At 65.2% G+C, this 42,992-nt stretch carries 35 protein-coding genes and 2 pseudogenes; 21 read left to right on the plus strand and 16 right to left on the minus strand.

From position 1 onward, the window contains the following. A pseudogene (locus tag ABNU97_RS05545) lies at positions 1-535 on the minus strand (M23 family peptidase); the annotation flags it as partial. 134 nt (positions 536-669) lie between these two features. Between ABNU97_RS05545 and ABNU97_RS05550 the strand changes: the two are divergent. The 3 genes from ABNU97_RS05550 (at position 670) to ABNU97_RS05560 (ending at position 4,124) form a co-directional block, all read left to right on the plus strand. Then, positions 670-2,091, plus strand: a complete 1,422-nt coding sequence (locus ABNU97_RS05550) for an amidase (protein WP_348765756.1) — start codon at positions 670-672, stop codon at positions 2,089-2,091. 161 nt (positions 2,092-2,252) lie between these two features. After that, entirely contained in the window at positions 2,253-3,650 is a 1,398-nt protein-coding gene (locus tag ABNU97_RS05555; protein WP_348765757.1) for an FAD-linked oxidase C-terminal domain-containing protein, read from the plus strand. Between the two features lie 78 nt (positions 3,651-3,728). Further along, entirely contained in the window at positions 3,729-4,124 is a 396-nt protein-coding gene (locus tag ABNU97_RS05560; protein ID WP_348765758.1) for a PaaI family thioesterase, read from the plus strand. On the opposite strand, the gene ABNU97_RS05565 is transcribed toward ABNU97_RS05560, so the two are convergent. The 3 genes from ABNU97_RS05565 to ABNU97_RS05575 form a co-directional block, all read right to left on the minus strand. Next, the gene (locus ABNU97_RS05565; protein ID WP_348765759.1) at positions 4,121-5,305 is read right to left on the minus strand and encodes an MFS transporter; all 1,185 of its coding nucleotides are present in this window, start codon (positions 5,303-5,305) and stop codon (positions 4,121-4,123) included. The genes ABNU97_RS05560 and ABNU97_RS05565 overlap by 4 nt on opposite strands. Positions 5,306-5,408: 103 nt before the next feature. Beyond that, positions 5,409-6,602: an HD-GYP domain-containing protein gene (locus tag ABNU97_RS05570; RefSeq protein ID WP_348765760.1), complete on the minus strand. Its 1,194-nt coding sequence runs from the start codon at positions 6,600-6,602 to the stop codon at positions 5,409-5,411. 183 nt (positions 6,603-6,785) lie between these two features. Then, entirely contained in the window at positions 6,786-7,796 is a 1,011-nt protein-coding gene (locus tag ABNU97_RS05575; RefSeq protein WP_348765761.1) for an FAD-dependent oxidoreductase, read from the minus strand. A 99-nt stretch (positions 7,797-7,895) separates the two neighbouring features. Between ABNU97_RS05575 and ABNU97_RS05580 the strand changes: the two genes are divergently transcribed. Together ABNU97_RS05580 and ABNU97_RS05585 are read left to right on the plus strand one after the other, a co-directional pair. Then, a complete protein-coding gene (locus tag ABNU97_RS05580; RefSeq protein WP_348765762.1) occupies positions 7,896-9,185 on the plus strand; it encodes an alpha/beta hydrolase in 1,290 nt (429 codons plus the stop codon). Next, positions 9,182-9,949: a VacJ family lipoprotein gene (locus ABNU97_RS05585; RefSeq protein WP_348765763.1), complete on the plus strand. Its 768-nt coding sequence runs from the start codon at positions 9,182-9,184 to the stop codon at positions 9,947-9,949. The genes ABNU97_RS05580 and ABNU97_RS05585 overlap by 4 nt, the downstream gene beginning before the upstream one ends. A gap of 16 nt (positions 9,950-9,965) precedes the next feature. Here the strand turns inward: ABNU97_RS05585 and ABNU97_RS05590 are convergent, their stop codons facing one another. Continuing rightward, positions 9,966-11,114, minus strand: coding sequence for a glycerate kinase (locus tag ABNU97_RS05590; RefSeq protein ID WP_348765764.1), 1,149 nt, complete (start codon positions 11,112-11,114; stop codon positions 9,966-9,968). A 910-nt stretch (positions 11,115-12,024) separates the two neighbouring features. On the opposite strand from ABNU97_RS05590, the gene fliA reads away from it, so the two are divergent. Both fliA and ABNU97_RS05600 read left to right on the plus strand, forming a co-directional pair. Beyond that, the gene (gene fliA, locus ABNU97_RS05595) at positions 12,025-12,741 is read left to right on the plus strand and encodes an RNA polymerase sigma factor FliA (RefSeq protein ID WP_348765765.1); all 717 of its coding nucleotides are present in this window, start codon (positions 12,025-12,027) and stop codon (positions 12,739-12,741) included. Between the two features lie 139 nt (positions 12,742-12,880). Next, positions 12,881-13,408 carry a gamma-glutamylcyclotransferase family protein gene (locus tag ABNU97_RS05600; protein WP_348765766.1) on the plus strand — a complete coding sequence of 176 codons (528 nt, stop codon included), beginning with the start codon at positions 12,881-12,883 and terminating at the stop codon, positions 13,406-13,408. Between the two features lie 272 nt (positions 13,409-13,680). Here the strand turns inward: ABNU97_RS05600 and ABNU97_RS05605 are convergent, their stop codons facing one another. The 5 genes from ABNU97_RS05605 to ABNU97_RS05625 all read right to left on the minus strand — a co-directional run bounded on the left by ABNU97_RS05605 (position 13,681) and on the right by ABNU97_RS05625 (position 19,109). After that, a complete protein-coding gene (locus ABNU97_RS05605; RefSeq protein ID WP_348765767.1) occupies positions 13,681-14,790 on the minus strand; it encodes a glycosyltransferase family protein in 1,110 nt (369 codons plus the stop codon). A gap of 81 nt (positions 14,791-14,871) precedes the next feature. Beyond that, positions 14,872-15,846: a pteridine-dependent deoxygenase gene (locus ABNU97_RS05610; RefSeq protein ID WP_348765768.1), complete on the minus strand. Its 975-nt coding sequence runs from the start codon at positions 15,844-15,846 to the stop codon at positions 14,872-14,874. Between the two features lie 63 nt (positions 15,847-15,909). Continuing rightward, a complete protein-coding gene (locus ABNU97_RS05615) occupies positions 15,910-17,010 on the minus strand; it encodes a glycosyltransferase family 9 protein (protein WP_348765769.1) in 1,101 nt (366 codons plus the stop codon). Positions 17,011-17,151: 141 nt separating this feature from the next. After that, the gene (locus ABNU97_RS05620) at positions 17,152-18,426 is read right to left on the minus strand and encodes a HAMP domain-containing sensor histidine kinase (RefSeq protein WP_348765770.1); all 1,275 of its coding nucleotides are present in this window, start codon (positions 18,424-18,426) and stop codon (positions 17,152-17,154) included. A 2-nt stretch (positions 18,427-18,428) separates the two neighbouring features. Next, a complete protein-coding gene (locus ABNU97_RS05625; RefSeq protein ID WP_348765771.1) occupies positions 18,429-19,109 on the minus strand; it encodes a response regulator transcription factor in 681 nt (226 codons plus the stop codon). A 221-nt stretch (positions 19,110-19,330) separates the two neighbouring features. Between ABNU97_RS05625 and ABNU97_RS05630 the strand changes: the two genes are divergently transcribed. From ABNU97_RS05630 to ABNU97_RS05640, 3 genes are all read left to right on the plus strand, one after another. Next, positions 19,331-20,152, plus strand: coding sequence for an HAD-IIB family hydrolase (locus ABNU97_RS05630; protein WP_348765772.1), 822 nt, complete (start codon positions 19,331-19,333; stop codon positions 20,150-20,152). 13 nt (positions 20,153-20,165) lie between these two features. Continuing rightward, positions 20,166-21,401 (plus strand): glycosyl transferase, encoded by a 1,236-nt coding sequence (locus ABNU97_RS05635; protein ID WP_348765773.1) that lies wholly within the window; start codon positions 20,166-20,168, stop codon positions 21,399-21,401. A gap of 94 nt (positions 21,402-21,495) precedes the next feature. Beyond that, positions 21,496-22,785: a GGDEF domain-containing protein gene (locus ABNU97_RS05640; protein WP_348765774.1), complete on the plus strand. Its 1,290-nt coding sequence runs from the start codon at positions 21,496-21,498 to the stop codon at positions 22,783-22,785. On the opposite strand, the gene ABNU97_RS05645 is transcribed toward ABNU97_RS05640, so the two are convergent. Continuing rightward, positions 22,782-24,497: an alpha-amylase family glycosyl hydrolase gene (locus ABNU97_RS05645; RefSeq protein ID WP_348765775.1), complete on the minus strand. Its 1,716-nt coding sequence runs from the start codon at positions 24,495-24,497 to the stop codon at positions 22,782-22,784. The two genes, ABNU97_RS05640 and ABNU97_RS05645, sit on opposite strands and share 4 nt — an antisense overlap. A 93-nt stretch (positions 24,498-24,590) precedes the next feature. Between ABNU97_RS05645 and ABNU97_RS05650 the strand changes: the two genes are divergently transcribed. The 6 genes from ABNU97_RS05650 (at position 24,591) to ABNU97_RS05675 (ending at position 32,144) form a co-directional block, all read left to right on the plus strand. Next, complete coding sequence (locus ABNU97_RS05650) at positions 24,591-25,001, plus strand: GFA family protein (protein WP_348765776.1); 411 nt, start codon at positions 24,591-24,593, stop codon at positions 24,999-25,001. Between the two features lie 7 nt (positions 25,002-25,008). After that, the gene (locus ABNU97_RS05655) at positions 25,009-26,397 is read left to right on the plus strand and encodes a DUF945 family protein (RefSeq protein WP_348765777.1); all 1,389 of its coding nucleotides are present in this window, start codon (positions 25,009-25,011) and stop codon (positions 26,395-26,397) included. 165 nt (positions 26,398-26,562) lie between these two features. Then, complete coding sequence (mnmG, locus tag ABNU97_RS05660; protein ID WP_348765778.1) at positions 26,563-28,476, plus strand: tRNA uridine-5-carboxymethylaminomethyl(34) synthesis enzyme MnmG; 1,914 nt, start codon at positions 26,563-26,565, stop codon at positions 28,474-28,476. A 183-nt stretch (positions 28,477-28,659) separates the two neighbouring features. Continuing rightward, positions 28,660-30,264 carry a peptide ABC transporter substrate-binding protein gene (locus ABNU97_RS05665; protein WP_348765779.1) on the plus strand — a complete coding sequence of 535 codons (1,605 nt, stop codon included), beginning with the start codon at positions 28,660-28,662 and terminating at the stop codon, positions 30,262-30,264. 40 nt (positions 30,265-30,304) lie between these two features. Continuing rightward, entirely contained in the window at positions 30,305-31,219 is a 915-nt protein-coding gene (gene oppB / locus ABNU97_RS05670; protein WP_348765780.1) for an oligopeptide ABC transporter permease OppB, read from the plus strand. A gap of 37 nt (positions 31,220-31,256) precedes the next feature. Next, positions 31,257-32,144, plus strand: a complete 888-nt coding sequence (locus tag ABNU97_RS05675) for an ABC transporter permease subunit (RefSeq protein WP_348765781.1) — start codon at positions 31,257-31,259, stop codon at positions 32,142-32,144. A gap of 10 nt (positions 32,145-32,154) precedes the next feature. On the opposite strand, the gene ABNU97_RS05680 is transcribed toward ABNU97_RS05675, so the two are convergent. The 4 genes and pseudogenes from ABNU97_RS05680 to ABNU97_RS05695 all read right to left on the minus strand — a co-directional run bounded on the left by ABNU97_RS05680 (position 32,155) and on the right by ABNU97_RS05695 (position 35,373). Then, a complete protein-coding gene (locus ABNU97_RS05680; protein ID WP_348765782.1) occupies positions 32,155-32,499 on the minus strand; it encodes a cupin domain-containing protein in 345 nt (114 codons plus the stop codon). Then, the gene (locus tag ABNU97_RS05685) at positions 32,496-33,812 is read right to left on the minus strand and encodes a cytosine permease (protein ID WP_348765783.1); all 1,317 of its coding nucleotides are present in this window, start codon (positions 33,810-33,812) and stop codon (positions 32,496-32,498) included. The genes ABNU97_RS05680 and ABNU97_RS05685 overlap by 4 nt, the downstream gene beginning before the upstream one ends. A 49-nt stretch (positions 33,813-33,861) precedes the next feature. Beyond that, positions 33,862-34,557, minus strand: a pseudogene (locus tag ABNU97_RS05690) (isochorismatase family cysteine hydrolase). Positions 34,558-34,668: 111 nt separating this feature from the next. Continuing rightward, a complete protein-coding gene (locus tag ABNU97_RS05695; RefSeq protein WP_348765784.1) occupies positions 34,669-35,373 on the minus strand; it encodes a GntR family transcriptional regulator in 705 nt (234 codons plus the stop codon). 345 nt (positions 35,374-35,718) lie between these two features. On the opposite strand from ABNU97_RS05695, the gene ABNU97_RS05700 reads away from it, so the two are divergent. After that, positions 35,719-36,510 (plus strand): ATP-binding cassette domain-containing protein, encoded by a 792-nt coding sequence (locus ABNU97_RS05700; RefSeq protein WP_348765785.1) that lies wholly within the window; start codon positions 35,719-35,721, stop codon positions 36,508-36,510. After that, entirely contained in the window at positions 36,507-37,970 is a 1,464-nt protein-coding gene (locus ABNU97_RS05705) for a phospholipase D-like domain-containing protein (protein WP_348765786.1), read from the plus strand. Before ABNU97_RS05700 ends, ABNU97_RS05705 begins: the two co-directional genes overlap by 4 nt. A gap of 22 nt (positions 37,971-37,992) precedes the next feature. Here ABNU97_RS05705 and ABNU97_RS05710 read toward each other — a convergent pair whose 3' ends face one another. Then, on the minus strand, positions 37,993-38,820 hold the full coding sequence (locus ABNU97_RS05710; RefSeq protein ID WP_348765787.1) for an endonuclease/exonuclease/phosphatase family protein: 828 nt from the start codon (positions 38,818-38,820) through the stop codon (positions 37,993-37,995). 56 nt (positions 38,821-38,876) lie between these two features. Between ABNU97_RS05710 and ABNU97_RS05715 the strand changes: the two genes are divergently transcribed. The 3 genes from ABNU97_RS05715 to ABNU97_RS05725 all read left to right on the plus strand — a co-directional run. Then, entirely contained in the window at positions 38,877-39,887 is a 1,011-nt protein-coding gene (locus ABNU97_RS05715; protein ID WP_348765790.1) for an oligopeptide/dipeptide ABC transporter ATP-binding protein, read from the plus strand. A 3-nt stretch (positions 39,888-39,890) separates the two neighbouring features. After that, entirely contained in the window at positions 39,891-41,120 is a 1,230-nt protein-coding gene (locus ABNU97_RS05720; protein ID WP_348765788.1) for a hypothetical protein, read from the plus strand. Positions 41,121-41,177: 57 nt separating this feature from the next. Beyond that, a partial coding sequence (locus ABNU97_RS05725; protein WP_348765789.1) for an alkaline phosphatase D family protein occupies positions 41,178-42,992 on the plus strand: 1,815 nt, incomplete at its 3' end.

Consider the following 42,992-nt stretch of genomic DNA (forward strand, 5'->3'; position numbering starts at 1 on the left):
GCTCGATATCCGCGTAAAGCGCGCTGCGACAGTCCGTACAGGCCGGGGCATCGCGCAGCAGCCGCACCTGGAAACGTTCGCCGCGTTCGAGCGCGGTCTGAAATACATGGGCTTCGATGGTGTCGGGTTCGAACCTGCCGCGCGTGGCATAGCGGGTGGAGAAGCGGCCCGGATCCTCGCCCGCGCGCGCTGCCGCACTACGCCAGCGCTCGCCCAGGGCGCTGTCCGCGAGTCCGGCAATACGCAGCCGTGCGGCATACACATCGCGCGGCGAGATATTGAAGGTTTGCATGGCCGTGGTGCGCGCCCAGGTGGCCGCGTCTGCGCGCCAATCCGGTCGATAGGCCAGCAGGGCGATCAATGCTGCCAGCAGCAGGGCCAGCAACCACGGGCGGGCCTGCCGGCCTGACGTAACCGGTTCCGGCGTGGTTGTTTCCGCCCCGTTTTCGGAAGACGTTTCGTCGGCCCGGGTACCGGCCGCGTTTTCGGTCTGGGCGTCGGTGTCGGCTGCCGCCGGGGTTTGATCTGGTTGCATGGGGTCGATACGTTACCCACCATTACGCGGATGTTGCAGGCGCGTGCTTTTCGGTGGGTAGTTGTACCCATGTTCGCGGCTGCCGATCGTCGGTACGCTCCGCGCCCCTTTTTCCAAGGCACCGCAGGAACAGCATGAGCGCGAGAGACGACGATCTGGGCACGATGGATGCCGGCAAGCTGATCGATTTATTCGAATCCGGTGATGCCTCGCCGCTCGAGGCCACGCGGGCAGCGCTCGATCGTATCGATCGCTTCAATGACGACGTCAACGCCTACGTCTATATCGATCGCGAAGGCGCCGAGGACGCCGCCCGCGCGTCGGCACGGCGCTGGGGACAGGGCAAGCCGCTGTCGCCGATCGACGGCGTGCCGACCTCGCTCAAGGATCTCACCGAGGTCAAGGGTATGCCGGCCCGCGATGGTTCGCTGACCACCGGTACCGGCAAGTGCGATACCGACGCGCCGCCGGCGCGCATGCTGCGCGAGGCCGGCGCCGTACTGCTGGGCAAGACCAATACCCCCGAATTCGGCTGGAAGGCGGTAACCGACAACCGTGTATTCGGTGCCACCTGCAACCCCTGGGATACACGACTCACGCCGGGCGGCTCGTCCGGCGGTGCGGCCGCGGCGGCGGCGCTGAACATGGGCGTGCTGCATCAGGGCGGCGACTCCGGCGGTTCGATTCGTATCCCGGCGGCGTTCACGGGCGTATTCGGCTTCAAGCCGACCTTTGGCTGGACCCCGCAGTGGCCGCCGGCCAAGATGCCCACCCTGTCGCATATCGGCCCGCTCACGCGGCATCCGCGCGATGCCGCGCGCATGCTCAACGTGATCGGCCGCTACGACTATCGCGACCCCTACGCCACGCGCGGTCAGCCCGAAGACTGGGGCGTGGATCTCGAGTGCGATCTGCGCGGACTGCGGATCGCCTATTCGCCGGATCTGGGCTATGCGGATGTCGACGATCAGATCGCCGCGCGGGTCAAGGAAGCGGCTTTGAAGCTTGAAGAACTCGGCGCGGAAGTCGTCGAAGTGAACCCGGCCTTCGAATCGCCGATCGATATTTTTCGCAAGCTTTGGTTTACCGCGTCGCTGCAGGTCTGGGACAGCTGCGACGAAAAAGGTCGTGAGCTGCTGGACCCTGGGCTGGTATCCAACGCCAAGCATGCCCAGAACTGGAGCGCGCTGGAACTGTTCGATGCCTTTTCCGAGCGCGCCGAGCTCACCCTGGCACTGGAAAAATTCAACCAGGATTATCATCTGCTGATGACGCCCACGGTGCCGCTGCAGCCGTTCGAGGTGAACCACGAAGTGCCGCCGGGCAGCCGTATGCGCGACTGGGAAGAATGGGCGCCGTTCTCCTATCCGTTCAACCTCAGCCAGCAGCCGGCGGCGTCGGTACCCTGCGGGTTTACCGACTGCGGTCTGCCGGTGGGCTTTCAGCTGGCGGGCGGCAAGTTCGACGACGTGCGCGTGCTGCGCGCGGCCAACGCCTATATGGCCGCCTATCCGGCACGCTTCCCGGCGGTGCCGAACCCGGCGCAATACGGCTGAACCGGGCCGATTGAACAAAGCGTTGGGCGTGGTGCGCGGCCGTTGCCGGGCGGCGCGTGTCGTTGATGGCGGGGTAAGCTGTATACTGCACTGTTTGCTGCGCAACGCGCGCTTGGCGCGCTGTGCAAGGGCAAGCCCTTTTCGTTGAACGAGGTGCCGTCATGGCAACCCAGGCCACGCGACGCGCGCCAGCCGACGCGCTTGAAGCGGTAATCGATCATCTGCGTGCATTGCTCGGCGATCGCGTGAGTACCAAAACCGCGATTCGCGAACAGCACGGCCACGACGAGTCCTGGCATCATCCGGCCATGCCGGACGCCGTATGCTTCGTGCAGAGCACGGCCGAGGTTGCGGCGATCGTCAAGGCCTGCAACACGCACCGTGTGCCGGTCATCGCCTACGGTGTGGGGACGTCGATCGAAGGCCAGATCATTGCCGAGCAGGGCGGCATCTGTATCGACCTGTCGCAGATGAACGCGATTCGCGCGGTACGCCCCGAGGATATGGATGCCACGGTCGAAGCCGGCATCACGCGCAGCCAGCTCAATGCCTATCTGCGCGATACGGGGTTGTTCTTCTCGGTCGATCCCGGGGCGGACGCCACGCTCGGCGGCATGGCCTCGACGCGTGCCAGCGGCACCAACACCGTGCGCTACGGCACCATTCGCGAGAACGTGCTGTCGATGACCGTGGTCATGCCCGATGGCGAAGTCGTGCGTACCGGCGCCCGGGCGCGCAAGTCCGCGGCCGGCTACGATCTCACCCATTTGCTGATCGGTGCGGAAGGCACGCTTGGCATCATCACCGAGCTCACGGTACGCCTGCACGGCCTGCCGGAGGCGGTGAGTGCGGCCACGGTCTGTTTCGAGGATGTCGCCGGCGCGGTCGATGCCGTGATCGCCTCCATTCAGTACGGCATTCCCATGGCCCGTATCGAGTTGCTCGACAGTCTTTCGATACACGCGGTCAATCGCCATAGGGGGCTCGACCACCCCGAGAAACCGACGCTGTTCTTGGAGTTTCATGGCACTGCGGCGGCCGTGGCCGAGCAGGCCGAGGGCATGGACGCACTTTGCCGCGAGTTCGGCGGCACCGGCTTTCGCTGGGCCACGCTGGAAGAAGAGCGCAGCGCGCTATGGGCTGCACGCCACAGCGCAGCCTACGCGGCCAAGCAGTTGCGCCCGGGCCTGGAGTTTCATGCCACCGATATCTGCGTGCCGATTTCGCGTCTGGCCGGCTCCATCGAAGCCGCGCAGGCGGACGTGATCGAGCTCGGGCTCACCGCGCCGCTGTTCGGCCACGTCGGTGACGGCAATTTTCATCTCGTGGTGGTCGTCGATCGCGATAACCCAGACGAGCTGGCCGCGCTCGATACGCTCAACGAACGTCTGATTACCCGGGCCCAGGCTGCCGACGGTACCTGTACGGGCGAGCACGGCGTGGGGCTGGGCAAGCGCCGCTATCTGGAAGCCGAGCACGGTGCGGGCCTGAACGTGATGCGCGCGATCAAGGCCGCGCTCGACCCCAACGGCATCATGAACCCGGGTAAGCTGCTGTAAGACGGTTCATCTGCGGCGGCTGCGTCACGCCGGCAGCGCGCCGACAGGGCCACCACTTCGCAGGAAGAACGAATCGCCATGAATCCGCGTCTGCAACAGGTCATCGACCATCCGCTGCACAGGCATCTGGGGATCGAAGCCATCGAGTCGGACCGCGGGGCGGGCCGGTTTTCCATCCGCGTGGATGAGAATACGCTCAACCCGGCCGGGGTCTTGCATGGCGGCGTTCTTTATCTTCTGTGCGATGTATGTGCCTATGCCGGGCTTGTCAGCGATCTGGATACCAATACCGAAGCGGTGACCCACGATATCCATGTATCGGTCATGCGCGCGGTGGCCGCCGGTGAGGTCGTGCTGTTCGAATCGGAGCCGATCCGTATCGGGCGGCGTATTGCCTTCATCGATGTCAGCGCCCGCGTGGACGAGCGCGTTGTCGCCCGGGCACGGGTCACCAAGACGCTGTTGCAGGCCTAGTCCATGGTGTCGCCGAGCGCTTCGCGCCTCGGCTTGCCTGGAAACAGCAGGATCGTGGCCAGCGAAAGCCCGGCGTTGGCGACGAAGGTGGTCGCAAGGCCTAGCGGCTGCGCGGCAAAGCCGCCCAGGGCGGGGCCGACGATGTTGCCTAGTGCGAACACCGCGAGCGTGGCGGTGAAGCCAACGGTCGGCAGCGTGGGATGCAAGTAACTGCTCCAGAAAGAAAAGATCGCGCTCAAGACCATGATGCAGGCGCCTTGCAGGGCAGCCGAGATCAGCAGCGCGCTCCAGTGCGTCGGCAGCCAGCCGAGCAATAGCAGCGATACCAGCGAGCAGGCGAAAATACCCCGCACGAGCGCGGTCAGGCCGATGCGGGCCTTGACGTCGGCGGTGAGAAAGCCGATCAGCCCGCCTGCGCCCAGGGCGATATAGAGCACCGGCCCCGCGAGCGCCGTGGCAAGGCCGGGCAGGCCGCCGGCCTGGGATACGTGATCCACTGCGAAGGATAGATAGAAACCGTTGGTCAGGCCGAACGACAGCGCGATGGCCAGCAACGGCCAGGCCGGGCGCGCCGTCAACGAGCCAAGCGCGCTTCGATCCACGGGCTGGCCGCCGCGGCGTGGTAACCGTGCCAGGGCATACAGGTTGACCGCCGCAGTGATCAGCGCGGCCAGCGAAAACAAAAGCCAGACCGTACGCCAGCCGTGTTCGAGCCCGGCGACCGCAAAAGCCATTACGCCGGCCCCGACGATACCACCCGCCGTGCCGGTACTGATGATCGAAAGCGCGCGTTCGCGCTCGCCCAGCGGTATGCCGCGCTCGGCCGCATCGTTGAAGGGTGACCAGCAAAAACCGGCGCTGGTGGCCGCGAGTACCGTGCCGAGCGCCAGCATGGCGGTGTTCTGGGCGATGGCGATCAGCGTCGTGCCGAGCAGCGCGGTAAAACAGCCCACGGCCACCGCAAGCCGCGGCCCTTGGGTCACCACCAGCCATACCGTAAGCAGCACAGCGAGGAAGAATCCGCCGAACGCGCTGCTTGCGATCAGTCCGGCGGTCGATGTCGATAGCGCGAACTCATCGCGAAAAACCGGCAGGAACAGGCCAAAGCCCATGCGCGCGGGCCCGAATGCGATAGCGGTGGCGAGGGCGCCGCCGACAGAAAGGAGGCGGGTTCGGGACACGCCATCTCCCGTTGCAAATGCGAGCCGACACCCTAGATATGCGTTACCGCGAACGCCATCCGTTAAAGCACGGGGAGGGCCGTAACATCCAGCGTCTGTACGGCTAGATGTCCCAGTTTTCGGCGTAGTCCTCGACGTCGATGCCGTAGCTGCCGGCAGCGAGCATGCGATTGACGAAGAACTTGGGGAAACGCATCAGATCACGCACCCGCTGCGGATAGTAGCGGCGTTTCTTGTAGTCGAGTACGAGCAGCACCGTGGGCTTTTCCCGGCGCTCGGGGCTGGGTGTGACGAATCCGACTTCGCCGGTGTTGAGTTCCACCAGCGCACCGACAGGATAGTCGCCGTGGTAATCCACGAACTGACGCAAAAGCTCTGGGTTGAGCTCCTCGTTGAAGCCCAGCATCAGTTCGAGCGCCTTGGCCGGCGAAAGGCCCTTCTGATAGACGCGATCGGTCGTCATGGCGTCGTACACGTCGGCGATCGACACGAGTTGCGTGTAGTAGGAAATTTCGGAGCCGCGCAGCCCGGCCGGATAGCCGCGGCCGTTGAGGCGCTCATGGTGATCGCGCACAATCTCGAGGCTGGCGGCGGTCAGGCCGGATGCGTCCCGCAGCATCTCGACGCCGTACTGCGGATGTCTCTTGATTTGCTCATATTCGCTCGGCGTCAGCTTGCCCGGCTTGTTCAGAATGGCGAGCGGGATCTTGATCTTGCCCACGTCGTGAAGCAGGGCGCCGATGCCCATTTCCTTGATCGCCCGTTCGTCGTTGCCGACGAATGTCGCCAGCGACACCGCCTGCATGCATACGTTAAGGCTATGGATGGCGGTGTACTCGTCCCGGCTCTTGAGGTTGCTGAACCACAGCAGCGCGTCCGGGTGGCGGGCGACGCTATCCATCATCTGGCCCACGACTTCCGACACGGTGGCCATGTCCGGCCGACGGTTTTCGCTGATTTCGCCGTGGATCGACCGGATTAGGTGACGCGCATTGTCGTGAATCTTGCGGGCTGCGGGCAGCTCCTGGCGAAACGAGCGCGGCGTGCGTTCGCCAGGCGGCGGGATGACCTCCGTGGCCTGGCTGAGACGGCGAGTGGCGCTGTTGCTGTCGTCGGCTGGAGCCTGGTCGACATACACGTACTTACAGTAGTTGCGCAGCTCGTCGATATCCGCCTGTGTCTCAATGGCAATGCCTTGCAGCAGATACGGCGTTTCCACCCAGGGGCGGTCGAGCGCATCGACGTACATGCCGGTGCGAAGGTCGTCTATAGCGGTTTGCTTGAGTCTTAAAGCCATTGTACGGCGAGATGGTGCGCTATTCGTACAATGCGCGCGAGGCGTTTGCGGGGCGCGATTTTATTGGGCGCAACTTAGCATGTCCCGTTTTATTAAGGGAAGTTCTAAGGCAGGTGCGTATCGGGCGTGTCGCACGGGTTACCGGCAGGCGGTGCGCTTGTCGTATCGGACGATTGGTGGCATTCACGCCAGCCTCGCAGCGGCCGCGGCGCCCGAGAGCCAGGCGCCCTCGACGCGCCCGCCGGCCAGCCAGTCGCCGGCCAGTACGATGCGCTCGTCGAGCGCGGCCTGGCAGCGATCGGCCAGCGGTTCGGCCGCCGGGCCGGGCCGTGCATAGCGCCAGCGATGGGTGCGTACCAGCCGCATGTGGCGGGTGGTCGTGCCGGTGATGGCCGCGAATTCACGTGTGAGCGTGGTGGCGATCGATTCCGGCGTGTCTTCCAGATGGGCGGCGCTGAATTCGGGGCCGGCATGCAGCGTCCAAAGACGGGCGCCCGTCTGGGTCTGGCCGGCCTTGTGGCTGTTATCGGCGCACCAGGACAGAGGACCATTTTTGACGAAAATCGCCTCGCACGCCGGCAGCGCCGGCGCGGCCAACACCAGCGAATGACAGGGCAGCAGCATACGCTCGGCCTCGGCCAGCGCGGGCAGGGCGCCCGCGTGTTCGCCGAGCAGGCGTCTTGCCTGTACCGCGGGCACGGTCAGCACGACGGCATCGGCGTTGAATTGGCCATGTTCGCCCAGATCGGCCCGCCAGCCCTGGCTCGTACGGCTCAGACGACGTACCGGCTGGCCGCAGCGAACATCGATATCGGCCTGCTCGAATACATAGCGTACCCAGTGATTAAGCCCCTCCGGGCCGATCAGGCGCTCGCGCTCGTCGGGGGAGCGTTCGAGCCGCCAGCCGCCGACGCCGTGTTCGGCCGTGCATACCGCCGGCGACCAGTGGGCGAGCACCCCGGCAGCCCGGTCGCGTTCGACGCGCGCGCGAAACGCCGCATCGCGCGCAGTGAAGTACTGGGCACCGTAATCGAACCACGGGCTGTGGCGATCGGGCGCGAGCCGGCGCGTGGCGCAACGGCCGCCGGGCCGTCGGGCCTTGTCGACCACGACCACGTCCCAGCCGGCGCTGTCGAGCGCCAGCGCGGCACTTGCGCCGGCAACCCCGGCCCCGATGATAAGAACTTTAGCCATCGTCGTATTGTCTTTGGCGTGTAGATAGCGCGCAAACGTTTATGAAATCGGTATGATCTGCGCTTTGTGTTCGATGCCTACGAAGCGCGGGGCCTGTCCATGCGTATTTTCTTGCGTGCCTGTCTTGCGCTGGGTTGGTCGCTAAGCGCCTGCGCCGTTGCCGCCCAGCCTGCCACCGGCGCGTATCCCATCGAGGATGGTCTAGCCGCGACGGTGGTCGGGACGCCGGCCGACTACAAGGCCGAGCTGCCGGCTAACCTCGATTTCGAGGTGCGCAGCCTCGCGCCGCTGGTCGAGCGTGAAACGCCGCCTACGTTGCGCTATGCGCGGCCGTTGCAGTATCTGCGCGTGATGCAGAAGGATCCGGCGCCGCTGGCGTACGTGATTGCCGGCACCGGAGCCAGCGCGCTGTCGAGCAAGTGCATCATGCTGTCGAGTGCCCTGTACGAGGTGGGCTATAGCGTGGCCTGCCTGCCCTCGCCCACGAGCATGACGTTCATGCTGGGCGCGGCGGAGCATCCGGTGCCCGGGCGCATGCGCAGCGATGTGCGCGACTTGTATCGGCTAATGCAGGCGGTGCGAGACGATCTCGACCCCAAGACGCAGGTGACCGGCTATGCCTTGACCGGCTGGAGTCTGGGCGCGACCCAGGCGGCCTTTCTCGCGCGTCATGACGAAACTGCCGGGCAGTTCAATTTCTCGCACGTGCTGCTGCTCAATCCGGCGGTGGATGTCTGGGCTTCGGTAAAGCGCATGGACGCCTTGCTGGCGGACAACCTCGACGGCGGCTTTGACGGCATCCCGGCGTTCGTTGCCCGCGGGCTGGGCGGGCTCAAGCAGCTGTATTCCTCCGGTGATCCGTTGCGCTTCAACGAGGATTTCCTCTATCGCGCCTATCGTACCCAGGCGCCCGAGCAGGGCGATATCGCCGCGATCGTCGGCCTGGCGTTTCGGCTGTCGCTGGCCAATATGGCGTTTGGTGCCGATGTGATCACCCATGCCGACGTGATCGTGCCGAAGGATGTGGAACTCGGCCCCTATGATTCGCTCGATCCCTATATCAGACGCTCCTTCGAAATGTCGTTCGAGGACTATTTCGAGCGTCTGCTGTTGCCGTACTGGAACCGCGACGGCCGTCAGCTGGCGCGCGCCGACCTGATTGCCGAGTCCGATCTGCGCAGTATTCGCGCTTATCTTGCTGGCCATGCCGATATCGGCGTGTTCACCAGCGAGGACGACCCCATCCTCGATGACGATGAAATCGCTTTCTTGCGCGATACCTTCGGCGCGCGTGCCCGTATTCGGCCGCGGGGTGGGCATATGGGTAATCTCGGTTCGGCGAATACCATAGCCGCCTTGCAGCAATTCTTCTCACGGCCCGCGCCATGAACAACCGCATCGCACGCATCTACGCACGGCCGCCGTGCGCCGTTCTTCTTCTGCTGTGCCTCTGGCTCGGCGGCTGCGCGAGCACCCCGGTGCCGCAGACCGTGAGCCCGGACACGCCCGACGATGTGCCGGTCGCCGAGACCACAGCCAATCCGCTGGCGATCTACGATCCCTGGGAAGGGTTCAACCGCCGCGTCTATCGTTTCAATGCGCTGGCCGATCGCTATGTGCTGATGCCGGTGGTGCAGACCTACCGCACCGTAACGCCCGGATTCGCGCGTACCGGTGTACAAAACTTCTTTTCCAATCTGGGCGAGATCAATACGTTCGCCAATAGCGTGCTGCAGGCCAAGCCGACCAGCTCGGTGGTCACGTTGTCGCGCTTCGCTCTCAATACCACGGTGGGATTGGCCGGGCTATTCGATCCGGCCTCGGCGATTGGTCTCGAGCAGCGCAACGAGGACTTCGGTCAGACCCTGGGTTATTACGGCGTCGGTGCCGGGCCGTATCTGGTGCTGCCGTTTTTCGGGCCGTCCACGCTGCGCGACAGCATTGGCCTGGCCGGCGACCAGGGGCTGATTTTCGCGCTGGATCCGCTCCAGCTCGACGACCACCCATGGGCACGCGTGCCCTACTGGGCGTTGTATGCCATCAACACGCGCGACAGCGTGAGTTTTCGTTATTACCAGACGGGCTCGCCGTTCGAATACACCCTCGTGCGCCTGGTTTACATGAACTATCGCGCGCTGCTGATCGAGGAATAGCGCCCGACCGGTTCGCTCAGCGTTGCGGCGTATCGATCAGGCTTGCCAGCCCTGTGCCGATGTCGGCGGCGGTGCGGCGCACCCAGTGCAGCGGGTCGGCCAGGGCCGCTGCCACCGAGCCGGCGCGTTCGACCAGCGTATAGCAGCGCGCGAAGTATGAGCCCAGCTCGGCACGGGCCTCATCGGTGATCGTGCCGGAAAGCAGAACCGTCGGCGTGTGCCCGGCAGCCTGTGCGATCGCCAGCGGCAACTTGCCCGAAAGCGTCTGCGTATCCGAACGGCCTTCGCCGGTAATCACCAGATCAGCCTCGCCGAGCGTCTGTCTGAGCCCCGTCATGTCCAGCAGCGTGTTCGCACCGGAGCAGAGCTCGCCGCCAGTCAATGCCAGCGCGAAGCCAAGCCCTCCGGCCGCGCCGCTGCCGCGTTCGCCGGCGAGCGAATCCGGCGCGGCACTGTTCGCCAGACGGCTGAATGCGGCTTCCACGGCTTGGATGTCCGCTTCGCTCAGGCCCTTCTGAGGGCCGTAGACACGGCTTGCGCCCGTGGGGCCAAGCAGCGGGTTGTCCACATCGCAAAGCACCCGAATTCGACTGTGCTGCAGGCGCGTATCCATGGCCGTGAGATCGATCCGGTCCATGGCGAGCAGCCCGTCCATAGTGGGCGCCACCGTATCGCCGTGCACGTCGAGCGCACGTGCACCCAGCGCACACAGCATGCCCAGGCCGGCATCGTTACAGGCGCTGCCGCCCAGGCCGATAATGAAATCGCGCACACCGCTGTCCAGCGCCGCTGCAATCAGTTCGCCCAGGGCATGGCTGCCGCGTGCCTGCAGGCGCGGCGCATCGTCGCGTGCCTCGATCAGCGGCAGACCCAGCACCGTAGCCGATTCGATCACGGCAATATCGGCGTGATCACGAAACCAGGCGGCCTCGATGCGCTGGCCGTGGATGGCGACGATCGGCGTGGTTTGCCAGCGCACCTGCCGGCCGGCCGCCAGACAGTCGAGCGTGCCTTCGCCGCCGTCGGCCATGGGGGCGAGCGTCAGGCGTGCGTGTGGGCAGACCGTCTGCAGCCCTTCGGCGAGCGCATGGGCGATATCGAGTGCGCTCGCACTGCCCTTGTAGCTGTCGGGCGCAAGCACGATATGTGGCGTGGCGTCGTTCATGCCGGGTCCGACTGGCCCCGCAGGCGCGGCCCGGCAGTGGGTTCGAATTGTGCGGTCATGTATACAGGCGGGTTTCGAATGGGGAGGAAATACGGCGACGAGCATACGCGCCACGGCGTTCCCATCCTTGGATCATAACGCGTTGGTCCGGGTCGTGGCCGTCGCTCGCGGCACTGTCCGAACAGGGCATCTGCCGTGAGTTCTTATCAAAACGGGTAATTTTGCAGGGGAGCTATTGGAAGAGGCCGCGCACAGATCCCGACGCTTAGCTCGCGATAGGGTCGAATGCCGATGAATACATCCGCTGTCTTGGCGCCGAATGAATAATGCGTGCGCCGATGTGGCGGGCCATGCATCGCGCGACCGGATGGCGTTGGTGCCCGATACGGGCGAGCAGCAGTCGCCCCTTGCGCTGCCATGGTGAGCCAGCGCGAGCCTGATGGCCGGTCCGAAGATCGCGATGGCGCAGCCCCGACCCGCGTCGATTCGACCAGCCGATCACGGTGTCGCTAGGCGCGGGTTGGGCAATCACTGGACGCTACGATCGATTCGCGACCGGCGTGCTGTCGGCTCGGGGCTCGATCGGGCCAGCCCGACGCAAAACCGCGGCGGTATCCAATGCGCGGCCGCCGCAACGGCGATGGCCTGGAATGCCCGGACTTTTCTCGGCATAAAGTGACGCTTAGCGTCATTCTTTTGGCGTTTGTGCCACCAGCGCCAGGCTGTTTCTGCCAATATATGTCATACATCATCGTAAGTTGTTGAAAATAATAAGGACTGAAACCGGGCACGACGATTGCACTATCTGACCCGTTAGATCGATTCGCACGCGCTGGTCGGGGCTTTCTGCGACGTGCTACTGGCACTTCGTATCGCCCATGGCGGTGCGCCGACACGAGGGGATGACAGCATGCACGCGGCATTACAAACTCTAAATCCGGTTCAACAGGCCGGCCTGGTCGTCGATGAGAACCTGGAGCTGGTCAAGCGTATCGCCTGGCGGTTGCATCAGCGTTTGCCCGACTGTGTTCAGATCGAAGACCTGATCCAGGCCGGCACGATCGGTCTGCTCGAGGCCTGGGAGCGTTACCAGCCGGGTGAACAGGCCAGTTTTTCCACGTTTGCCGGCATTCGTATTCGCGGTGCGATGCTCGATGAAATTCGCCGCGGCGACTGGGCGCCGCGTTCGCTGCATCGCGCCGCGCGCGCGGTAAAGCAGGCACGCCTGGATATCGAGCGCCGTTGCGGTCGTGCTGCGCCCAGTAATGAAGTCGCGGCCGCGATGGGCATGCCCCTGAACGAATATCGACGCCTGTGCGACGATGTCGCCCTCGCGCATGTGGGCAGCCTCGATGCCGTCATGGTCGAGCAGCCGTCATTGGAAGTGTCGGCCGGTATCGAGTTTGCGCCGGATGCCACGGTCGAATATCAGGATATGTGCGACGCGGTGCAGCGGGCGTCCGCCCGCCTGCCGGAGCGTGAGCAGCTGCTCATGCACCTTTATTACGAAAGCGGCTACAACCTGCGCCAGATCGCCGAACATCTGGGCGTGTCGGAATCGCGGGTATGCCAGCTGCACGGTCGCGCGATCCGCCAGATTCGCAAACTGCTTGGCGAATCTGCCTGAGCCGCCATTGTGACAAGTACCTCGTAACTGACCGCCTCCGGGCGGTCTTTTTTTTGGCTCTCGAGACGGGCGGGAGCGCTTCGCGGCTGGCGGTGTCGGCATGTAACCTAGGCGGCTGCGTCCACCGTCCGGCTTTTCGATGTTTTATTTTGCCTACGGCTCGAACATGCTGATAGCCCGCCTGGCCGAGCGCGTGCCCAGTGTGCGCCCGGCCGGACGGGCCTGGCTGACCGGCCATCAGCTGCATTTTCATCTCAACGGCAGCGATGAATCCGGCAAGTGCAATATCCTGTTTACCGGAAACGATAGCGATATCGTCCACGGTGCCCTGTATGAGCTGGACGCGGATCGGCTGGAGCGACTCCATGCCGCTGAAGGCCCGCCCTATGCGTTTGTCGAGCTGGAAGTCGGCACGCCACAAGGCAGCGTGCTCGCGGCCACCTATCGTGGCCGCCCCGAATATCTGGACGATCGGCTCGTGCCCTTCGACTGGTACCGGGATTTCGTCACCCACGGTGCGCGCGAGCACGGTCTGCCGGGGGACTATATTGCGCGCTTGGAAGCGGTGCCGACCTGGCGCGACGCCGACTCACGGCGCGCCGCGCACAATCGCCGGATTCTCCAGCACCAGGCCACCAACGTCGTTCGGGATTCGGCAGCGCGTTAGGGCCTGTTAACACTGGCGCCCATCGCCGCGTTGCCTTGCGTAAATTCACCCGGCAAGACGCGAGGCGAGATGTTTGCTGTGCCCAATGAACGACCAGTAACGCGGCAGGGTGGATTGTTCGGACGCAACCCGTCGGCACGCGGGCCCCCGCGTCATTATTCATGCCGTGCGATTCGGCCTTGCAGCTCGCGCCTGTCGCAAAGCGATACCACGCTCACCGCGCGCCGCCGTTAGGCAGGCTCGGCGTCAACGCGGGGCTGGCGTCAGCGTGTTCAGTACGCGCCCGTCAGCCACGCCAGCGGGCCCGGGCTGTTGCGTGCCCCGCGGCCCAACGCCGCGATATCGCCGTTGAGCAGGTCGATGGCCTCGCTGAGTCCGTCGCGCCGGTGCGCATGGGTGGCCTGGGCGTAATCGTCTGCGCGTTCGAGAAAGGTGCGCAGCACGCCGGGCGTGAGTTGGTGCAGGGATGCGTTCGTACCGACACCCATGCGTCGAACCGCCTCGGCGTTGAGGCGTTGTTCCACCGCGTCCTCGGGCAGGGCGAGTACCGGTTTGCCCAGATGGATCGCCTCGGAAAGCAATTGATTGCCGGCCGTGCTCACCACCGCGCCGGCGGCGGCCAGATCGGCGATGAAGCCGTTTTGCGAAGGTGCCTTGAAGTGCAGGTTGGCGCGCTGCCCGCGTTCGGGCGTGCCGTAGACGATGACCGGCGCGCCGCAGGCGCGTAGCGCGGCTTCCATGGCCGCGTTGTACTGGTGTGCGCCCTTGTTGAGATAAACCAGCACGCTCTCGCCGCGGCTGGGGCTTGCCTGACGCACCGGCTCGCGCAGAATGGCGCCGACCGTGCGGATTCGCTCGTGGCGTGGCGTGGCCGGATAGAAGCTGGACACGATCACGCGGTCCGGATCGCCCATGAAGGCACGATAGCCTAGTCCATCGCGGCGCCCGGCCAGCGCATCGCCGGGGGCGAAATCGCAGTGGCAGAAAGCCATGATGCCGACATGATCGAAGCCGATGCGCGCAATGCCGTGGTGGCGGGCAAAGCGGTGACTATAGGTTTCGGAATCCGAGATCACGATATCGGGCGCGAATTGCGCCATTTCGCGCCAGACCGCACGCGTGCGCGGCCCCGCTACCAACAGGTCGGCCACTTTCGGCGCGTTGTGGCGTAGCGTGCGCCGTGCGCAGATACGGCCCTTGGGTCCGTACTGATAGCCGATGACCGGAATTTCGACGCTGTCGTGATCGGTACACAGCATTTCGTGGGCGTCACGCCCGGCAAACACGCGCACCTCATGATTGCGTTCCAGCGCAGGCAGTACCGCGGCCGTGCGCATGGCGTGGCCACGACCGTAACCCATCACCGCATAGGCGATCCGCATGACAACACCCGATTCATATGGCGCGGCCAGTATCGGGGCGGCGAATGACGGGAATATGACGCCCGTGCCGTCTGCCCCGCCTTATGCCAGCGGCATCTGGGCCTCGAATTCCACCAGCAGTTCAGGCCGGCACAGCGGCGCATGCAGCAGGGCCAGCGGCACGCCGGGCGCGCGTTCGGCGGCGATATCAGCGACTGCCGCAGCGTTTTCAGGGTCGCGAATATAGGCCTTCAGGCATTGCAGGGCGCTCAGGCCCCGACTGTCGGACCAGCATGCCGCGCTTTGCATGACCGCGCTTACGTTGTCGAGGGCTTCGTGAGCCTGAGCGGCCACGTCGCCGATATGGCGGCTTTCATGGCCCACGATGCTGGCGGTGCCGGAAATCAGCAGATAGGGCGTGTTGCCCAGCTGTACGCGCCCGCCCCGGGCGAAGGCCGGCGCGCGACGGCCGTAGTCGCGCGGGTAGGCATACGCGCTGACCTGACGCGGATTTTCGACCGGCACCACCGACGTATCGCCCAGCAGGGCGTGCATGCGCAATCCGCGGCGATGGCTGCTGACCAGGGTGGCCGGCGGTAACACCGGCATGCCGTGTGGCGCGGCGTCGAGGGCCTGGCCGCGGCCCAGGCAGAAACGCCGGTAACGTTCGTCGTCGTCTTCACCCGCGGTGACGTTGGATAGCCAGTGCCAGATGCGCTGGACCTGGCCCAGGCCGAGGCTGCGCTGTAGACGAAAAAGCGCGCCATACGTATCGATGGCGGCCTGCTGGATCTGGTGCGGCGATTCGATATCTTCGCCGTCATCGATATGCAGGGCCGCAAACGCGAAGCCACCACCGACGACATAGTCCCAGCCGTCGGCATGACCGCGTTCGAGCGGGGCCGCGATCTGCCATATCTCCTGATCGAAGTCGCCGCCCAGGGATATCAGCGGACAGCTGAATACGTCGGCGTCGGCCGCATGGCGGACATGAATCGAGCCGGTTGCCTCGGATGCTTGCGCGCCGCTATGGGCACGCCAGCTTACCGTGGCCGCCTGGGCAGGCGCGTCGGGCATAACAATCGCGGGTCAGTCGAAGGATGACGCAGTTTAGCCCGACGACTGACAGGGCAACAAAATTCAGGCGACCCGCGAACCGCGATACTGGGTGCGATGGCTCACGGCGTCTACGGCGGCGGCAGCGGTCAGCGCCGGGCCTTCCAGCGCCGTGCAGCCGTCACCGAGCGGTGCATAGCATGCCGCGGAGGTGGCCTTGAACAGGCCGACCACCGGTACCCCGGCGGCCGCGGCCAGATGCATGGGGCCACAGTCGGCGGCTACGAAGCCGTTGAGCCGCCCGAGCAGCGCGGCGAGGACGTCGAGTTCGGCGATCGACACGCTGGCGATGCCGGGCTCGATCGGCTCGGGCTGGTCGGGAGCTCGAATCTGTAACAGTCGCGCGTTCGGCAGGCGCTGCTTGAACAGTGCAACAAACTCTTGCCAAAAGCCGGTTTCGAGCTGTTTGGCGCCGGTCGCCCGTGTGAAGAACCCGACGGTGGGCGTGGTGGATCGGACCGGTGGTGTGAAGGCGGCCTGCCAGTAGCGTTGCGCCGCGGCATTCGACGGGCCGTGCGGGAATACGGCAAGCGTTTCGAAGGTTTTCCACGAAAAGTCGGCGACGCTGGAGGTAAGCAGCTCCACGGCTTGGATCGCCTGATGCCGGCTTTCTGCACGCGGCGCGGCATGGGTGAGGCGCACCCACTGATCGCGTGCGGCAAACCCCATGCGCTGGCGCGCGCCGGCCAGGGCCAGGGCCAGGCGGTTACTGGCCGAGTTACCGCTGGGGTCGATGGCCAGATCGTAGCGAACCGAGCGCAGCTGGCGAAGAAGGCGGATGGTCGCCGGCAGGGATTTTTCCCGTACCCACACCTGACCGATGGCGGGCAGGCTTTCCAGCAACGGTTTTTGGCGTGGATCCTCGATCACCACGTCGATGGTGGCCGCTGGCAGAGAGGCCGCCAGGCTGCGCAGCATTGGCGTCAGGAACAGGATATTGCCCAGGCGTTTATTCAACCGCACCACGAGAATACGGCGGGTATCCCCGGCCAGCGGGCGCGAACGGGGTTCCACGGTGCCGAACAGGCGGGTCATCAACCGGTTGAGCCGCTGTCGGTTGCCGCGGCGCAGGCGTTTGATCCAGGCCTTGATGCCGGTCGCGTTCACATCGCCAGTCTGCGCCATGTGCGCTCCTGCTGAGTACGAAAACGCGCTGATGATGCGCTTACGGCCCTGCGCGAACCGTCAATCCAACGTCAAGAATATGTTAAGGCATCGGCGCGTTGGCCCGTTCGTGAGCACGAAGGCCGGCTACGCCGCGCCGGTTCATACGGTTCTGCCAAGCGGCGCAAAGCGGACCTCCACGCGGGTGCCTTCATGCGGTCGACTGGTCATGCGCAGCTGCCAGTCGTAGCGTTGCGCGACGCGTTGAACCAGATATAGACCCAGCCCCAGGCCGGCGCCACGGCCGTGGCGAAAGCCGCGCTCGAATGCCTGGCGTCGTTGTTCGGCGGTCATGCCGGGGCCGTCGTCGGCAACGCTGAGCACGCCGTCGGCCAGCGTGACCCGGATATGGGGGCCGCCGTGGCGCATCGCGTTGCGCAGCAGGTTGCCGAAGACGATGACCACGGCGATGCGCGGCGCTGCCAGAGGGCAGGCATCGAGGGCGGCGACTTCCACCCGGCTCTTGCCGAGCATCGGTTTGTAGGCATCGAGCAGTTCGCCGACCACGAGATCCGCCCGGCATTGTTGCTCGCTGGAAATGCTGCGGTCCTCGTCGCGGGCGAGGAACAGCAGCGATTCGATCAGATCGGCCATCTGTGTCGAGGCGCGTTCAATTCGCGTCAGCGGCGCGCTGTCGGCAAAGCGCGGATCCTGATGCAGAACCTCCAGCGCGCCCTGAATGACGGCCAGCGGGGTGCGCAGTTCGTGGCTGGCGTCGGCGGTAAAGCTGCGTTCGCGTTCGACGAAGCCGTCCAGCCGCTGCATGAAGCGGTCGAAGGCCCGGGCGATGGCGCCGACCTCGTAGCCGTCGAAGCGTTCGGCCAAGGCCGGCCCGGGCGCACCCGGTTCAAGACGGGCCACGTGATCGGCAAGCTGATTGATGGGTTTCAGGCTGAGCCGGGCGATCCAGATACCCAGCGGTAGCGCCAGAGCAAACACGATCACGACCGCAGCGATCAAGGCAGCCCGAAACACCGACTGCCGGGATTCGATCGCGGTGGTGTCGTAAGCCAGAAAGGCGCGTTTGCCGTCGATGACGGTACTGGCCACCCGGTAGCTGCGTCCGCCGTAGCTGAGGTTGGCGCCGCTGGTGTGCAGCGGCAGCGGCTGCAGTGGCTCGGGCAGGCTTTGCAGTTGGTCGGGCTCGACGACGAAGCCCTTGATGGTGGCCGAATTGGGCAGCGCGGCCTTGCCTTCGATCGGGTATTCGGCTTCCAGCTCGCTGAGCTCGTGGGCGACCATGCCATCCAGCAAATCGTGCTCGAGACGCTCGTTGATCGCGAACAGGGTCAGTACGATCAGCGCGGCCATGACGGCCACGAACAGGGCCAGCGCGGCGGTGACCCGAAGCTGCAGGCTGTGAAGCGGGCGAAACAAGCCTAGGCCGTGTCCGGCGCGATCAGCCGGTACCCCATGGTGGGTACTGTATGCAGCAGCGGCGTGCCAAACGGTTTGTCGATAGCCGCGCGCAGAGCATGGATATGCGTGCGCAGGGCTTCCGAATCCGGCGGATGGTCGCCCCAGATCGCGGTTTCCAGTTCATGGCGCCGCACCAGCCGGGGGGAGGCACGCATGAGCACTTCCAGCAGCCGCAGCGCGGTGGGCGTGAGGGTTACGCGCTTGTTATCGCGCGTGGTCTGCCAGGTGTCGAGGTCGAGCACGAGATCGGCCACGCGCAGCACGTGCTGACTCTGGCGCGGGCCGCGATTGCCGAGCGCGGTCAGCCGCGCATCGAGTTCGAGCAGCGAAAACGGTTTGATCAGGTAGTCGTCGGCGCCGGAGGCAAAACCGGCCAGCTTATCGTCGAGGGTGTCACGCGCGGTGAGCATGAGAATCGGCGTCTGCCGGTCGGCCTCGCTGCGCAGCCGTGTGCACAGGTCAAAGCCGTCGATACCCGGCAGCATCAGATCCAGCACGATTGCGTCGTAATCGTTGACCACCGCCAGATGCAGGCCGGTGACGCCGTCGCTGGCAGAGTCCATGACGTGATGGCGGGCTGAAAGAAAATCGATGATATTGGCGGCAAGATCCTCGTTGTCTTCAATCACGAGTATGCGCATAGTCGAAGTTCCCGCCCGAGCCATATTGCCGAAAGAAGCGCCTGGCACGATGCCATGCATATCAACCCTGCCATGTTATCTGTATTTGCGTTGCCAAGGGCTTACGCACGACACGCGAGCGTTGCTTACGGCGCCCTTCGTTTACCACCCAGGGGCCGCAATACCATGACTGATTCGACATTGGCCCTCTTTCGGCCTGCTGCGTTGGCGGGGGACACACGATGAGAATGGCGCGCTCTTCGGCGGTCGTATTCACCGATCTCGATGCCACGCTGCTCGGCCACGACGATTACGACTGGCAGCCGGCGGCCCAGGCGCTGGCGCTGCTGGCCGCGCACGATGTACCGGTATGTATCGTCACCAGCAAGACCGCTGCCGAAGTAGCGGCCTTGCGCATCGCGCTGGGCAACGCGCATCCCTTTGCGGTGGAAAACGGCGGCGCGGTGGCGGTACCGCAGGGTTATTTCGACGGTGCGCGCTGCGATGCCCAGACGCCGGTTGCCCTCACCACGCTGGGTGCCGAACGCGACGCGCTGCGGTCGCTTGTGGTCCGTTTGCGCAGCGAACATGGTTTTCGTTTTACCGGTTTCGGCGATATGGAAATCGATGATGTCGCCGAGGCCACCGGCCTGGATAAAGCCAGCGCAGCCCAGGCCCTGGATCGCAGCGCATCGGAGCCGCTGCTATGGCAGGACAGCCAGGCCGCACTCGAAGCGTTTTCTGCCGAGGTGGCCGCAGCGGGCCGGGTAGTCCGGGTAGGCGGACGTTTTGTACATGTGCTCGGGCAGGCCCACAAGGGCGATGCCGTGGCCTGGCTGCGCGCGCGCTATGAGCGCGCGCACGGCCCGATTCTTGCTGTAGCGTTAGGCGATAGTGGCAACGATGCCGACATGCTCGAGGCCGCGGATATCGGCTACTGGGTGGCGCGGCCCGACGGCAGCTATCATGCGCCGACGACCGGGCATATCCGTCATGCGCGCGGTATCGGCCCCGCCGGCTGGGCCGAGGCTATCGAGGCGTTGATCGCCCACCACGAAATCTGAACGAGGGGACGGTATGGCGGATTTTCATCAGAACGGCTTGATCACGACCTTGCATCGCCTGGGCGATCGGCCGATCGAGGCCCTGGAGACCGAGCTGCGTGACTTTGGCAAGCGGCGCGCCATGTCCTTGATCCTGCCGTGTCTGTATTCGGAACTGGAAGGCGATGCGCTGCCGCATATCGTCGATGAATTGTCGAAAGTCGAGTATCTCGACGAGATCATCATCGGGCTGGACGCGGCCGACGAGGCCCAGTTCGCGCACGCGCATGCGTTTTTCGGGCGTCTGGGCCAGCACTTCCGGGTGCTGTGGAACGACGGCCCGCGCCTGCAGCGGCTCTACGATCAGCTCGACGCTGAAGCACTGGCGCCCGAGCGACCAGGCAAGGGGGCCAACGTCTGGAACTGCATGGGCTATTTCCTGGCCTCTGGCCGGGGCCGCGTGCTCGCCATGCACGACTGCGATATCAAGACCTACGACCGCGACCTGCTCGCCCGACTGTTCTATCCGATGGTGCATCCGAACTTCACCTACAAGTTCGCCAAGGGCTACTACGCCCGGGTGGCTGACGGCGCGATCAACGGCCGGGTGGCGCGTCTTTTCGTCACGCCACTGGTCCGGGCGTTGATGACGGTGGTGGGGGAGATGGAATATCTGCGCTATATGGACAGCTTTCGCTATCCGCTGTCCGGCGAGTGTGCAATGACCGCGTCGGTGGCCGAATCCATTCGTATTCCCAGCGACTGGGGCCTGGAGATCGGGATTCTTGCGGAAGTGCATCGCAACTACACGCCGAATGCGATCTGTCAGGTCGATATTGCCGATGCCTACGATCACAAGCACCAGCCCGTCTCCGATCACGAGGCCGATACCGGGCTGGCCAAGATGAGCGCCGATATCGCCCGCGCGCTCTATCGCAAGCTGGCCACCTACGGCGTGGTGCTCACGCCGGAAACCGTTCGCACCATCAAGGCGGCGTATCTACGCAATGCGCTGGACACCGTCGAGCGGTTCTATTTCGATGCACAGATTAACGGCTTGAGCTACGATCGTCATAAAGAAGAAAAGACGGTGGAAGTCTTCGTCGAGGCGATCATCAAGGCGGGCGAACAGTACGTCGCCAACCCCATGGAAGTTCCGTTCATGCCCACCTGGAACCGGGTGCGCGCTGCCTTTCCCGATTTTCTGGCCGATTTTCATGCGGCCGTAGAGGCCGATCACGCAGAAGCCCTTGCTGCCAGAAGGGGTTGAGTCTATCGGTGCAATGCCTGCGCGACTGTTCAGCAGAGCGTCACGCTGCGCCGTGTAATGACAGCATGCGATAACGCGTGCAAGGACCCCTTTGATGGCGAAGTTGCCCAATACCAACGCCCTGGCGAGTTCGCGCGAGATCGAAAAGACGCAGTCGGCGCCGGAAATGGTCAGCTTGATCCGGCAGCAGCTGGAGGACGGCTTTGGCGGCCTGCGTTTCGAGCCAACCCTCGAACGCGCGTTTCGCCTGCATAACAACGACGCGGGGCGGGTCAACCGGGTTGGGCTGTTGGTGCTGGCGCTGACCGTGTTGCTGGTCAGCCCGCTGTTCGATACCGCGTATTTTGGCGTGCCGTACGCGGCGGCCGGCTACTCGCGCGGGCTGCTTATCGGACTGCTGTGCCCGGTTGTCCTGTCTGCACTCATATGGTGCATTTGCTGTCGCCATTCGGCGGTCACCGAATACGTCATCACCGGCCAGTTTGCGATCGTGAGCATGGGGCTGCTGGCCAACCATATCCTGCTCAACCGCTATGGCGCCGATTTTCCGATCGAATTTCTGGGCGTGGCGCTGGTGGCGGTTGTCGCGCTCGGACGGGTGCGCTCCTGGCTGATATTGCCGGTCGCTATCCTGCTGGTCGTCATTACGCTGGCAACCGAGGTCTGGGTGGTGAATTCCAGCCCCGCGGATTACTACCATCTCGCCGCGGCGGGCGTGCTGGCGTTGTTTGCGATCTATCTGCAATACAGCAATGAGTACGTGCTGCGGCGCAGCTGGCTCGACCGCCAGCTATTGCAGCTGGTGGCCCGCCACGACGGTTTGACCGGGCTGCTCAATCGTCATGCGCTGGAAAACGCGCTTGCCACCGCCCACGCTCATGCCGTGCGCGTACGCGCCGACTACGGCCTGGCCATGATCGATATCGACAAGTTCGGTGCCTATAACAACCATTACGGCCATCCGGCCGGCGACGAAGCCCTGCGCCAGGTCGCCGCGGTCATTTCCGCCCACGCTCGGCGTCCGCTCGATGTGTGCGGGCGTTACGGCGGCGAAGAGTTCGTGGCGTTCTGGATCGAAGGCGATCAGCACAAGCTCGAAGAGCATGCCGAGGCACTGCGGGCCGCGGTTGAGCAGGCCGCGATATCGCATGCGACCTCCGACGTCGCATCGGTGGTCACGGTCAGTATCGGGTTGTGCCATGTGGCGCAGCCACAGGACCGGGATTCGCTTTCCTCGGTGCTGTCCTGTGCCGATCAACTGCTCTACGACGCCAAGGCACAGGGCCGTAACCGTGTGGCAGTGGGTCATTTCGATCGCATGGAGCACAGCCGCAAGAGCGCACACGAGCCGGCCCAGCGGCGGGCCCGCGGGCGCGCCGGCTAGGCACTGATCCAGGCGACTTCGTAAGGGCCCAGCGTAATCGAGCGGCTCGAGCCGCTGATTTCGGTGGATGCCACCACGTTGCGCCGCACCCGCGCCTCGGGCAGGACATGGGCAGGCACCTTGACCGGGCGGTCGGTCACATTATGCAGCGCCAACAACGTCTGCCCCTGGCCGCGGCGTTGCACGGCGAACAGATGGGGGCCGAGATCCACCAGCGCCTGGGTGGCATCCGGATGCAGGGCAGGCTGGCGCGCGCGCACCGCCAGCAGATGCTTCAAACGTGCGAACACCGCGGCGTGATGGCTCTGGCTGGCCAGCTGGTATTCCAGCTCCCCGACATCCCATTTGCGGCGGTTGATGGTGCGATAGCGCCCGCTTTCCTCGACCCGGGGCAGGTCGTTGTGGGTCGCGGTCAGGCTGTGGAAGTACAGCGCCGGGATACCGGCCAGCGCCATGGCGATCGCCTGGCTGCAGATAAAGCGTTCCATATGCAGCGGCGTATCGCGCTCTTCGGCGGCGGCGAGCAGGTCGTAATAGGAGATATTGAGTTCGTAGGGCTTGTGCGAGCCGTCGGCGACGGCACGAGTGGACACAAAGCCACCGCGCTGGCGCACGGTATCCACCAGCTGTTCGATCGCTTCGCTACCCAGGATCGACTCCACCGCGCGCAGTCCGATGCCGTCGTGGCTGGCGGTGAAATTCAGGAAATGACAGCCCGCCGGCAGGGCCGGCAGGCTGCGCGCCCAGTGGCTGAGCGTGCTCGCATCCCCAGTGAGCAACGCGTCGGCGACCAGCGGCGGCAGGGCGAACTGGTAGGCCACATGGGCCTCGTCGCCGTCCACGAGATAGGAGATGTTCTCTACGTGCGGCACGTTGGTTTCGGTAATCAGCTGCACGCCGGGGGCATAGTGGGCCAGCAGCGCACGCAGGAACTTGATCAGCCGATGTGTCTGGGCCAGATGAATACAGGGCCCGCCGATGTCCTTCCAGAGAAAGGCCACCGCGTCCAGGCGCAGCAGGCGCGCGCCGCGGGCGACGTATTCGAAGATGATGTCGATGAATTCGGACAGCACCATCGGGTTGGCGAAGTTCAGGTCGATCTGATCTTCCGAGAAGGTGGCCCATAGATGGCGCGTGCCGCGTGCCGTGGCCACTTCCGCGAGCAGCGGCGTGCTGCGCGGGCGAACCACCGCCCGCAGGTCGGTGGCCGGGTCGACCTCGATGAAATAGTCGCGGCCGGGATCGACATCGGCCAGATAGTTGGCAAACCACTGCCCCTTGCGCGAGGCATGGTTGAGCACGAGATCGAACATCAGCGGATGATCGTCGCCCAGTGCCGCCACGTCGTCCCAGCTGCCCAGCTGCGGGTCGACGGCGCGATAGTCCATCACCGAAAAACCGTCGTCCGAGCTGTGCGGATAGAACGGCAGGATATGAATGGCCGCGATCGAGTCCGCCAGATGTTCGGCCATGAAGGCCTTCAGCGTGGCCAGCGGCGCCTCGCCCGGGCGCTGAACGATATCGCCGTAGGTGATCATCACGTTGAAGGCCTGATCGATCGGCGTGGTCGACTCGATCGGCAGGCCGTGGCGCAACGCGGCGCTCGCCGCGCGGTCTATACAGTCGGTCGCGGCAGCTTCGCCGTAGAGCGGCGCGAGCCAGTCGATCAGCGGCTGACGGGGCGCGGGTTTGGTAGAGCTTGCATCAGGCATGGGTTTGCAGAAACAAGGTTTGTGCCAGCATGCATTATGCCGGGGTCGGTTCTATGATGGGGCGGTGCTCGATTTCGATGACGAGGCGCGATCATGATCGAAGGCGGCTGTCTGTGTGGCGCCGTACGCTATGCGATTACCGGCCCGCTGGCCGATATTCAGGTTTGCCATTGCCATAGCTGCCAGAAGGCCCAGGGCGGCCCGTTTGCGACCAATATCCCGGTCGATCGAAGCTGTTTCGAGTGGCTCGGCGGGCAGGCGCATATACGCAGCCATGAATCTTCGCCGGGCAAGCATCGCCTTTTCTGTGGCTGCTGCGGTTCGCCGCTGATCAGTCGGCGCGACGATGCGCCGCAGACCGTCCGGGTACGCGCCGGTACGCTCGATCGTGCGCCCGCGGTACGTATTGCCGTCCATGCGTTCACGGCCGAGGCCGTGCCGTGGTGGCACAGCGGCGACAAGGCCCCGCGTTTCGCCGGCCCACGTCCGAAGATCCAGCGTTGAAACAGTCATGATCCGCAAGACGCTGCTGCTGGGGCTGTTGACGCTGCTGTGTCTGGCCGTGGCCGCGCCGGCGCTGGTCGGTCTCTATCTGGAGCGCGAGTTCGCCCACGTCGTTGCCCGACTCGAGCGCCCCGGGGTCACCCGGGTCACCCATGCCCGCTTCGAGCGTGGCTGGCTGAGTTCCACCGCCAACGTGCGCATCGAACTCGCGGCGCCCCTTTGTCAGGCGCCGCCCTGTGCCGGAACGACCCTGCGTACCCGGATTCATCACGGTCCGCTGCCCTTCGATGCGCCGCTGGCCCAGGGGGACGGCTTCGAACCCAGCCTCGGGGTGGGCGTCACCGATATCGATCTGGCATCGCTGTGGCCAACCCGCGTATTCGAGCCGGCCCTGGCACCGCTGCGGCTGGTCACGCGGGTGGGATTCGATGCAGTGGCCCGCTCGCGGCTGCGCCTCGACGGGCGCACGCTGGATATTTCGCGCGATCGGCTGCTGGCGCATATCGAAACCGCGCCGATCGAAGCACGCGCACAGATACCGCTGGCCGGTGGGCCGATTACCGTGGAAGCGAATGCGCCCGAGTTCAGCATCGTCGGCGCTGAGGGTGGACAGCTGGCCTGGCATGATCTCGAAGCACGGCTGGATGCCTCGGGCAGCGGCTCGGTACGGGCGCGTTCGCTGAGTCTGGCCGACGGGCTGGGCCAGGCGCTGCTGCTACAGACGCTGGCCTGGCAGTGGCAAAGCCTGCCGGGCGCGTCGGGGCGCGTGAGCGCACGTCTGGACGGGCGGATTGCGCGCGCGGTGCTCGATAACCAGGAATACGGGCCGCTGCAATTCGAAGCCCAGGTCGCCGATCTGGATGTGCATGCCGGGCAGGCGCTTTTTAATCAGGTCGGGCGGCTGCGCGATATCGAAACCGGCGAACTCGACGAGGCCGCCCGGACCGAGCTCTACAGCCAGACGTTGCCTGCCGTGCTGGCAGGCGGCCCGCGTATCGACATACCGCGGCTGCGCCTGACCACGCCGCAGGGCGATGTCCGTCTGAGACTGCGTATTCAGGCACCCGAGCGGATGCGCCGCGCGCGTCTGCTGGCCGATGTGGTATCGCAGCTCGATGTGGATTTCGAAACCCGGGTGCCGGCAGGTCTGGCCCGCGATCTGGCCGTGCAGGTGATGCAGTCCAGCGGGCGTTCGCCGCATACCATCGAACAAGCCGATATCGATCGGGCCCTGGCCGAGCTGGTTCAGCAGCACCTGATCGAAGCGGTCGACGACGGTTCGGCTTATCGACTGCGGCTGACCATAGAGGGCGGCCGGCTCACGCTCAACGGGCGCAACCAGATCGGTTGGAAAGCCATGATCGACCGCTTCGAAGCCGCCCGCGAGCGGCTTTGAGCCGGGGCTTGAGTGCCGGGTGGTTTGGCCGTTGAGCGCGCTCGCCTGACGTCTGTCGGTCGGCGAGTGCCCGGCCGGCATCCGTGCATGAGGCAAATGCAACGACAAACACGTTAAAATAGCCTGTTTTTCAATTCGGCCGCGGCCATGTCGCGGGAGCGCGCAATGAATACGCAGACCGATTTCGACGTCATCGTGGTCGGCGGCGGCCATGCCGGCACGGAAGCGGCTACCGCCGCTGCCCGGATGGGCGCGCGTACGCTGTTGCTGACCGACAATATCGAAACGATCGGCCAGATGTCCTGCAACCCGGCCATCGGCGGAATCGGCAAGGGCCATCTCGTGCGCGAAATCGATGCTCTGGGCGGCGTCATGGCGCGTGCCGCCGATCGCGGCGGTATTCAGTTTCGCACCCTCAACGCCCGCAAGGGCCCGGCCGTGCGGGCCACCCGTGCCCAGGCCGATCGCGCGCTCTACAAGGCGGCCGTGCGTTCCATGGTCGAGAACACGCCCAACCTGGCGCTGTTCCAGCAGTCGGTGGCCGATCTGATCGTCGACGGCGACCGCGTGGCCGGGGTGATGACCACCATGGGTCTGGCCTTTCATGCGCCCACGGTGGTGCTCACGGTCGGTACGTTCCTCGGCGGCACCATTCATATCGGCCACAAGCGCTTCGGCGGCGGTCGCGCGGGGGATGCGCCCTCGAACGCCTTGGCCGAGCGCCTGCGCGCGCTGGATCTGCCGGTGGGCCGTCTCAAGACCGGCACGCCGCCGCGTATCGATGCCAAGAGCATCGACTACTCGCAGCTGGCCGAACAGCCGGGCGACGAGCCGGCGCCGGTGTTTTCGTTCATGGGCAAGCGCGCCGAGCACCCGCGCCAGGTGAGCTGTCATATCACCTACACCAACGAAACCACCCATCGGATCATTGCCGACAATATCGGCGAATCGGCCATGTATTCGGGCCAGATCGACTCGGTCGGCCCGCGCTATTGCCCGTCGATCGAGGACAAGGTGGTGCGCTTTGCCGACAAGGCCTCGCACCAGATTTTCATCGAGCCGGAAGGGCTGACCTCGGCCGAGGTCTATCCCAACGGTATTTCCACCAGCCTGTCGTTCGAAACCCAGCAGAAGGTCGTGCGCTCGATCGCCGGTTTCGAGCATGCGCATATCACACGCCCCGGCTATGCCATCGAATACGATTATTTCGACCCGCGCGCGTTGAATTACACGCTGGAAACCCGCGCCATCGCCGGCCTGTATTTCGCGGGCCAGATCAATGGCACCACCGGCTATGAAGAAGCCGCCGCCCAGGGCCTGCTGGCCGGGCTCAACGCCGCGCGCGCGGTGGCCGGCGAAAGCGCCTGGTGGCCGCGGCGCGACGAAGCCTATCTGGGCGTGCTCGTGGACGATCTGATCACCCGCGGCACGATCGAGCCCTACCGCATGTTCACCTCGCGCGCCGAGCATCGTCTGCTGCTGCGCGAAGACAATGCCGATACGCGCCTGACGCCCGTGGGCCGAGAACTGGGGCTGGTCGACGACGCGCGATGGGCGGCGTTCGAGGCGGCGCGCGACGCGGTGGCTGCCGAGCAGGCACGATTATCGGCGATCGTGGTCAAGCCGGAAGATTTTGGCCCCGATCGCGGCGAACACGTATTGGGCAGCGCGCTCAAGCAGGCCACGTCGGCGGCCGAATTGCTCAAGCGCCCGGGCGTGGATCATGCCGGCGTGGTAGCGATCGACAGCGTGGGCGCGCCGGACCTGTCGCAGCTCAACGCCGAAACGGCACAAGCGGTGGGCGAACAGGTCGAGATCCAGGCCAAGTACGCGGGCTATATCAGTCGCCAAAGCGCGGAGATCGAAAAAACGCGCCAGCACGAGGCCACCACCCTGCCGGCCGATCTGGATTATGGCGCCGTATCCGGACTGTCCAACGAACTGCGTGGCAAGCTCGAGGACGTACGCCCGGCCACCATCGGCCAGGCTTCGCGTATTCCGGGCATGACGCCGGCCGCGATCTCGCTGCTGCTGGTGCATCTGAAAAAGCTCGGCATGAAGCTGGCCAAGACCGCCTGAGCGGCCACGCCTTCGCCCCGCGAACCCGTAAAGACGTAGGGCCGGCACGGGCGCGATAGCGCACCCGTCGATGGCGTGCGTTGCCTTGCGTTGCGCAGGAAACAATCGTGTAACCTAGCGAATCGATCAGCTAAGCGGTTTTGCGGGGCCAAATTGAACAAGCTTCGAGCGTTCGGGTGTGTGTTGTTTGTCGCGCTGTTGATCACGGCCTGCAGCAGCGACGAGTCGGAAAAATTCCCGGTCAAGAGCACGCCGGAAATCCGTGAAGACGGCAGCACGGTCCTGCGTCGCGGCAACGGCGCCGAGCCGGAAAGCCTGGATCCGCATCAAGCCCGCAGCGTGCCCGCGGCCAACGTCCTGCGCGACCTGTATTCGGGGCTGGTGCAGATTTCGCCAAGCGGCGCGATCAAGCCGGCCGATGCCGAATCCTGGGAGGTGGACGACGACGAGCGGGTTTATACCTTCAAGCTGCGCGACGACCTGCGCTGGTCCAACGGCGAGCCGCTGACCGCACAGGACTATGTCTACAGCCTGCGGCGCAGCGTCGACCCGGCCACCGGTTCGCCCTATGCCCAGCTGCATGCGGCTATCGTCAACGCCAAGGCGATCATCGCCGGCGAAAAGCCGCCACAGGCGCTTGGCGTACGCGCCGTGGACGAGCACAGGCTCGAAATCACGCTTACTGCGCCCACGCCGTATTTCCTGGGCACGCTGGCGCATAGCATCAGCTATCCGGTCTATCGGCCGGCCGTTGAAGAGTACGGCGCGGCATTCAGCCAGCCGGGCAACGCGGTCACCAACGGTGCCTACCGCATGGAAAGCTGGCGCGTGAACTCGATGATCGCGCTCGAGCGCAACCCCGAATACTGGGACGATGCCAATACCTCGATCGGTCGCGTCGAGTTCTATCCGATCACCAATCAGAACTCGGCGCTGTCGCGCTATCAGGCCGGCGAACTGGACTGGGCCACCACCGTGCCGATCTCGCGGCTGGAGACGATCAAGAAACATATTCCGGCCCAGCTGCACGCCGAGCCGACGCTGGGCGTCTACTACTACGGCCTGAACGTCAAACGCCCGCCGTTCAAGGATGCCCCCGAGCTGCGCCAGGCGCTGTCGATGGCGATCGACCGGCGCACCATCGTCGACAAGATCACCCGCGGCGACGAAATCCCGGCCCACGGCTGGATTCCGCCGGTGGTGGAAGGCTATGCCGGCGCCCAGTTCGACTGGGCCAAGCTCTCAACCGCCCAGCGTGAAGCCAAGGCACAGGAACTCTACAAAAAGGCGGGTTATTCGCAGGACAAGCCGCTCAAGGTGGAGATTCGCTACAACAGCGGTGAAGGCAACAAGAAGATCGCCTCGGTCATTGCCGCGATGTGGCGCAGCGTGCTCGGCGCCGAGGTGTCGCTGCGCAACGAGGAATGGAAGGTCTTTCTCGACAGCGTGCGCCAGGGCACCGACACCGAGGCCTATCGGCTGGCCTGGATCGGCGACTACAACGACCCGAATACCTTCTTCGAGTTGATGAATTCGAAGTTCGGGCTCAACGGCACCGGCTATGCCAGCGCCGAATATGACCGCTTGCAGGAAAAACAGGCACATATGCCCGACGAGCCCGAGCGCATGAAGGTCATGAAGAAAGCCGAGGCCGTACTGCTGGCCGACAGCCCGATCATTCCGATCTATTTCTATGTCAGCAAGTATCTGATCAAGGACTACGTGAAGGGCTTCGAAGGCAACCCGCTGGATTCCTACTACAGCAAGGATCTGTCGATCGAACCGTGAACAGGTCGATACGAATCTCGCGAACTAGGCGCGCCAGATCATGTTGAGCTATGCGCTACGCCGCCTGCTCGGGGCGATTCCCACCCTGTTCATCCTGCTGACGCTGGCGTTCGTGATGATGCGCGCGGCACCCGGCGGGCCGTTCGACGCCGATCGCGAGCTGCCGCCCCAGGTACGGGCCAACCTCGAAGCCAAATACCACCTCGACGAGCCGCTCTACCAGCAGTACGGACGCTATATCTGGGATATCGCCCATTTCGATTTCGGGCCCTCCTTCCAGTATCGCGATACCAGCGTCAACGACCTGATTGCCTCGGGTTTTCCGGTTTCGCTCAAGCTCGGCGCCGCCTCATTGGCGTTCGCGCTGATTTTCGGCATACCGCTGGGCATGCTGGCGGCCCTGCGCCAGAATCGGCCGGCCGACTACGGCGCCATGGCGATCGCCATGCTGGGCATCTCGATTCCCAATTTCGTGCTCGCGCCGCTGATGATTCTGGTGCTCGCCGTCTACAACGACTGGCTGCCGGCCGGCGGCCTGGGCGGCTGGCAGAACTATGTCATGCCCGTACTCGCGCTGGGCACCGCGATGATGGCCTATGTCGCCCGCCTGGCCCGGGGCTCGACCATCGAAGTCATGCGTTCGAACTATATACGTACCGCCCGTGCCAAGGGCCTGTCGGCCACGCGCGTGGTGTGGGTGCATGCGCTGCCTGCAGCCCTCACGCCGATCGTGTCGTTTCTCGGCCCGGCCGCGGCCGGCATCATCACCGGCTCGGTGGTCATCGAGACGATCTTCGGCATTCCGGGCCTGGGCCAGTTCTTTGTCCAGGGCGCGCTCAACCGCGATTACACGCTGGTGATGGGCGTGGTGCTGTTCTACGGCATCCTGATCGTGGCCTTCAATCTGGCCGTGGACCTGCTCTACGGCTGGCTCGACCCGCGGGTGAGCTACTGATGGGGCGGGCAATGCCTTCAATCGAGCCGTGTCGCCCATGATGTTCGGGCGCCGCAAGAAAATGGAGCAGGCGGTACGCGGACGCAGCCTGTTTTCGGATGCGCTGCGCCGGCTGCGCTCGAACAAGGCCGCGCTGGCCTCGATCGGCGTGCTCGGCTTCATCGTGGTCGCGGTGGTGGTGGGGCCGTGGCTGTCGCCGCACAACTACTTCGCCCAGGACTACGGCGCGATCTGGGTCGCCCCGACCAGCGTTGATGCCCACTGGTTCGGCACTGACGGGCTGGGGCGGGATCTGTTCGTACGCGCGCTCGAAGGCGGGCGTATTTCGTTGATGATCGGCTTCGTGGCCACGCTCGTGAGCCTGATCATCGGCGTGGCCTACGGCGCCACGGCCGGCTATGCCGGCGGGCGCGTGGACGGGGTGATGATGCGCATCGTGGATATTCTCTATGCGATGCCGTTTCTGTTCTTCGTGATCCTGCTGATGGTGTTCTTCGGCCGCAATATCCTGCTGATCTTCGTGGCCATCGGTGCGATCAACTGGCTGGACATGGCCCGTATCGTGCGCGGGCAAACGCTCGCGCTCAAACAACAGCCGTTCATCGAAGCCGCGCGTATGTCCGGCGCGCCGGCGGTGTCGATCATCGCCCGCCATATCGTGCCCAACCTGCTCGGCGTGGTGGCGGTGTATATCACCCTCACCATCCCGCAGGTGATTCTGTTCGAATCGTTTCTGAGCTTTCTCGGCCTGGGCGTGGCCGAACCGGCCACGTCCTGGGGCGCGCTCATCAAGGACGGCGCCGACGAAATGAATCGTGCCCCCTGGCTTTTGATCGTGCCGGCCGTGTTTCTCGCCGCCACGCTGTTCTGCTTCAACTTCATCGGCGACGGCCTGCGCGACGCGCTGGACCCCAAAGACCGCTAGCGCCCGCCCATCATTCGAAGGCGACGGGCGCGAACCACTGGATGAGCACTCGACAGCCCTCGGGGCTGGCCACGCTGTGAGCGCTGCCAGCCGGGTTGTAAACATAGCTGCCGGCCGTATAGCGTCCGTTCTCGTCCTGTTGGCTGCCCTGGAGCACGTAAATATGCTCGTCGCCGGTATGGCGATGCCACGGCACCCATGCGCCTGGCAGATAGTCGAGCAGGGCCATCCGCGGGGTCTGTTCGTAGCCGGGTTGTAGTACGAATATCTGAACGCCCTCGCGCAAGGCGGCCCAGCCGGGACCGTCGCGTGGTCCGGCATCGGGGATGGCAAGGGTTTGCGGCGATTGGTTCATGGCCGGCGCACCTCGGCACGCGACGCGGCTCGGTTCGAGTGTGTGGCCGCGTCCGTGCCGTGGCCGATGCCGAACCGATCCGCGAGCCAGAAGCCTGCGCCGCCGCCGAGCATTGCGGTTACCGCCACCGACATCTGGGCAATAAAGGTGTCGACGAATGCGGCCAGTACCACCGCGACTGCCCAGCCGGTCAGCGCGGCTGCCGGGTTGGCTTCGCCGGTGACACCCTTGAGCGCGAAGTGCGCGATCATCACCCCGCCAATCCCGGGTACGACGACACCGAGCAGGCTCAGCCAGCCGATGAGCATGTCCCAGACGCCGGCACTAGCAGCGAGCGTGCCGATCACGCCGAACACGATCGCCATGGTGGCGAAACGTTGTGAAACCACCTGACTCCAGCCGGTCGCGGCGTTGTAGAGACAGTGCATGCATACCGAGGCACAGTTGATCACGAAAAACAGGGCCGCGATGGGCGTCAGCCAGGGCGCATAGCCGGCCACCACGGCAGCGAAGTTGCCGTCCTGTGCGGTGCCGGCCGCGGTGACCACCGCGCCCAGCATCATCGACAGGCCGTTGGCCAGCGGAAAGGCGCTCGCCGTGGCGATCAGTGCATGTGTCGGACGTTTCGCCCAGCGGGTGAAATCGGCGGTGAGCGTGCCCGAATCGATGAAGAGCGAGATGACCATGGTCACACCGATACCGATAGTGATCGCACTGGCATCGGGGCTGCCGGCATAGCGTCCGATCTGCTGCCAGGAATGGTCGGACAGCGTGATCGCAAGCGCCGCGATCGCCATGACGATGAAAAATGGCACGGAAAGCGCCCCCACGACGGTCAGCGCGCGCACCCCCAGCATGGTCATGCCGGTGAACAGCGCGCCCGCGAACAGGCTGACCACCAGCGCCGGCCAGCCGAGCATGTCCTCCAGGCCGGCCCCGGCCAGGCCGGTCTGGACCGCGAACCAGCCGACCACCAGGGTGGACAGAAACGCGGAGACAACTTGTGCGGCCCGCGGGCCGAACACGTCCCGCGACAACAGCGGAAACGAACGGCCGGTTCGGGCGGCGGTGACGCTTTGGGCGCCGACATAGGCGAACATGACGAGGTTGCCGGCCACGATCGCCAGCAGGGCGAGCTCAAAGCCCAGGGCCCGGGTCAGTTCGCTGCCGAGAAAACCGCCGGTCACGACCAGCGGAAAGCCGATCCAGACCAGCGTGACCGATAGCAGCGAATGCCGATGCGTCGACGGCACCGGCTCGTTTTCGAACTCGTGGGTGGATGCGGGCTGGGTATTGTGTGCGGTATCGCTCATGAGCGGCTCTTGTCGATGATGTGCGTGGACCGATTGCCTCGGTTGGCGATCAGGCGGATTCGAGCCCGGCCAGCAGGGCCGAGGAGGGCGCGGTCGCGCCGAAGATGCCGCCCTGCATGCTGATCATCGATATCGCCGCATCCCGGTGGCGGATCTCGGTGGCGCCGGTACAGTCGGTGAGCATCAGGCACTCGAAGCCGCGGTCGTTGGCTTCCCGCATCGTGGTGTGAACACAGACATCGGTGGTGATGCCGCCGATGATCAAATGGCTGCGCCCGCAGGTATGCAGGACGTGCTCCAGATCGGTGGCATAGAACGAGCCCTTGCCCGGCTTGTCGATGACGATCTCGCCGTCGGCCGGCGCCAGCTCGGGGATGATTTCCCAGCCCGGCTCGCCGCGCGTGAGCACGCGTCCGCAGGGGCCGGGCTCGCCGATCGTCGCGCCGATCTGTTCGCTGCGCCAGCGTTTGTTGGCGGGCAGATCGACCTACTCCGGGCGGTGACCCTCACGCGTATGAATGACCATGATTTCCGGGTGCTGGCGCACGGCCGCCAGCACGTTCTGTAGCGGTTCGACCGCGGCCCGGGTCAGCGACAGGTCGTAACCCATGCGATCGACATAGCCGCCACGCCCGCAGAAATCGGTTTGCATGTCGATCACGATCACCGCCAGTTTCGATAGCTCGACCTCGGTATCGAACGGCCAGCGGTAAGGGTCGGCGGGCAGGGAAAGCGTCTTGCTCATGGTTGATGCCTCAAATGAAACGGTCGATAGGATTTACAAAGGGGTCATGGGGTACCGCCGCCGTGGGGCGCAGCGGTACGCAGTGCGCTTCGGATCGCAGCGCGCAGGCGTTCATGGCGTGGACTCGCTGCGCGATTCGACATAGCAGTGCGCGCTGCGCGCGACCGAAAGCACGTGTGCGCGCGCGGCCTCGGCTGCGGCCGCGCCATCGCCGGCCAGCACGGCGGCGACGATGGCGGCGTGTTCGTCGAAGGAATGCAGGGTGCGGCGTTCGATCGCGAACTGGGTGTGACGGAATGGCTGCAGGCGAGCACGGGTCGCCCGCGTGAGTTCGATCAGGTGATCGCTGCGCGAACCGTCGTAGAGCGCGCTGTGAAAGCGGTCGTTGAACGCGCTGTACTCGGCCTGACGATGCGCTGCGAGCAGCCCGCGCGAAGACTCGTGCAATGCCTGCAGCGCACGTCGTTCGGCCAGCGGCATGCGCCAGGCACAAAAGCGCGCGCAGGCCGCTTCGAGTTCGGCCATGGCTTCGAACATGGCAAACAGCGTGGGTGCGTCGATCGAGGCGGTCACCACGCCGCGATTGGGACGGCGCTCGACCAGCCCCATGGCGAACAGATGGCCGAACGCCTCGCGTACCGGCGTGCGCGATACCGAAAAGCGCGCGGCGATGCCCGCCGCGGTCAGCCGGGTACCCGGCGGCCAGCGCCCGGCCACGATCTCTTCCGACAGGCGCGTAACCATGTCGTCGACGCTCGTGCCTTCGCGTGCGAGCGCCCCACGGGGCTGCGGATACGATTCGTTGCCGGGCGCCATCCTTGAAAGGGCTGTCATGAAGAGGACGAGCCACTGCATGCAGTTTCGGTGCCAACCCGCAAAACAACCGCCAGGCGGCTGAATCGGCCCTCGCCGGCCTTTATTTTGAAAGGCCTTGCGCGTTAAAGGTGCAGCCGCCGACTCGGGAAAGTGCATGCAATCCGGGCAAACGGATCTGTGCCGCGGCCGCGCATCAGGCTGCACGGCATCGGTTTTTCGGGCCCGGTCGATGCGTCGAGCGCCTACGGCGCGCGGCCGCGCGCTGTTTGCTACGTGCGCTGGCCGCCCGTGATACGGCGCTTGTCATACACTGGGCGCATGCTGCTCGACGTTCGCGATCTGAAAGTGAGTTTTGACACGCCCGATGGCGTGGTGGAGGCCGTGCGCGGTTTCGATCTACAGCTGGCCGCCGGCGAATCGGTGGGCATCGTGGGCGAATCCGGCTCGGGCAAGAGTCAGAGCGTGCTGGCGCTGATGGGCCTGTTGGCAGACAACGCGCGGGTCACTGGTAGCGCGACCCTGCAAACCGACAGCGGGGGGCTGGAGTTGATCGGCGCGAAGCGACGCGCGCTCGAGCGTATTCGCGGTGCGCGTATCGCCATGATCTTTCAGGATCCGATGACCACGCTCAATCCGCATCTGCGTATCGCCACCCAGATCAAGGAAGTGATCTGCCGCCATCGCGGGCTGCGCGGCGGGGCCGCGACCCAGGCGGCGATCGAGATGCTCGAAGCGGTCAAGATTCCGGATGCGCCCCGGCGAATCCGCTATTACCCGCACCAGTTCTCGGGCGGCATGCGTCAGCGCGTGATGATTGCCATGGCGCTGGCCTGCGAGCCGGATATCCTGATTGCCGACGAGCCCACGACCGCCCTGGATGTCACCGTGCAGGCCGATATCCTCGATCTCATGGCCGAGCTACGCCAGCGTACGAATGTGGCCTTGCTTCTGATCACCCACGATCTGGGCGTGGTGGCCGGCCAGTGCGAACGGCTGCTGGTGATGCGCGCCGGCGAAGTGGTCGAACGTGGCGCGATCGACACGATCTTTGCGTCGCCCGCCCACCAGTACACCCGCGATCTGCTGGCTGCCGTGCCCAAGCTGGAAACACCGCATTTCGCGCGTGTGTCTTCATGACCCTGCCGGATTATCTGACCGACCCGCAGCTGATTGCGCTGATCAAATTCTGGGGCGCGGTCGTGCTGTTGACCGGCAGCGCGATCGCGGCCAGCGTGCACGCGCTGCTCACCCGGGAAACACCGAGCAGCGCATTCGGCTGGATCGGCGTGTCGGTTCTGTTTCCGCCGGTGGGCCCGCTGTTGTATTACATGTTCGGCGTCAACCGCGTGCGCATCCGTGCACGGCGCCTGGATCGTCAGTCCCGCCATGGTTTGGGCGCACACCAGCCGGGGGCCAACGCTGAACTGCGCGATTACAGCGCCATACTCGACCGCCGGCGGCTTGGCCTGGCCGCTGCCGGCGATCGGCTCTCGGCCTGGCCGGTCGTGGCCGACAACGGCGTGGACGTGCTCTACGACGGCGAACAGGCCTACCCGCCCATGCTGGAGGCGATCGAGAAGGCACGCCGCTTCGTCTATCTGAACACCTATATCTTCGAAACCAACCGTACCGGCAAACGCTTTATCGCGGCGCTGGCCCGCGCGGCCGCACGCGGCGTGGACGTGCGCGTGCTCATCGACGGTGTCGGCGAATACTATGCCTGGCCGGGCTGGCGGGCGGTCCGTTTGCTGCACAAGCAGGGCGTCAAGGCCGCGCGCTTTCTGCCGCCGCGGCTGATTCCGCCCTCGCTGCAGATCAATCTGCGCAACCATCGCAAGATTCTTGTGACCGATGCGGGGGTGGCGTTCACCGGCGGCATGAATATCGGTGACCGGCATCTGGTGGAAACCGGCAACGGCGTGGCCGACATGCATTTTCGTTTTGCCGGGCCAGTGGTGCGCCAGATCGAGGCGGTCTTCCTGTCCGACTGGGCGTTTGCCACCGGACGCCAGACCGGCGTATCGCGAGGCGAGATCGCGCCGGCCGGCAACGCGGCCTGTCGCAGTATCGAAAACGGGCCCACCCGCGATACCGAGCGCCTGACCACGCTCATCCAGACCGCGATTGCCAGTGCCCGGCGCAGCGTATTGATCATGACGCCGTATTTTCTGCCGGGCCCGGCGCTTGTCGGGGCGCTGCAGTCGGCGGCGCTGCGGGGTCTGGAGGTCAAGATCGTGCTGCCGGCCAAGAACAACCTGCCGTTCGTGCACTGGGCATCGCGGCATGCGCTGGGTGAATTGATGATGCGTGGCGTACAGATCTATTACCGGCCGCCGCCGTTCGCCCATACCAAGCTACTGGTGCTCGACGAAGACTACGCGTTGGTGGGCTCGCCCAATCTCGATCCCCGCAGCCTGCGCCTGAATTTCGAGCTGGCGGTTGAGATCTTCGATCCGACGGGCGTGGGCGGGCTGGCCACGCATATTCGCGACACCATCGCCCAAAGCCGGGCCTATTCACTCGCGGAGCTGCATCGCCGGCGTTGGCCCACGCGCCTGCGCGATTCGTTCTTCTGGCTGTTTTCGTCTTACTTCTAGTCGGCTGGGCCGGCCGGCGCCATCAGGCCAAGGCGTGGCTGGCAGCGAGCGTGCCGGCCAGCGGGCCCGGCAGCGCAATACGCATATGCACCGGCAGGTGATCGGACAGAACGGTATCGATCACCCGGGCCTCGTCGATCGCAAGACTCGGCGAGGTGAGGATATGGTCGATTCCGCGGCGCGGCCGCCAGCTCGGAAAGGTGGGCAGCGGCCGGTCGTAGACGCGCAGGCCGCTGGCGGCAAGCGCCGGGTCGGCGATCAATGCCGCAGCGGTGCAGTTGGTATCGCCCATGATCACCACGTGCCGGTCGCGGGCGACCAGATCGCAGATCGCGGCCAGCTGACGGGCGCGACTGCCTGCGCCCAGCGCCAGGTGCGTGATCACGACAGTGAGGGGTTCGTCCGGGGTGCCAAAGCGGGCGATCAGCGCGCCGCGCCCGGGCAGGCGTCCCGGCAGCTTGTGCTCGCTCACGGCAAACGGCGTATAGCGGCTGATCAGCCCGAGTCCGTGCTGGGCTACGCGGCCCAGATTGCGGTTGACCTGAACGCGCCAGTATTCGAAGCCGGCGGCCTCGGCCAGCTGTTCGATCTGGTTGCGATACTGGCTGCGCCGGCTGCCGGCATCGATTTCCTGCAGGCCGATGATGTCGTGACCCACCAGCAGCTCGCCGATCCGATCGAGGTTGTCGCGTACCTGCTGGCTGGGCAGCACATGACGCCAGCCGCGGGTAACGTACTCGCGATAGCGTTTCGTGCCGACGCCGACCTGCATGTTGAAGCTCAACAACGACAGGCTCGGCCCCGCTTGGCTGGGGCGCGTCAGAGCGCCGGGTGCAGTGGGCGAATTCACCGGGTCAGCGTACCATCGTTATCGGGTTTGCGATGCGTTACGAGAACGGCTGGTCGATGAGCGAAGCGCTACTGCGGGTAGACGATCTGAAAGTGCATTTTCCGCTGGGCGGCGGCTGGTTCGGCGGCGCGGCGAGCCCGCTCAAGGCCGTGGACGGCGTCAGCCTTGAGCTGACGCCCGGCCGCACGCTCGGCCTGGTGGGCGAATCCGGCTGCGGCAAGTCGACGCTGGCGCGTGCGTTGACCGGCATGGTGCCCGTGACATCGGGCGATATTGTTTTCGAAGACAACACGATACGCCACGATCGGGCAGCCAGCTGGAACGCGCTGCGCCGCGATGTGCAGATGATTTTCCAGGATCCGCTGGCCAGTCTCGACCCGCGCATGACGGTAGGCCAGATCGTGGCCGAGCCGTTGCGCCATCTGCGCCCCGAGCTGAGTCGCGCCGATCGCACGCGCCGCGTGGCGGCGATGATCGAACGGGTCGGGCTGTCGCAGTCCCAGATCAATCGCTACCCGCACGAATTCTCGGGCGGGCAGTGTCAGCGCATCGGCATCGCCCGTGCGCTGGTGGTGGAACCGAAGGTGTTGATCTGCGACGAGCCGGTATCGGCGCTGGATGTCTCGATCCAGGCGAAAATCGTCGAACTGTTGCAACAGCTCCAGGCCGAGTTCGGTATCGCCCTGCTGTTCATCGCCCACGACCTCGCGGTGGTACGCCAGATCAGCGACGAGGTGATGGTGATGTACCTCGGCCGGGTCATGGAGCGCGCGCCCTCGGACGTGCTGTTCGATACGCCGGCCCATCCCTATACGCGGGCGCTGCTGTCGGCGGTGCCCCGCCCGGACCCGACCATCGAGCGCAGTCGACGCCGTATCGCCCTGCCGGGCGAACTGCCATCGCCGGCCAACCCGCCGTCGGGCTGCGTGTTTCGTACCCGCTGCCCCTGGGCCCAGGCAGACTGCGCGGCACAGACGCCGGCCCTGCGGGCATTCGGCGAGCAGACCCGGGTGGCCTGTCTGCATGCCGAGACCGTGGTCAAGGACCGTCTCGCCACCGCGGGTTGAACGATGAGCTACGAGCGCCTGTTCAATCGTCTCGGCGTGCTGGCGCTGTTTCTGGCGCTGGTCGTCGTTGCCGGCGTCGCCGGCTGGCATGCTCTGCTCCATACCTATGCCGGCGCATGGACCCATCAGCCCGAGGACGCCGACTGGCTGCTGCCGGCGGCGTCGCGCCAACTCATCGCCGACAGTCTGGGCGATCTCGACGGCGCGATAGTCGACCATCGCATCACGCTTTTATCGAGTGCCCGGATCGGGCGTCAGCTCGAAGCCGAGCCGAACCAGCCGAGGGTGAACGTGGCTCCGCCCACCACGCCGCGGGCGTGGCTCGACTGGCAGTTTGTGCGGCATGCCGCGGGCGTCGACGACGAGCTGCAGGTGTTCGATGTATATGCCTCGCGGCTGCTGCGCCAGATTAAGGCCATGCCAGCGGCTTATCGCGCCGACGTGTTCGCCCGGGATGCCGTCTATAGCTCGGACGGTAAGCTGGACGAAAAAGCCACGACCGAATTCGTCGCCAATGCCGACGTGGTGGAGCTGGCAGCGCGCAGCGATGGCCGGCTGACCCCGGTGATTTCGGTCCATCCCGCGCGTGCCGACGCGCTTGCCGTGATTGAACGCTGGGCCGATGCCGGCGTGCGCGACGTGGCCTGGTGGCCGATCGCCCAGCGGATCGATCTCGCCGGCGCGTCGGCCCGGGCCGCCTATGCGGTGATGGCCGAGCACGACATGCGTTTGCATACGCGTGTGGGCGGCGGGCGCAAGACGGACAGGCTGCAAGGCGCCGTTAATCCCGACGCCTTGCGGGCCGCGCTCGATGCCGGGGTGCGTATAACCGTGTCGATCGGCGATGTGGCCGGCGACGGCGGTGATGTCATGCAGGCGCTGTTCACGCTGCTGCGGGTGCCTGCCTATCGCGAGAGGCTGACCATTTCGCTCGACGGCGTGTTGTCGGGCAAGCGTGCCGAAACCGTGCTCATTCCGTTGCTCCAGCATCCGCAGTTCTTCGACCGCCTCACCTATGCCAGCGGCTACCCGCGCTCGGCGCTGGCCGGCGCGGTCGATCTGGGGCGTCTGGCCGACCGCGGTTTTATCGACCGGGCCTCGATCGCGCCACTGCGGGCCATCTACGACGTCAACCCTCTGCTGTTCGTCTACGTGACGCTGCGCCAGATCCACCTGCCGACCACGGGGCTGGCCCTGCCGGCAGCCGTGTTCGAGCGCCGGGACGGGTCATGAAGACTTCATAGGCCCGCTTCAGGCTGAAGCCATCCAATCTTCAGCAGGAGCTATGCCGTGGGTCAGCCGAAGCACAATCATCGCAGCGCGCTTGCGCCGCAGACGCGTCGTTCTTTTCTACGTCGGGCCGGTTTTGCCGGCGGGGCGGCCCTGTCCGTGGTGGGGCTGGGCGGCTGTAGCGACGATGGCGGCAGTGCCGTACGCGTGTCGCGGGCGCCGGGCAGCAGCGCCGAGACGTTTGCCCACGGCGTAGCCAGCGGCGATCCGCTGGCTGATCGGGTCATGCTCTGGAGCCGGGTCACCCCGTCGAGCGAGGGCGACGTCAGCGTCAACTGGATGCTGTCCGAATCCCCGGACATGGCCAACGTACTGCGCAGTGGTACCGTCGTTACCGACGCGACGCGGGATTACACGGTCAAGGCCGATGTGACCGGCCTGGCGGCCGGCACCACCTATTACTACCAGTTCGAAACCGCCGGCGAGCGTTCCCCGATGGGCCGTACCCGCACGCTGCCGCAGGCCGGGGTGCAACGGCTGCGCATGGCGGTGCTGTCCTGCTCGAACTATCCCTTCGGTTTCTTCAACGTTTATGGCCGGGTGGCTGAACGCGCCGATCTGGACCTGGTGTTGCATCTGGGCGACTACCTCTACGAATACCCGGGCCGGGGTGTCTCCGAGGCAGAAAATCCGGACGAATACGGTGACGGCCGCCCGCTCGGACGTGCCCCGGAACCGCCCTACGAGATCGTCAGCCTCGACGACTATCGCACGCGCCATGCCTGTTACAAGACCGATGTCGACCTGCAGGAGCTGCATCGCCAGCATCCCATGATCGCGGTCTGGGACGACCACGAATCGACCAACAACAGCTGGCGCGACGGCGCCCAGAACCACGACCCCGACCGCGGCGAAGGCCCGTGGAGCGCGCGCGAGGCCGCCTCGATCCAGGCCTACTACGAATGGCTGCCCATCCGCGAAACCGATCCGGATAACCCGGAGCGTATTTACCGCGGCTTCGAGATCGGCGATCTGGTGTCGCTGTCCATGCTCGATACCCGCCTGATCGGCCGCGACGAGCAGCTGGCAGGCAACGCAGAGAACGGATTCACCGATACGGGCGATTACGCCAACGACGAGCGAACCCTGATGGACGATGCCCAGCGCCAATGGCTGGCGCAGCGCCTGCAACAGACCCAGGCGCGCTGGAAGCTGCTCGGCCAGCAGGTGATGTTCGGCCAGCTCAAGCGCCAGGGCGCACCCAATTCCAGCAATACCGCCAACCCCGGCGGCCAGGGCGGCGTATTCATCAATTCGGATCAGTGGGATGGCTATCCGCGGGCGCGGGAGCAGGTATGGGATATCATCCGCGGCGGCCAGGCCGCCCCGAATCTGGCCATCGATAACGTGGTCGTACTCACGGGCGATATCCATAGCTCCTGGGCGCTGGATATCACCGAAGACCCGAACGACGCCACGGCCTATGATCCGGAAACCGGCATGGGGTCGATGGGCGTGGAGTTTGTGACGACATCCGTCACCTCGCCAGGGAGGGACAGCAACGACACCCGCCCTGTGCTCTTGAGCCAGAACCCGCATATGAAATATGTCGAGTTGACCCAACGCGGCTATCTGCTGCTGGATATCACGCGCGAGCGCATGCAGGCCGAATGGTGGTACGTCGACGATATCGAAAGCCGCAACGATCAGCAGCGCTTTGCCAGCGCCTGGCAGGTGCGCGCCGGCGAAAACCACGTGGTTGCGGCGGACGCTCAGAGCCAGCCGATCGCCGATGCGCCGGCATTGGCCCCGTCCGCTCGGGAAGCTCTGCACAACCTGTCGCGGTCGCGCCGGCGTGCTTTGCGCGCGATTGAC

Origin of the sequence: uncultured Salinisphaera sp., assembly GCF_964012375.1 — a bacterium.
Lineage (GTDB): Bacteria > Pseudomonadota > Gammaproteobacteria > Nevskiales > Salinisphaeraceae > Salinisphaera.

Bases quoted from the DNA above. Each gene is read 5' to 3' on its own strand.
- ABNU97_RS05695 (WP_348765784.1), bottom strand. From the start codon at position 35,373: ATGGCGCCCGGCAACGAATCGTATCCGCAGCCCCGTGGGGCGCTCGCA.
- ABNU97_RS05645 (WP_348765775.1), bottom strand. From the start codon at position 24,497: ATGCCTGATGCAAGCTCTACCAAACCCGCGCCCCGTCAGCCGCTGATC.
- ABNU97_RS05720 (WP_348765788.1), top strand. From the start codon at position 39,891: ATGAGCTACGAGCGCCTGTTCAATCGTCTCGGCGTGCTGGCGCTGTTT.
- ABNU97_RS05555 (WP_348765757.1), top strand. From the start codon at position 2,253: ATGGCAACCCAGGCCACGCGACGCGCGCCAGCCGACGCGCTTGAAGCG.
- ABNU97_RS05600 (WP_348765766.1), top strand. From the start codon at position 12,881: ATGTTTTATTTTGCCTACGGCTCGAACATGCTGATAGCCCGCCTGGCC.
- ABNU97_RS05630 (WP_348765772.1), top strand. From the start codon at position 19,331: ATGAGAATGGCGCGCTCTTCGGCGGTCGTATTCACCGATCTCGATGCC.
- ABNU97_RS05610 (WP_348765768.1), bottom strand. From the start codon at position 15,846: ATGCCCGACGCGCCTGCCCAGGCGGCCACGGTAAGCTGGCGTGCCCAT.
- ABNU97_RS05675 (WP_348765781.1), top strand. From the start codon at position 31,257: ATGATGTTCGGGCGCCGCAAGAAAATGGAGCAGGCGGTACGCGGACGC.
- mnmG (WP_348765778.1), top strand. From the start codon at position 26,563: ATGAATACGCAGACCGATTTCGACGTCATCGTGGTCGGCGGCGGCCAT.
- ABNU97_RS05580 (WP_348765762.1), top strand. From the start codon at position 7,896: ATGCGTATTTTCTTGCGTGCCTGTCTTGCGCTGGGTTGGTCGCTAAGC.
- ABNU97_RS05705 (WP_348765786.1), top strand. From the start codon at position 36,507: ATGACCCTGCCGGATTATCTGACCGACCCGCAGCTGATTGCGCTGATC.
- ABNU97_RS05615 (WP_348765769.1), bottom strand. From the start codon at position 17,010: ATGGCGCAGACTGGCGATGTGAACGCGACCGGCATCAAGGCCTGGATC.
- ABNU97_RS05685 (WP_348765783.1), bottom strand. From the start codon at position 33,812: ATGAGCGATACCGCACACAATACCCAGCCCGCATCCACCCACGAGTTC.
- ABNU97_RS05625 (WP_348765771.1), bottom strand. From the start codon at position 19,109: ATGCGCATACTCGTGATTGAAGACAACGAGGATCTTGCCGCCAATATC.
- ABNU97_RS05655 (WP_348765777.1), top strand. From the start codon at position 25,009: ATGATCCGCAAGACGCTGCTGCTGGGGCTGTTGACGCTGCTGTGTCTG.
- oppB (WP_348765780.1), top strand. From the start codon at position 30,305: ATGTTGAGCTATGCGCTACGCCGCCTGCTCGGGGCGATTCCCACCCTG.
- ABNU97_RS05550 (WP_348765756.1), top strand. From the start codon at position 670: ATGAGCGCGAGAGACGACGATCTGGGCACGATGGATGCCGGCAAGCTG.
- ABNU97_RS05590 (WP_348765764.1), bottom strand. From the start codon at position 11,114: ATGAACGACGCCACGCCACATATCGTGCTTGCGCCCGACAGCTACAAG.
- ABNU97_RS05715 (WP_348765790.1), top strand. From the start codon at position 38,877: ATGAGCGAAGCGCTACTGCGGGTAGACGATCTGAAAGTGCATTTTCCG.
- ABNU97_RS05575 (WP_348765761.1), bottom strand. From the start codon at position 7,796: ATGGCTAAAGTTCTTATCATCGGGGCCGGGGTTGCCGGCGCAAGTGCC.
- ABNU97_RS05570 (WP_348765760.1), bottom strand. From the start codon at position 6,602: ATGGCTTTAAGACTCAAGCAAACCGCTATAGACGACCTTCGCACCGGC.
- ABNU97_RS05605 (WP_348765767.1), bottom strand. From the start codon at position 14,790: ATGCGGATCGCCTATGCGGTGATGGGTTACGGTCGTGGCCACGCCATG.
- ABNU97_RS05650 (WP_348765776.1), top strand. From the start codon at position 24,591: ATGATCGAAGGCGGCTGTCTGTGTGGCGCCGTACGCTATGCGATTACC.
- ABNU97_RS05560 (WP_348765758.1), top strand. From the start codon at position 3,729: ATGAATCCGCGTCTGCAACAGGTCATCGACCATCCGCTGCACAGGCAT.
- ABNU97_RS05640 (WP_348765774.1), top strand. From the start codon at position 21,496: ATGGCGAAGTTGCCCAATACCAACGCCCTGGCGAGTTCGCGCGAGATC.
- fliA (WP_348765765.1), top strand. From the start codon at position 12,025: ATGCACGCGGCATTACAAACTCTAAATCCGGTTCAACAGGCCGGCCTG.
- ABNU97_RS05585 (WP_348765763.1), top strand. From the start codon at position 9,182: ATGAACAACCGCATCGCACGCATCTACGCACGGCCGCCGTGCGCCGTT.
- ABNU97_RS05635 (WP_348765773.1), top strand. From the start codon at position 20,166: ATGGCGGATTTTCATCAGAACGGCTTGATCACGACCTTGCATCGCCTG.
- ABNU97_RS05680 (WP_348765782.1), bottom strand. From the start codon at position 32,499: ATGAACCAATCGCCGCAAACCCTTGCCATCCCCGATGCCGGACCACGC.